The organism is Pseudodesulfovibrio alkaliphilus, from assembly GCF_009729555.1.
Classification (GTDB): Bacteria; Desulfobacterota; Desulfovibrionia; order Desulfovibrionales; family Desulfovibrionaceae; genus Pseudodesulfovibrio; species Pseudodesulfovibrio alkaliphilus.
In genome coordinates, this window is record NZ_WODC01000005.1 from 56112 (window position 1) to 112424 (window position 56313).

Consider the following 56313-nt stretch of genomic DNA (forward strand, 5'->3'; position numbering starts at 1 on the left):
GAATTGTTTTCCAGGCCGGAAGCAGTGTGTCGAGGCTGTTGGCCAGCAGACGCATGAACCGGACTTCCAGGTCGATCATGGCCCGATCGTTGCGCCGCAACCATTCCGATAGCCATGCCATGCGCAGGGCGAGGATCATCTCCGGCAGCAGGGCCAGCGCCCGCGGCGGCAGGCAGGCCTCGTCGCGCAGGGTGCGCAGCAGGGCCGGGGCCAGTCCGCGGACCAGGGCGGCCGGTTCCTCTATGCCCACACAGCCAAGGCAGTTGGCCGCATCAAAGAGCACGGGCCGATGCCCGGCGAACTCCCAGTCTATGACCGCCGCCACGCCAGTTCCGCGCCAGATGACATTGCCGGGATGGAAGTCCCCGTGGCAGGGCGCGGTTTCAAGGTCCGGCCATGCCTCGGCCAGGGGGGTCGCGGCTGCCAGTATCGGGGTCAGTTCGCGGTGCAGGTCCGGCTGGCGTTGGGCGATGGTCGCCATGAGCGTCTTAATGTAGCCGGGCAGGGAGAATCCGGGTTCGCCGTCGAAGTCCCGTGATCCCGCCCCTGCCCGGCGAAGCGAGGCCAGGAAACGGCCGAGGTGGATGCCCCGCTCGGGCTGGTCCACATAGTCCGGCTGGGGGAGGGGGTCTCCGGGCACAAAGGGCGAGAGTTGCCAGTAGGCACCCTGGTCCTGAATCAGGATTCTGCCATCGGGGTCGGCCATCGGGGCTGGGACCGGCAGCCCGTCCTGGGCGAGCCCGAGCAGGAACGCGCCGATGCGTCCGCGCCGCGCAACACTGCCTGAGCCGAGTCTTTCGAGAACCAGGACCCGGCCTGTTGAGTCCTGCACGGCGGCTCGGGCCTCGCATCGCTCGGGGCTGCCCTGCAGGGGGATGTCGGGCCGGTCGCAGCCGGGCCTCAGACCCCAGAGGGCCAGTCGTCCCGCGTCGGGAGCCGGGGACAGGGAGCGGGGCATGGGGGTCTCCTTTTTGGGGGGTGGCACGGTCAGCCCCCTGTCTTATGGCCCGCCGGACCTCGCGTCAACCCGACCGCCAGCGCATGGCACTCCCCAGGCTCTCCCCATTTTGTCCTGTCGTCTTCAGCCCGGAGTCACGCTTGGGGACGTGCGCAGGATCATGAGGGTTTCCCTTCGAGCTGAACTCATGTATGTTGAAAATTCCGTGGCTGATTTCAGCCGCACCCCCAGAAATAAGTCGGGTAATCATGGCATTGAGAGCGAGCAAGCGGCGGCCTTTGGTGGCCCAGTCCGAGATTCGGAGCATGTCCATAGAGTGTGCCCGGGTCGGCGGCATCAATCTGGCCCAGGGCGTGTGCGACCTGCCCGTGCCCCAGCCCGTGGTGCGCGGCGCGGCCGAGGCCATGGAGCGCGGCCAGAATATCTACACCCGCTTCGACGGCCGGGCCGAACTGCGCCGGGCCATCGCGGCCAGGCAGCAGCGCGATACCGGCCTTGAGGCCGACCCCGAGATCCAGGTGGTGGTCTCGGCCGGGGCCACGGGTGCCTTCTACTCCGCCTGCCTCGCCCTGCTCGACGAGGGCGACGAGGTGGTGGTCTTCGAACCGTACTACGGATACCACATCGTGACCCTGGCCGCCCTGGGCATCAAGCCGGTCTTCGTGACCCTGGCCCCGCCGAGCTGGGAGTTCTGCGCCGCAGACCTGGAGCGGGTGGTCACGGAGCGCACCCGGGCCATCATCCTGAACACCCCGGCCAATCCCTCGGGCAAGGTCTTCAGTCGCGAGGAGCTGGCCCTGGTGGCCGATTTTGCCCAGGCCCACGACCTCTTCGTTTTCACCGACGAGATTTACGAAAACTTCGTCTTTGACGGCCGCGAGCACATCGCGCCCGCAACCTTGCCCGGCATGGCCCGGAGGACCGTCACCATTTCCGGCCTCTCCAAGGTCTTTGCCATCACCGGCTGGCGCATCGGTTACGCCGTCTGCGACCCCGAATGGGCGTTGGCCATCGGTCATTTCAGCGATCTGGTCTATGTTTGCGCCCCGGCCCCGCTGCAACTGGGCGCGGCGCGGGGACTCGACGAGCTGGGGCCGGATTATTACCGGGGTGTGGCCGAGGACCACGAACAAAAGCGCGACCTCTTTTGCGCCACCCTTGGCGAGATCGGTCTGGTGCCCCATGTGCCGCAGGGAGCCTACTATACCCTGGCCGACATCTCGCGCCTGCCCGGCGACACGGCCAAGGCCCGGGCCATGCACCTGCTTGAGCGCACTGGCGTGGCCTGCGTTCCGGGCACGGCCTTTTTTAGAGGTGACGCGGGCCAGACCCTGGGTCGGTTCTGCTTTGCCAAGGAGATGCCTATACTTGAAGACGCCATGGGCAGGCTAAGGAAGCTCGAATCATGACAGAGAAGGAAAGACAGGAATTCAAGCGGTTCGCCAGCGAGGAAATGGACGCCCTCAAGGCGGAGATTCCCCGGCTCGAGGAACTGGTCAAGCCCGTGGCCCCGGACAACGCCATCGGCCGGGTCTCGCGCATGGACAACATCGTCAACCAGTCCGTGGCCGAGGCCCAGCTCTCCAAGGCCAGGGTGCGCCTCGCCCGCCTTGCCGATGCCCTGCGCCGAGCGGACGAGGACGAGGACTTCGGCCTGTGCCTCGTCTGCGACGAGCCCATTCCCATGGCCCGCCTGAAGGCCATGCCCGAAACCCAGTACTGCGTGGAGTGTGCGGAGTAGGGGGCAAGGGCGAACGCATCAATAACCATCTAATAAGAATCTCTTTTTTCCTCAAGGTCGCAGCTTTTGAATAGGGCTTTGGCAGCAGAAGGCATTGATGGGAAGCGTTTCGTCCCTTCGGGCCGAGGTACTTTTTGGCTGGCGCCCCAAAAAGTACCCAAAAAGTGCGCTTTTTTTCTGTGATCGGGTCTCCCGCGCCGCACCCCAGTAACGTCGGCCCGCTGGCGAAACAGTTGGAAGCGTCGAAGACTCCGCTTCCGCCGGGTTTCGCCCGAGGCGCGGGCCGACGAACTGGCGCTGCGACGCTCCGCCGATTGTCTATCTGCCGTAAGTGAAGTCTAAAATGATGTTACCAGCCTGGATAGAAGAAGGAACCCGGAGAGCACAGGCCCTTTCGGCCCCTCGTGCCCCCAGCCCTTCCATCTTACGAACCCCCCAGCCCTTAAGCCTCCTAAGGCTTAGAAGCTGACCAATCGAGCGGAGCGGCTTTTCCGAATCACGGACGGAGCGAAGCGGAGGACTTGATTCGGGGAGCGGAGCCGATTGGATCAGCTTCTTGGCCGTGGAGTGCAGGCGGCCAAGCTCGTAAGCCGAGCTTTTTTGGTTCTTTTTTGGGGCGGCCCAGCCAAAAAAGAACCCCGCCGGGAGGGCAATTCCAAACTTGGAGGAGCGACAGCGACGGCTCTTTTCTTCAGCTTCTCCCTTCTGTCACCGAAGTGACTACTGGGAAGCGTTTCGTCCCTTCGGGTCGACTTACTTTTGGACCGGAGCGCCCAAAAGTAAGCAAAAGGCGCTCTTTATACTGTGATCGGGTCTCCCGCGCCGCGCTCCAGTAACGTCGGCCCGCTGGCGAAACAGTTGGAAGCGTCGAAGACTCCGCTTCCGCCGGGTTTCGCCCGAGGCACGGCCCGACGAACTGGCGCTGCGACGCTCCGCCGATTGTCTATCTGCCGTAAGTGAAGTCTAAAATGATGTGACCAGCCTGGATAGAAGAAGGAACCCGGCCCCCCTAACCCCGCCGGGAGGGCATCAAAAAACCTGGAGGAGTGACAGCGATGGCTCTCTGCCGCTCCTCTTGCTCCCCAAGGCGCAAACAGGGAATGCGATGCGTCTGCCCATGCCCACCTCCTGGCGGTTGTGGCCCGGAGCCTTGTCTGGTAGTGCGGACAGGTCGTCTCACCAGCCGATTCAGGAGGGCGCATGATCGGGGACAAAGATTTGGGTTTTGAAACCAGGGCCGTGTGGGCCGGGGAGGACAGGGTGTCTGCGGGCGAGGCCACCCAGGTGCCGGTGGTGCATAGCGTGGCCTTTGCCTACGACGACCTGGACGAGTGGCTGGAGGTGTCGCTGGGCAACCGGCCCGGACATTTCTACACCCGTAATACCAACCCCACTGTGGCGGTATTCGAGGAAAAGGCGCGGGTGCTGGAGGGCGGCGAGGCAGCTGTCAGCGCGGCCAGCGGCATGGGCATCATCTCGGGCGCACTTTTTGCCCTGCTGGCCTCGGGCGACAGGGTGGTCTCGGTCAAGGATACCTACGGCGGCACCAACCGGCTCTTCACGGAGTTCCTGCCCCGCCAGGGTGTGGGCGTGACCCTGTGCGAGACCACGGACTTCGCGGCCATCGAGGCCGAGGTGGCCAAGGGATGCCAAGTCCTGTACCTGGAGACGCCCACCAACCCGACCATCAAGATTCTCGACCTTGAGCGGCTGGCCCGGGCGGGCCGCGAGGCCGGGGCCGTGGTCATGGTGGACAACACCTTTGCCACGCCAGTCAACCAGAACCCGCTGGCCCTGGGCGCGGATCTGGCCCTGCACAGCGCCACCAAGTTCCTGGGCGGCCATGCCGACGCCCTGGGCGGGGTGGCCGTGGGAAGCAGGGATCTGATTCGAAAGATATATGCCTACCGCGAGATAGCGGGCGGGGCGCTGCATCCCATGTCGGCCTACCTGCTGCTGCGGGGCATGAAGACCCTGCACCTGCGCATTGAGCGGCAGAACGCCAACGCCCTGGCCATCGCCCGGTTCCTCGAATCGCATCCCGGCGTGGAGCGGGTGTTTTATCCCGGCCTCGAATCACATCCCGGACACGACATTGCCCGCAGGCAGATGCGCGGCTTTGGCGGCATACTCAGCTTTGTGACCAAAGGGGGAACGCTGGAGGACGCCGGGCGGGTGCTCTCTCGCCTCCGCCTCGCCCGCCGGGCGGCCAACCTCGGCTCGGTGGAGACCATCGCAGGCATCCCGGCCACCACGAGCCATGTGGAATGCACGGCCGAGGAGCGTCGGGCCATGGGCATCCCCGAGAGCCTGATCCGCTATTCCGTGGGCATTGAAAACGTGGAAGACCTCAAGGCGGACCTGGATCAGGCGCTGGCAGGCTGTTGAAAAACGGCGACCTGCTGTCGTTAAGTGACTGTAGGCGAGTCTTCGAGCCGTACAGAGGACTTATGCCGAGGCGAAGTGACTGTAGGCGAGTCTTCGAGCCGTACAGAGAACTTATGCCGATGCGAAGTGACTGTAGGCGAGTCTTCGAGCCGTACAGAGAACTTATGCCGATGCGAAGTGACTGTAGGCGAGTCTTCGAGCCGTACAGAGGACTTATGCCGAGGCGAAGTGACTGTAGGCGAGTCTTCGAGCCGTACAGAAAACTTATTCAAAAAGGTCACAAATCCGCAGGACAGCGGATTTGGGCGTCGGCTCCTGCCGACGCCCCGAAGGGGTGATCCCCAGGACGGGGCGAATCAAACCCTCGCGTACCCGGAGTACGCTTCGGCCTTGACCTTTTTTCGCGCCTAGCATTTCACCATTTTTGAGCAGCCTGCGCGAACATTGTTTCAAAGCTGTAAGAGGCAGGCCGCCTCGGCGGCCAAGGCTTGACTCCGGGCCGTATCTGGCTTAACAAACCACCTCTTTGCCCGCGCTGGACGGGTGCTTTGCGCGTGGATAACGGGGATAACTCGGGAGAGAGGACACTTGTTCGAGAGCCTGCAAGAGAGACTTGGCAACGCCTTTCAGAAATTCAAGGGCCAGAAACGACTTGACGAGGACAACGTCAGGGAGGGGCTGCGCGAGGTGCGCCTTGCGCTCCTTGAGGCGGATGTCAACTTCAAGGTGGTCAAGGGCTTCGTCGATCAGGTGAAGGAACGCGCCCTGGGCGAAGAGGTCATGAAGGGCCTCAATCCGGGCCAGCAGATCGTCAAGATCGTCAACGAGGAGCTGACCGAGCTTTTGGGCGGCGAGCAGCAGGGGCTGGACCTGTCCGCCAAGCCGCTCAAGCTGATGATGGTCGGCCTCCAGGGCTCGGGCAAGACCACTTCCTCGGGCAAGCTGGCATTGTATCTGCGCAAGCACCACGGCCGCAAGCCCTATCTCGTGCCCGCCGACGTGTACCGCCCGGCCGCCATTGATCAGCTCCACACACTGGCCCGGCAGCTGGACGTGCCCGCGTATCCGTCCACCACGGACATGAATCCGGTGGACATCTGCCGCGACGCCATGGTCAAGGCCGCGGAACTCGGCTGCGACCTGATTCTCTTCGATACGGCGGGTCGGCTGCACATCGACGAGACGCTCATGGACGAGCTTGGGAACATCAGGCAGGCGTGTTCCCCGCAGGAAATTTTGTTCGTGGCCGACGCCATGACCGGCCAGGACGCCGTCACCGTGGCCGAGGCCTTCAACGACAAGCTCGGCATTACCGGCGTGGTGCTGACCAAGATGGACGGCGATGCCAGGGGCGGCGCGGCCCTGTCCATCAAGACCGTGACCGGCAGGTCGGTCAAGTTCGTGGGCGTGGGCGAGAAACTCTCGGACATGGAGCTTTTCCACCCCGACCGCATCGCCTCGCGCATCCTCGGCATGGGCGACATGATGACCCTCATCGAAAAGGCCCAGTCCGAGATCGACGAGGACGAGGCCAAGGCCATGGCCGAGAAAATGGCCAAGGCCGAGTTCGATTTCGAGGACTTTCTCGGCCACATGCGCAAGCTCAAGAAGCTGGGGAGCATGGAGGGGCTGCTCAAGATGATTCCCGGCATGGGCAACGTCATGAAGCAGCTGGGCAAGGACGCCCTGCCCGAGGACGAGATGCGCCGTACCGAGGCCATCATCTCTTCCATGACCCGGCAGGAGCGCCGTCAGCCCGCGCTTATCAACCAGAGCCGCAAGGAGCGCATCGCCAGGGGCTCCGGGGTCAAGGTGGCCGATGTCAATGTGCTCATCAAGAATTTCAAGCAGATGAGCAAGGTCATGCAGGCCATGATGGGCGGCGGCAAGAAGAAGGGCAAGTTTGGCCTGCCCAAGCTGCCCGGCCTGGGCGGCGGCGCCATGCCCGACATGAGCGCCCTGGGCGGAATGCCCGGCATGGACGCCCTGGGCATGGGCGGAGCTGGCGAAGAGTCTGCCAGGCGCACCGTCTCCAAGAAGACGCTCAAGGAGCGCAAGAAAAAGAAGCTCAACAAACAGGCCCGCAAGAAGAAAAAGAAATAGGGACAAAAAGACGACGTTGTCTTTCCACCGATAATCACCTTGCCAACATGTAGGCAACAACGTATTACAACACTATTGGGGGTATAAGTACCATGGCTATGAAAATCAGACTGACCCGGATGGGTGCCAAGAAGCGTCCCTTCTACCGCGTGGTGGCTCTCGACAGCGCCGTGCGCCGCGACGGACGCCCCGTGGAGTACCTCGGATACTACAATCCGATGGTCGAGCCCGCCGAGGTCAACCTCGACATGGAAAAGATCGAGAAGTGGCTTGCGCAGGGTGCGGAGCCGAGCAATACCGTTCGCTCCCTGCTCAAGAATGCCGGCAAGTAGCACCGTGCTTCTCTCGTCCGGCTTTCCGTTTGGCAGCTCATGTTCAGGGCGCGTGAATCCGCGTCCACACCGGAGGAAGACGTCATGCTGAAAGAGATGATCGAGTACATTGCCAAGTCGCTGGTGGACAATCCGGATGAAGTGCGCGTGACGGAAGTGGAGGGCGAGCAGACCTCGGTCATCGAACTGAAGGTGGCCAAGGAAGATCTCGGCAAGGTGATCGGCAAGCAGGGCCGCACGGCCCGCGCCATGCGCACCCTGCTCGGAGCGGCCTCCACCAAGGTCAGAAAACGTTCGGTTCTGGAAATTCTCGAATAGAGCCCGGCGTCCCCGCGTCAGCGGGAGCGTCGCGATCACGGTTTCTCCGGGGCGGCGGCTCCGGGGTACAGGAAAAGCTCAAGGCCCGGGCGCACCCAGGTGCGCGGGGGCTTGAGCTTTTCGCGCCACGGCCCGCAAAAGCGGGCCAAAGGCGCGGAAGCAGCTAAGGCCCATGGTGAGGACATGAAACAGACCGGGTTCGTACTCGTGGGCGAAATCGTCAAGCCACACGGCATCCGAGGGGAGCTCCGCGTCAGGAGCCATGCGGAATCCCCGGAGCTTTTCGGCCTTGTGCCCGCCATTCATCTGCGGGAGCCGGGCGCCAAGCCCGCGGCCCGCGTCATCCGCTCCTGGCGCGAGCACAAGGGATTTGTCCTGCTCACCCTTGACGGCGTGACCGACCGCGACGGGGCAGAGGCCCTGCGCGGACGTGAGGTGCTGGTGCGCGAGGCCGATCTGCCCGATCTGGACGAGGACGAGCACTACCTTTACCAGCTCATGGGCTGCCGCGTGACCCTGGAGGACGGCAGCCCTGTGGGTGTGCTGGAGCATTTCTTCGAGACCGCCGGGCAGGACACCTGGGTCATCGTCAACGAGGCGGGCGCGGAGATACTGCTGCCCGCCGTGCCTGAGTTCGTTCTGGATGTCGACCTCGACGCCGGGGTCATAGTGGTCGCGCCGCCGGAAGGGCTGCTCGATCTCTACCTCAACCCCGAGCCGCCCAAGGCAAAGCCAGTGCGCCCAAGGCGGGGCAAGGGCGGCAAACAAGCCGGGACCGCATGAATTTTCACATCGTCTCCATTTTTCCGCACTATTTCGAGAGCCCCCTTTCCGCGGGGCTCATGGGCAAAGGCGTGGAGAGCGGTCTGGTCGCCTTTGACCATATAGACGTGCGCCACTTCGCCGGAGGCATCCACAAGTCCGTGGACGACCGCCCCTTTGGCGGCGGCCCCGGCATGCTTCTCAAGCTCGACCCCATGGTCAAGGCCCTTTCGTCCATCGCCTCCCCAGGCCGCATTCTCATGCTTTCGCCGCGTGGGGCCCCCCTGACCCAGGACCGGGTGCGCGAGCTGGCCCGGGAGGAGGACATCACCCTTATCTGCGGTCGATACGAGGGTATCGACGAGCGGCTGCTGGATCTTTTTCCCATCGAGCTGGTCAGCGTGGGTGATTTCGTGCTTAACGGCGGCGAGGCAGGGGCGGTCTGCCTCATCGAGGCCGTGGCCCGGCTCCTGCCCGGTTTCATGGGCCACGCAGATTCCGGCGAGGACGAGAGCTTTTCCTCGGGACTGCTGGAATATCCGCACTTCACCCGGCCCGACGTTTTCGAGGGGCTGGCCGTGCCCGAGGTGCTGCGTACCGGCGATCATGCCAGGATCGAGCAGTGGCGTCGTCACTGCTCCCTTGAAGCCACCCTGCGCCAGCGGCCGGATCTTCTGCCCCAGGCCCGGCTGACCGTGGAGGATGTGGACCACCTGCGCTCCCTGCGCCGTTCCCGTCCGGGGCGCAATCTGTATATTGCCCTGGTCCACTATCCGGTACTCAATAAATTCGGCGAAAAAGTGGCCGTTTCCGTGACCAACCTCGACCTGCATGATCTGGCGCGGCTGGCCAGGACCTACGGGCTGGGCGGTTTTTACGTGGTTACACCCATAGAGGACCAGAAGACCCTGGCAGGACAGATTCTCGCCCATTGGCGCGAGGGCGCGGGCAAGGCCGTCAATCCCGATCGGGCCGAGGCTCTTTCCACGGTCAGCGTTTTTGACGATGTCGACGCGGCGGTCCTTGACATCGAGGCACAAACAGGGCAATGTCCCCGCCTCGCGGCCACTTCTGCGCGGCTGGATCGGGCCCCAGGAGCCGAACCTGCGCTGACATATGGCAACGTGCGGAAATGGCTGGAAGAATCGCCGGTTTTGCTTGTCTTCGGCACAGGCCACGGCCTAGCTTCGGAAGTGCTGGAAAAAGCTGAAGGGACGCTCAGGCCCATCCGGTATATGGACGATTACAACCATCTGTCGGTCAGGAGCGCTGTCGCCATCACCATTGACCGCCTCATGATGGATGAATAATTAAATAGATTTTCCGTTCACAAGGAGAATGACCATGGACATCATCAAGCAGATCGAATCCGAGCACATCCGTCTGGACATCCCGGATTTCAAGGCCGGAGACACCGTCAAGGTTCACTACCGGATCGTCGAGGGCGAAAAGGAGCGCATCCAGGTCTTCCAGGGTGCCGTGCTGCGTCGCCGTCGGGGCACTACCAACGCCACCTTCACCGTGCGCAAGATTTCCGACGGCGTGGGCGTGGAGCGCGTGTTTCCCACCAACTCCCCGTTCATCGACAACGTCGAGATCGTTTCCGAGGGCAAGGTCCGTCGCAGCCGCATCTACTACCTGCGCAACCTGCGCGGCAAGGCCGCCCGCATCAAGTCCAAGCAGATCTGGGAATAGTCCCGCCCCTGCATCAGTGACACCCCAGCCCGGAGCGCGTCAGCGCTCCGGGCTTTCGCGGTTTGCGCCCCGGTCGATGTCTCCGGCGGGGGGCGAGGGCCATACTTGCCCCTTCTCTTTTTGCGTCAAATGAGGCACATCCCCTGCATGTCCCTTGTTCCCGCAACCCAATACCCGCCCCACGCCGTTGCCGGCGTTGACGAGGCCGGGCGCGGCTGTCTTGCCGGGCCGGTGGTGGCGGGAGTGTGCATTCTGCCGGAAACATACGATCTTCCCGGGTTGACAGACTCCAAAAAACTTGCCGCCGTCAAGCGCGAGGCACTCTATCCCCGGATCAGGGAGCAGGCCGTGGCCTGGGCCGTCGGCCTCTCCTGGCCGGGCGAGATCGACCGGGTCAACATCCTCCAGGCCACCTTTCTGGCCATGGGCCGGGCCGTTCGGGCCATGAAGGCGTCTGCGGCCCTGCTGCGCATCGACGGCAACAAGACCATCCCCGGCCACGCGCTGGGCCTGCGCGTGGCCCAGGAGTGGGTGGTCGGTGGGGATGGGTCTGTTCCTGCCATCTCGGCGGCCTCGGTGCTTGCCAAGACCTTTCGCGACCGGCTGATGGTCAGGTTGGCGACCCGCTATCCGGGGTACGGGCTGGAGCGGCACATGGGCTATGGCACGAGGGAGCACCTGGAGGCCATCGTCCGGCTCGGCCCGTGCCGGATACATCGGCTGACCTTCCGGGGCGTGCGGTCCGAGCCCGAGCCCCAGCGGCAGGGGAGTCTCTTCTGACCCGATGCCTGCCGGTGCTGGCGTCCCATATCCCTCTGTGCTAGCCTGCAATCCATGGATACGTCGAACACAATCACACCTGCCAGGCGGCGCGGCGACCTCGGCGAGGATGCTGCCGCCCGCTTTCTGGAGAGCCGGGGCATGCGCGTTGTCGAGCGCAACTGGCGCTATCGCCAGTGGGAACTGGACCTGGTCTGCCGCGACGGGGATACCCTGGTCTTCGTGGAGGTCAAGACGCGTATGGCCGGGTCCATGAGTGCTCCGGCCGACGGACTGGGCCGGGCAAAGCGGGCGCGGTTGGTCAAGGCGGCCAGCCGGTATCTGAGCGCCAAAGGGTTGTGGGACGAGCCGTGTCGGTTCGATCTGGCGGCCGTTGTGGACACGGGGGTGTCCCTTGACGTGGAACACATCGAAAATGCTTTTGATCTGACGGGGATGCGCCTGTGAGCAATGCCGGAAAACTCTGGGTGGTAGCCACGCCGCTGGGCAATGCGGCCGACCTTTCCCCCCGTGGCCGGGAAATTCTGACCGAAGCGGACATAATTCTGGCCGAGGACACCCGCCGGGCCGGGCTGCTCTTCAAGCGCCTCGGCCTTGAGCGTCACGGCAGGCTGGTCAGCTTTTTCGAACACAATGAAGACAAGCGGCTGCCCAAGGTGCTCGGTTGGCTGGAGGAGGGCCTGAACGTGGCCCTGGTCTCTGACGCCGGAACGCCGCTGCTTTCGGACCCCGGCTTCACCCTGGTACGCACCTGCCGCGAGCAGGGGGTTGCGGTCTCGCCGGTCCCTGGGCCGAGTGCGCCTGTGGCCGCTCTTTGCGCCTCTGGGCTGCCTCCGCTGCCCTATGCTTTCCTCGGGTTCACGCCGCGCAAGAAGAGCCAGACCGAGGCGCTGTTTCTTGCCTATCGCGACACCGGAGCGACCCTGGTTTTTTTCGAGCGCAAGACGCGCCTTGCCGGCACCCTTGGGATCGCGGCCGAGATACTGGGCGACAGGGAATTCTGCGTGGCTCGCGAATTGACAAAGGAATACGAGGAGTTTTTGCGCGGGCGGCTGGGTGATCTGTCCGGCCTTGACCCGGACCTGCGCGGCGAGATGACCGTGATCATCGGTCCGGCCGTTGGCGGAGAAAGGACCGACGAGGCCGGGATAGCCCGGCTGGTGGCCGAGGAGGAGGCGTCCGGCGGCAAGCCCAAGGAGATAGCCCGCCGGGTGGCCGGTCGCGCTGTCGGCTGGACAGCCAAGGATGTCTATGCCACCATGCGCCCCGCATGAGCCTGAACGCCGCATACCGCAAGGCGCTGGACGGAGCCTCCCTTTCCGATGCCGACATCCGGTTTCTGGTGGCATTGCCCGATGACCGCGTACCGGAGCTTATGCGTCTTGCCCATCTCCTGCGCCTTGCCCGGTTCGGCGACCGGGTGGAGCTGTGTGCCATTATCAATGCCAGATCCGGGGGGTGCACCGAGGACTGCGCCTTTTGCGCCCAGTCCATTCGAAGTGCGGCGGACGGACCGCGCCACGGGTTGCTCCCGGCCGGAGAGATCACGGAGGCGGCCAGGGTTGCCGGGGCGCACGGCGCGACCCGTTTCGGCATAGTGGCCAGCGGCAAGGACGTAAACGAACGCGATTTCAGGGGATTTGCCGCGGCGGTGGAGGGAGTGGCCGGACTCGGTCTGGCCCCGGATCTGTCGCCGGGCATCCTCGACCGGGCGCAACTGCAAGCGTTGAAAAAGGCGGGGCTTGCGGGCTACCATCACAACCTTGAGACCTCGGCCTCTTTTTTCCCGAGCATCTGCACCACCCACTCCTACGAGGAGGATGTGCGGGCGGTGCGGGCCGGGCTGAAAGCCGGGCTGCGCGTCTGTTCGGGCGGGATATTCGGCCTGGGCGAGGGGTGGGACGACCGGGTGGAGATGGCTCTGCTTCTGGCCTCCCTCGGAGTGGACTCGGTGCCGGTCAACTTCTTGCAGCCCATTCCGGGCACCCCGCTGGCCGGGCGCCGGGTGCTCGCCCCGACCGAGGCGCTCAAGATCATCGGGCTGTATCGGTTTTTGTTGCCTGACGCGGCCATCCGGCTGTGCGGCGGTCGGCTGCCGGTCTTCGGACCGGATGGCGGACGCGATCTCCTCGTGTCGGGCGTCAGCGGCCTGATGGTCGGCGACTATCTGACCGTGCGCGGCAGGGATGTGGACCGCGATATCGCGGACATCCGGGCCGCGGGACTCAGGCCGGCGTCCTTTGCCGTGGATAATTAATCAGAGCAGGCTTGCATGTCCAAGGACTCCCTGACCGATCTGCATCAGCTTGTCTGGACCGCGCTTCTGGCAGCCACCATCGGCGCGGGCGCGTATCTCATCGTGCCCATCGGGCCGGTGCCCGTCTCCATGCAGCCGCTCTTCGTCTTTCTGGCCGGGTTCGCCTTGGGGCCCCGACGCGGGGCCATGGCAGTGGGCCTGTATCTGCTTGCCGGAGCCCTGGGGCTGCCCGTGTTTTCGGGTGGCCGCTCGGGTCTTGGGCATCTCTTTGGCCCCACGGGAGGCTATCTTTTGGGTTGGCTGCTCACGGCCTGGGTGTGCGGCATGGCCCGGCGGCAGGACGGGACCATTCCTTGGCTCCGGGGCGCGGGGTTCGGGCTGACAGCGTTGGCTCTTCTCTATGCCGCGGGGGCGGCCTGGCTGAAGTTCGCCCTGTCCCTGAGCTGGCACAAGGCCTGGCTCGCGGGCGTGGTGCCCTTCATCCCCTGGGACGCGCTCAAGCTGGGCGCCGCCCTGGCCGGGGCCAGATACATGACGCGCATCGGGCTCATGCCCGGGCGCAGGTAAGCGTCCACAGCGGGACAGCCCGGAGCACACATGAGCGCCATGAGTCACAGACGTCTGACAAGCCTTCGCCGGGATACGCTGGTGATGGCCTGTCTGCGCAGCTTCATGCGCTGCTTTTTGGCCGGGGCGGGTTTCAATACCCGCGGGTTGCAGAACATCGGCCTTGTCTACGCCATGCAGCCGGGGCTGGCGGCCATTCACACGGAGCCCAAGCGTTATCGGGCGGCGCTCAAGCGCTATGTGCGCCATTTCCAGTCCCATCCCTTCTGGATGCCGTGCCTGGTGGGCATCTATCTCAACGTGGAAAAGGCCATTGCTGCCGGGCGGTTTCCCTCGGCCATGCTCTCCAAGGTCAAGGACACCACGGCCTATTCCCTGTCGGCCATCGGCGACTCGGTCTTTGCCGGGAGCCTGCTCATCTTCTGGGCACTGCTGACCATCTGCCTGCTGCTCTCCGGGCACACTGTGGCCCCTCTTGCGCTTGGCGTCAGTTTTTTCATCGGGTTGCAGGCTTTCCGGGGCTACACCTTTGTCTGCGGCCTGCGTCACGGTTTTCGGTTCCTGGAGCGGCTCAAGCGCTGGAATCTGATCAACTGGGGAAGGCGCGTCAAATACGTTAACGCCGGGTTGCTCCTGTGGCTTTGGGCCATCATCTGGCCCAGGCCCTTTGACCAGTGGGAGTGGCTGGTCGGCATGGCCGCGTTGCTGCTCTTTGCCCGTTTCGTGCGCACCGGGGTGCTCTCGCGGGTGCTGGCGGCCGCATTCTTCGTGATCGGCATCGAGCTTTTCCCGCTGATGGAGCGGCTGATGCGGGAATTTTTGAGCTTGTGATTTTTGGTACAATCCGACATAGAAAGAAGTGTCAAACAAGCAGGTGGTCATGACCGAGACAAACCAGAGTACGGTCGGGGAGCAGGGGGAGTATCTCTCCCGGCAGGTGGTCGTTGCCAACGAGCACGGGCTCCACGCCCGCCCGGCCGGGAAACTCGCCCAACGCGCTCAGGGTTTTGCGGCGCAGATACGCATCGTTCTCGACGAGCAGGAGGTGGACGCCAAGTCCATCCTCGACGTGCTGACATTGGCCGCCGGGCCCGGCGACGTGCTGGAGATCCGCGCCACGGGAGCCGACGCCGCCCAGGCTGTGGAGGCTCTTGAAACGCTGTTTCACAAAAGGTTCAACGACTAGATGGCAGACAAGATTCTCTCCGGCATTCCGGTGTCCACCGGCATAGCCATCGGCAAGGCGTTTTTTGTCAACCGCAACCACAAGGCGCATCTGCCCCGGCACACCGTGTCCGCGGCCATGATGGACGCCGAGGTGGCGCGGCTGCACGACGCCTTTGCCGCCGTGGAGGCGGAGCTGACCGCCATCCGCGAGCAGGTGCCCGCAGACCTTAGGGATTACGGGCTGCTCATCGACACCCATGTGCTCATGCTCAAGGACCCCAAGCTTTCCGGGGTGGCCGAGGAGTACATCCGCACCTTGGGACTCAACTGCGCCTGGGCCCTGGAAAAGGCGGTGGCCGACCAGGAGGCGGCTTTTGGCGCGGTACACGACCCCTACATCCGCGAGCGCATGCAGGACGTGCGCGTGGTGGCGGACAAGGTGCAGGCAAAACTCATCGGCCGCGAGACCGACCTCACGGCGATTCCGGGCCGGGTCATCATCATGGCCCACGACCTGACGCCAGCGGACACGGTGGAGATCCAGGTCAGCCGGATCATGGGATTTGCCACGGTGCGCGGCGGCAAGACCTCGCACACCGGCATCATGGCCCGATCCATGGGCATCCCGGCCCTGGTGGGCGTGGACATGCTGGAGGACGTTGTCCACGATGGCGATCTGGTGGTCATCGACGGCCTGACCGGCAAGATCGTGGTCAATCCCACCGAGGCCGAGCTTGAGGACTACAACGAGCGCGCCGCCCACTTTGAGGACTATACCCTCAAGATCAAGCGCGGCTGCCAGTTGCCTGCCGAAACCTATGACGGCTCCCGCGTTCAGGTGCTGGCCAACATTGAGCTGGTGGAGGAGATTCCCGCCGCGCTGGACAACGGGGCCGAGGGGGTCGGCCTGTATCGCACGGAATACGCCTATCTGAACCGCACCGACCTGCCCGGCGAAGACGAGCTGGCCGAGAAATACATCGATCTGGCCGCCATTCTGTCGCCGCGAAAGGTGGTCTTTCGCACCCTTGATCTTGGCGCCGACAAATTCATCTCCGCCTTTGGCGAGCTCAACGAGACCAATCCGGCCATGGGGCTTCGGGCGATCCGCTTCTGCCTGCGCAATCCCGAACTGTTCAAGAGCCAGCTTCGGGCCATCCTGCGCGCCTCGGCCTATGGCAACGTCTCCCTCATGTTTCCCATGATCTCGGGGGTCAAGGAAGTGCGCCAGGCCAAGGCGTGGCTGGCGCAGGCCAAGGCAGAGCTGCGCCGCGAGGGTGTGGACTTCAATCCCGAGATGCCGGTGGGGATCATGATCGAGCTGCCCTCGGCAGTGATGATCGCCGATTTCCTGGCGCGGGAGGTGGATTTTTTCTCCATTGGCACCAATGACCTGATTCAGTATTCCATCGGCGTGGACAGGACCAACCACCATGTGTCCTATCTGTATCAGCCGCTGCACCCGGCCACCCTGCGCACCATAAAGCTCGTGGTTGACGCCGCCCATCAGGCGGGCATAGAAGTCTCCCTGTGCGGCGAGGTGGCCAGCGACCCGTTCTGCGTACCCATTCTGCTCGGCATGGGCATCGACTCCCTCTCCCTGACGCCCCAGGCAATTCCGGGCATCAAGCGGATCATCCGGCAGACCAACATGCACGACTGCCGGAAACTGCTGCGCAAGGTGCTCGAATGCCGCACCGTCAGCCGCATCAACGGGCTGGTGATGGACAACATCTTCAAGTCCTTCCCGGACGAGGTCACGTTCTTCTCGTCCCTGCTCGAAAACGACGAATCGCCGTCCTAGAACATCTGCGGGCGGCCGGAACAGCCGGACCCGGCACGGCCGGAGCCGCGCACAGGCGCACCGATGCGCCCTCCAAGGAACAGATACCGACCCATGGCAAAGAAAAAAACGACCACCGCGCCGAACACCATCGGCACCAACAAACAGGCCAAGCGCCTCTATGAAATCCTCGAAACCTTTGAGGCGGGCATTTCCCTGCTGGGCAGCGAGGTCAAGTCACTGCGCGGGGGCCACGTCTCCTTCAAGGACGGCTATGTCCAGTTCCGCGACGGCTCGGCCTTTCTCGTGGGCGTCCACATCGCCCCGTACGAGAAGACCGGCGAGTTCGACCAGCATGACCCGGAGAGGCCGCGCCGACTCCTGCTGCACAAGCGGGAAATCCTCGTGCTGCGGGCCAAGACCGAGCAGAAGGGCCTGACCGTCATCCCCATGAAGATGTACTTCAGCCGCGGCAAGGTCAAAGTGCTGATCGGCCTTGGCAAGGGCAAGAACGTCCACTCGCGCAAGCAGGATCTCAAGGACCGCGACATAGCCCGCGACACCGCCCGCCAACTGGCCGACCACCGAGGCTAGCCGGCAGGGAAATGGCCGCCTGCGCTCCCGGGCAAAGGGCGCGGGTTCGAACCGTTGCGGAACACGTTCACAAAGGGACGCATATCCGAGGTTCGGCCAAGGTGGAGTCCCTGACGGGGCGAATCGATCCCCTGTGTACCCAAAGCATGGCGCGGCCTTGAGCGCATTTCCGCTCTGGCCGCTTACCCCTGTCTGCATGGTTCGTTCTTCCGATGACCGGCCCGCGAAAAGACAGGCATGGCTCCCGGCGAACGGGTGGGTTGTCCTGTTTGACTTTGAAAGTCATTTTCACTATTCTGCAAGATCATCGCGGGCACTGGGTGGAAGAATTATTTCATTGCCGAGGGGAGGGGTGCGTCAATGCAGATGACTGTCGCCAATTGCGGGCCGACCGAGGGGTTGCCGGGAACCTGCCGTTCCCTTCTGGAGGCAGGGATGGCCGCCCCGGTTCGCCGGTTTTCCCTGCGGACCGATCTTGATGTGTTCTTTTGGGAGTGCGCGGTCAAGCAGCCGCTCTGTTTCTCGGTCGCCTTTGACGCCCCGGTGCTGCGTTTCAGCTTCGCCATCGAAGGGGAGAGCGTCTCGGACGCCATGAACCAGGAAAGCGTTGTGCGGAGCCGGGGGCGCTACGAGATCCGGTTCTTTCCCGCCACGGGCGGGACGATTGCGCTCAAGGCGAGGCAGAATCATCGCTGGGTGGATGTGGTGCTCAACCCGTCGTTTCTGGAGGTGGCACTGGCCAGCGAGGCCTGCAGCCTGCCGGAACCGCTCCTGCAGCTGGTCCGGTGCGAGGCCGACTCCATGCCCGTACTCAGTCGCGCCATGAACCCGGAACAGTTTGTCGCTGCCTCGCAACTGGCCCAGTGCCCATACACGGGCGCGGCCCGCACTCTTTATCTGAAGAGCAAGACCCTCGAACTGCTGTCCCATGTTCTGGCCGAGCAGTCGCCGCGGCCATGCCGGACGCGTCTGAGCTCCTATGAAATCGAATGCCTGCGAAAGGCCAGGGAACTCCTGACCGCCAGCCTCGAAAACCCGCCCGGCCTGCGACAGCTGGCCCAGAGCGTCGGTCTGAACGAAACCAAGCTCAAGACCGGATTCAAGGCCCTGTTCGGGCAGACCGTCTACGGGTATTTCCGCGCCTACAGGGTCGACCTGGGCCGTCGAAGGTTGCTTGAGAGCGCCGCCACGGTCAGCGAGGTGGCCAGCAGCGTGGGCTACACCAATGTCAGCCACTTCTGCGCGGCGTTCAAGGACAGGCACGGCGTAACCCCATATCGCTACCGCAAGGACAACGCGTTTTTCACTGCCTCCTGACCCAGGCCGTTCTCGCCGACTCCCCCGCATCGGGTGTATTTTTTTCGCCCAGGGGTGGTCTTTTTTTACCCGCCAGCTAGGTTGCGTGTGTCCTGGTACGTGCTCCCAGGACTTTTTTCAGGCTGTCTGAGTGATAAAGAGTTTCAATTTCAACAACGGAATGGTCATGAAAACAGTAACCGTAGCAGGTGCGCCCAGCGCAGGAAAGACCGCAGTGATCCTTCACCTGATCCGTCAACTGGTCAAGGAGGGCAGGCGCTGCGCCGTGGTCAAGTTCGACACCCTTGGGACCTCCGACGACCGGATCTACCGCGACAGGCTCGGCATACCGGCCATCCAGGGGCTTTCGGACTATCTGTGCCCCGATCACTACTTTGTCTCCAACTTCGAGGAGGCATACCGCTGGGGGCGTATGCGAGAAGCCGATTTCCTTTTCATGGAAACAGCCGGGCTTTGCTATCGCTGCGCTCCTCATGTGGACGGGGTTCCGGCCGTGACGGTCATCGACAACCTGGGCGGTATGGAGGCCCCGCGCAAGATGGGGCCAGCCTTGACGCTGGCGGACGTGGTTGTGGTCACCAAGAGCGATCTCGTCTCCCAGGCCGAGAAGGAGGTCTTCGCCCACCGGGTCAACCAGGTCAATCCGTCAGCCCGCGTTCTGCACGTCAACGGACTCACGGGCACAGGGACACTGCCCCTGCGACGGCTGGCCGAAACCTGGGGCCACATGGAGGACGCTGAAGGTGCCTCGCTACGTTATTCCATGCCCGCGTCCATCTGTTCCTACTGCACGGGGGAAACGCGCATCGGCAAGCGCTTCCAGTCGGGCAACGTGGAAAAACTGCTGCTTGAGGAGTGCTGCGCATGAGTATCGAGACTGTCACCATTCTCGCCGGATTCGACAAAGAGGGCCGGGCCGACAAAGTGGACCGGGTGGATCTGCGTCCTGGCGACTCCCTGGCCCTGGTCGGCCCCACCGGATCGGGCAAGAGCGAACTGCTGTCCGATGTCCAGCAGGCGGCCTGCCAGGACACCCAGACCGGCCGGACCATTCTGGTCAACGGCGCGCCTTTGGCCGATCTGCCCGCCGGGCTGGTCGCGACCCTTTCCCAGAAGACCAACTTTGTCATGGACGCCACGGTGGAGGAGTTCATCCTCCTGCACGCCGAGAGCAAGGGGCGCGACGGACAGGCCCTGCTCGATCCGCTCCTTGCCATGACCAACTCCCTGTGCGGCGAGCCGATCCGGGCCGAGATGTCGCTGCAGGTCTTGAGCGGCGGGCAGTCCCGCGCCCTGATGATCGCGGACATCGCCTTGCTGTCGGACACGCCCATCGTGCTCATCGACGAGGTCGAGAACGCCGGAATCCACAAGTTCAAGGCCCTTGAGGTGCTGGCCGGTCGAGGCAAGGTGGTGGTCACCGCCACCCATGACCCGGTTCTGATCCTGATGAACCAGACCCGGCTTGTCATGCGCAACGGGGGCATGGCCGCCCTGCTGCGCTCAAGCGAGGAGGAACGCGAGTGCGCCGAGGAGTTGAAACGCATGGACAGTACGCTCATGGAGGTCCGCGAGACCCTGCGCATGGGCAAAATTTTGACATCACGGGAGATGACGGCATGACCACACGATCTGTTTACCTGGCCATCGCGCCAAACATCCTGCGCCGGACAGTGCAGGACCTGGCCCGGCTCAACCTTTCGCTGGATCTCGTTCCCCCGCAGACGCACCAGGAGATGCTCGACTTCTCCAAAAACTACGGACACGGCGAGGGAACGGTGCCGGGGTTGACGCTGTGCGCCTACCCGGAATTCGTCCGAAACCTGCTGCGGCTTCAGAAGACCGGAATGCTTGCCCCGCTGCCGGACTCCCTGCCGCCCATGCGCCGCGAGCTGACTTCCATCGGCATGGCCGAGCCATCCAGCTATTTCCGGGTGGTGGGGGTCGTGCCCTTTGTCATTGCCGCCGCCAGGAGCGTCAGTCCGCCCATCGAGGATTGGGAGGACCTCTGCCGCCCGGATGTCTGCGAATCCATCGCGGTTCCGCCCCACGACACGCCTCTGCCCGCCCTCTTTGACACGATGATGACCTCCCTTTGCGGCGAGCGGGCTGCCAGGGCCATTGCCGCCAAGAACACCGACCACACCCCCCTCGACATCAACAAGCACCTGGATGCCGGGAACTTCCTCGCCGGGGTGAGCATCCCGGCCTTCAGCCGCAATTTCCGCGAGGGCAACGGGTACATGGTCTGGCCGCGGTCAGGCGCGTGGCCGGTGCCCCTTGTGGCCTGCGTGCGCAAGGACGCGAGCCCGGACGCCATGGAGTTTCTGCATTTCCTGTTTTCAAACGAGTACCAGCGCTTTCTGTCGGAGTCCGGCTCGCTCATCCCCGCGGTGGAGGGCATCCCGTGGTTCGAGGAGATGGACAGGGCCGACGGACGGTTGCTCTGGCCCGGCTGGGATGCGCTGGTCTCGCTTGCCATACCCGACAATGCTCAAGGAGGTAGAGAATGAAACGGCGATTCGTCGTCCCGCTGCTGGCCGCGTTTATCCTGACGCTTGGAGTGGTTCCGGCCTCGGCAAGGGACGTTACCCTGAACAAGGTCATCGTCTCGGCGCGAGGTGTTGACAGCATGCAGTCCCAGACTCCGGGCGGAACAGGCGTGGTGGAGAAGGAGGAGATACTCCTCGCCCCCAAGGCGAGCATCGCCGACTCCATCTCGCGCATTGCCGGTGTCTCGCGCAGCGGCGAGTCCCCGTGGGGTCAGGATGTGTCCATCCGGGGCCTGTCCGGGGCCTCGGTGGTCGTGCTCATCGACGGCATGCGCCTGAACACGGCCACGGAGATCAACGCCCGGCTCGGTTTCATCAACCCCCTGGACGTGGAGAGGGTGGAAGTGCTCAAGGGCCCTGCCAGCGCACTGTACGGCACCGGCTCGACCGGCGGCGTCATCAACATCATCACCAAGAAGGGGGCGTTCACCCCGCAACAGGAGCTGGGCGGTGAAATGATCGCCGGCTGGTCCACCAATCCGCAGGGGGGCGACGGGTATCTGCGCTCGGTCCTCAGCCGCGAGAACTTCTGGCTCCAGGTTTCCGGCGGCCTGCGCGACCACTCCAGCTACTACGGAGGCGATGCCACCCGAATGCCCAACAGCCAGTTCGACGACATCTATCTGCGCATGGCGGGCGAGGCGCGATTTAGCGACCTGTTCACCGGGGCCTTCCAGGTCATGAACATCGAGGCGAGCAACGTGGGCATTCCCGGCGGATCAAGCACCATGCCCCAGACCGCGCCCATCCGCTATCCCCGCACATCCAATTTCCTGGCCAGCGGCGATCTCTCCTTCACCCCGGAAGGCGGGACCTTCAAAGAGGTGTCGCTCAACCTGTATTACATCAAGAACGAGCGCAAGGTGGAGATCGACAATCCCACTCCGGCGGTTCGGCTGATCAACCCCCAGGCGCTGCACGAGACCTTGGGCGGCAAGCTCCAGACCGAGATGGAGTTCGGCGATCACTCCATTGTCGCCGGGACCGACGCCTGGAGCTGGCACATGACCTCCAAAAGGCTGCGCTACACTACCGCGGGTCCGGTGCTGAAAGATCAGCCCACGCCCAACACCAGGCAGACTTCCGCAGGCGTCTTTGTCGAGGACGACTGGAAGCTCGACGACATGTTCACCCTCAACCTCGGCGGCAGGCTGGACAGGGTGCAGGCCACCAACAAGGAAAACGCCGACCATTCCGGCTCCACCAAGGTCCAGGCCGGGTGGAACGCCCATGCCGGGCTGACCTGGAACCCGGCGGAGCGTTGGTCCCACACCTTTCTCGCGGCCACCAGCTACCGGGTGCCCGACATTCTCGAACGATTCAAGAACATCAACCTCGGCGGCGGCATGACCAGCGTGGGCAACCCGGATCTGGACCCCGAGAAGTCCTACTTCTTCGAGTACGGGCTGCATTACGTCTCTGATTCCTTCAGCGCGTCGGGCTCGGTCTATGCCAACTTCCTGACCGACTACATCGCCGAGACGCTGGACACCCCGACCCAGTACCGCATGGCCAACATCGGGGAGGCGCGCATCTACGGATCGGAGCTGGAGGCAGACTGGCGCTTCGCCCGGTCCTGGAGCCTGTACGGCAACATCGCCCTTGCCAACGGGCGCGACATGCGAAACAAGGAAGCTCTGCGCAGCATCGCGCCCGTCAACGGTCTGGGCGGCATCAGGTATTCGAACGACAGCGGCTTCTGGGCGCGTGTCGAAACCCCCTGGGCCCTGGGGCAGAGCGAGGTGCCGGGCGGGGTCCGCAGAACCGACGCCTGGATCACGGTCAACACGGCGGCGGGCTATGGGTTTGACTGGTCCCGGCTGCATCACGAGGTGTCCGTGAGCATCAACAATCTCTTCGACAAGAAGTACAAGAACTATCTGGCCAACTCCCGGAGCATTGAGCTGCTTGAGCCGGGCATCAACGGATCGATCAACTACGCGGTCACGTTCTAGCGCCGCCTCGGCGGAAAGGTCTTTGGTTCACATGAAGAAACGACAACTGGCGCTGGTGGCCCTCCTGTTCGCTCTTGCGGCCTGGGGCGGTCTGCTGCTGGTGTCTCAGGCGAGGCAGTCCGCCCCCGTGGGGGGGCGGACCATCCTGGCCGTGCACACCTCTGGCCAGGCCACGACCCCGCAGATGCCTCTGTGGCTGGCCCTGGCCAAAGGCGAACTCGGCTTCGAGCCCGACATCCGGTACTGGAAGAACCTCGACGACCTGCGCGGCTCCCTGCTGGCAGGGCAGGGCGATATATGGGTGGGACACATAGACGGCTTTGCCCAGGCGGCTCTGCGCGGTGCGCCCGTGCGCCTTGTCTGCGTCACCGGGTGGAAGAAGTTCTTCTTTCTTACCAGCCGCGCCGACATCGCCTCCTTTGAGGACATCCTTCGGCTGCCCGCCCACACCGAGATAGCCTCGGCTCCGCCGCATTCTCCCGCCGTGGCGGTACTTCGCGCCCTGGAGGGGGCGGGTCTGCCCCGGTTCAATTACGCCCAGCACGAGGCGGGCCAGCTCTCCCTCAAGGCGATGCGGGGAGACGCAGACCTGTTGCTCCTGCCCGAGCCGCTGGTGACCGCCCTGCTGGCAAAGATGCCGGAGCTGCGCGTGGTGGCCAGCGTGGAGGAGGAATACGGCAGACTGACCGGCGGGGAGCCGTTGCTCCCCATCGCGGGTATTGCGGTCAATACCGCAACCCTGGCCCGGCACCCCGGCCTGGACAGGCTGCTTGAGGAAGCCCTGCGCAGGCAGGAGCCCGCCCTGCTCATAAACCCCGAGGAGGGTCTGGCCGCGCTGCCCGCCGAGTTCGACCAGTTCATCGACCCGGAGATTGTCAGGGCGTCCCTGGCCCGCGATGTCATCCGCGTCCGCTCGGCCGCCGAGTCCGAGGCCATGATCCGGGACTATCTGGGCATGGTCTTTCCCGAAAGCGTCGGCCCTGACGGTGTCATTGCGCTCCCGGAGGGGTTCTTCGGAGGGACTCGATGAAGTGGCTGCCGGCGGTGGTGTCCCTGGTCATTGGCGTGGGGGGGTGGTGGGCCGCATCGCTGGCCTTTGGCTCGGCGCTTGTGCCTGCTCCGGCCACGGTGGGAAGGGAGCTTTGGCACATGGCCCTGGAGGCAGAGACCTGGGCCACCCTGGCCATCACGGTGGCCCGTGGGCTTGCCGGGCTGATGATGGCCCTGGCCTGCGCCCTGGTGCTCGGCGTGGCCGCCGGAGCCAGCCCCGCGGCCATGCGCCTGATCACCCCGCTGGTGGCGGCCCTGCAATCGTGCCCGCCCATCCTGTGGATCACCTTGCTCATGGTCTGGGTCGGCACCGGCTCCACCGTGGCCGTGGCCGTGGTCTTCGCCTCGGTCTTTCCGCCCCTGTTCGCCAACATCGCCCAGGGGTGCGCGGCCCTGGACAGGCGGCTGTTCGATATGGCCCGGCTGTATCATGTGCCGCCGATCCGTCTGCTTCGGCGGGTGGTGCTGCCCGGCCTCACCCCCTATCTGCTGGCCGGGCTGTCCTATGCGGCCGCCACCAGCTGGAAGGTGACGGCGGTGGCGGAGTTTCTCGGCTCGTCCACCGGCATAGGCGCCAAGGTGTTCTGGGCCTACCGTATGCTCGAAATTCCCAGGCTCTTCGCCTGGGCGGGCATCATCATTCTGCTGGGCGTCGCCCTGGAGCTGCTTGTCATCGCCCCCTTGCGCAAGTCCGCAGAGACCTTTACCGGAAAGATTCGGGAGCAGGCATGATAGCCATTGAAAACGTGAACTTCGCCATCGGCGGAACCTCCCTGATCCAGAACACGACCCTGCGTGTGGCGGCCCGCGAGGCCGTCTGCCTGTGCGGCCCGTCCGGGGTCGGCAAGACCACGCTCCTCGAGATAGCCGCCGGGTTGACAGCCCCGGACAGCGGCACGGTCTCCCTCGATTCCGCCCGCATCGGCTGCGCCTTTCAGGACGACATCCTCGTCCCCTGGCTGACCGCCCTTGACAACCTGCTTCTGGTCATGACCGGACCCTTGGCACAGGCAAGGGCCGGGGCGGGGGGCTGGCTGGACAGGTTCGGCCTGGACCCTGATATGCGCCCACCCCAAATGAGCGGCGGCATGCGCAGACGGCTCTCCCTGGCCAGGGCCTTTGCCGTGGAGCCGGAAATCCTGCTGCTGGACGAGCCCTTCGCCTTTCTCGACGATCAATGGCAGGCCCGGACGGCCATGCACGTCGAGGCCCATCGGCAAGGGGGCGGCGCCGTGCTCCTGGTCAGCCACCAGGAGCGGCACCTCGACGCCTTCCAGTGCCGGACCGTGTTCATAGACCACGGCCCCATCAAACTCTCTGCCTGAAAAACCACCTGCCCCGGAACCCCGAGCAGACGCCCGAGGGCCAGGACCCGCACAAGAAAGCCGTTCAGGCAGACCTCAACCCCTGAACACGTATGGGCTGGAGCAAAAGTTCCAGCCCTTTCAGTTTGTCTACAGCTCGAAAGACTGACAGAGATCCTCCCCTTACGACAACAACCCGAGGAACCTGAGAACGCACAAATAAAAAAAGACTCTTTTTATATAATTCATGTTGACAGCCAAACTCAAAATACATATTTTGAGTTCTGCATGATCGTTTAGTTCACCGAAAAAGGAGAAAGAAAATGGCGAAAACAATTTCGATAAGTATCCCAGAAGAGCTCTTCACTAAACTTCGGAATACCAACCAATCTTTTAAAATATCGCAAATATGCCAAAGAGCCCTGGAGTCTGAGATTATGGAGAAAGAAACTTTAGCAAAGGCTCGTAAGTTAGGCATCGAAGACGGCGACAAAGCTAAAAGCACTCTCACAAACTCCTCCAGGATGGAAATTAAATCTGCATTTGAGAGGTCTTCCCAAAAATGGAGTAGTGAGGAGTTGTACAAGTTAGCCGACAAGCTCCAATCATCACTATCATCTGAAGATTTGGAAATGCTCCAACCACGATTTAACCAAATATTCGATGGTGAACTGATCTTAAGCGACTGGATGAAACACAGATCAGGAAAAACGATTCAAGACAAATGGAGTGAGGTAGCATGGGCCTATGTCGAAGGTACCTACCTAGGTCTGACTCAGAAGCATCTTCCCAAAGAAGCACCGTCTGTCAAAGAGTCCCAGGCAGTGCTTGCAGAAATCCAAAGAGTCCAAACCAGAGTTCCCAGGTGGTTCAATAACCCAAGCCAAATTAACTCAAGAATATTGATTGAATTTTTATCTATATCTGACAGCGGTGATAGACATGTCAGCATTGATGAACTGAAAAAGCAGTGCAAGATAAAGACATTTGATACTAACTTTGCACAAATGAAAATTTTTGGAGAGAGAAATCACGGGAAAGTCTTCGATGTGATAGATGGAAAAGTTACCCTGTGGTCACCAGTGAAAGATTTTATTAAAATTGAGTTCGATAAATACAAAAAATTAGGATTGTACAGAGATAGTATTCACCTGACACCGCCGCCCCTGGCGGGGTAGTTACGCGGCTACTCTCGGTTTCCGGTTCCTTGCCTTTCATGATGCCGACCAGAATATCTGGTTCGGCGTCCGTCTTTGGTCAGGGTGGAATAGTGTGGGGAGCGACTCCCCGCCAAAAGAAAAAGGTGGCTAGGATTTTATCCTAACCACCTGTTTTCATTCTGGCGGAGCCGACGAGACTCGAACTCGCGGCCTCCGGCGTGACAGGCCGGCGTTATAACCAACTTAACTACGGCTCCGCGTCTATATAAAGCGCGTTAAGCGACGCTTTACTGCATTTTTGGTAGGCGGAACAGGGCTCGAACCTGTGACCCTCGGCTTGTAAGGCCGATGCTCTCCCAGCTGAGCTACCCGCCCGCAGGAAACGAGTCTTTATCTTGGGCCGGAGTTTTTTGTCAACCGATTTTCGCATCCAGGCGACACGTTTGCTCAAGGCCCCTCTTCCGCGTTCAGCGAAGGGGATACTGCCCATCGGCGGTCTTTTTGTCAACGGATTTTGGTAAAAATTGATTCGGTGGCAACTCGTTGGATTTGTGAGCTATTTTGTGGACAGGACGACGCGGTTGCCTTTGCGGGGGAGCCAGGCCAGGGGCAGGCCGCGATAGTAGAGCCCTACAGGGCCGCTGCCCGGTGCATGGGGCAGGCTCTGTCCGGCCACCAGCCTTTCCAGGTCCGCAATGCCATCGACGTTCAGGGCGTCGTCGGGAGTGGCCGACTCGAGGGGCGGGAGGAGAATCCGGGCTGCGCCATCGGGTTTGAAATGCCCGCCAGAGTCCTTCGGAGCGCGGGATGCGTTCCGTTCTTCCCTGCGGCGTGCGGCGCGGTCTGTTGCCCGCAGCTCCTGGCGCATCGGGCCAGCCACCTTGCCCAGGGCAAACCCCTGCCAGCGCAGGGATCGGGGTATCCTGGCCAGGGCCTGGGCATGGAGGAAAAACGCCTTGCCTCCAAAGTCGTACACCTCGCCCGGTGGCAGCGCCGCCATGTTGAGGGCCTGGGGTCCATGCAGACGCGAGAAGTCCAGCCGGGTGCCCGGCAGGGGGGAGGTGGGTGCGTCCGGCAGGATCGTGGCGCACGGCGCACCCGGTTTGCGGAAGCGGGCGAGGAAAAATCCCTGCCCCTCGGAATCGTCGGCCACGCGAAGCACCCCCTTGAGGCCGGGCAGGGCAGGGGCGGCGAAAACGAAGCCGGGCGGCGGGTCGAGCGGGACAAGCTCCAAATCAAGGGAGTCGATGGCCCAGGCCACCTGGGCCTCGTTTTCCTCCTCATTGGTGGTGCAGGTGGAATAGAGCAGGTGCCCGCCGGGTGCGAGCAGGGCCGCGGCCTTGGCCAGGAGCGCCCTTTGCAACGTCACGAGGGGGCCGGTCCTGTCTTCGGACCAAAGGGTCATGACGTTGGGATTCTTGTCCACGGTGCCCCAGCCGCTGCACGGGGGATCGAGCTGGATGAATTCCCACGAGCCGGTGGCAAAGGGCAGATCCTGGGCCTTGGACTTGACCGTGGCCGTATTGACGGCTCCGGTGCGGCGCAGGTTGGCCCGCAGGATGCCCAGCCTGTCGGCCGACGGTTCGCACGCCAAGACAAACCCCTCGCGGCCCACCAGACGCGAGAGCAGGCCGGTCTTGCTGCCCGGCGCGGAACACATGTCCAGAACGCAGGCACCCGGCGGCGGGGCAAGCAGCAGCGGCGGCAGCATGGAAGAGCGGTCTTGGATGTATATGAGTCCGAACCGGGCCGCCAGACTGTCGCCCAGGGAAAAGGGTTCGTGGGTCAGCCGCCGGGCCAGGGGATGAAAGGGCTCGGGCTCAAAGGCGAATCCCTGGCCGTGCAGCAGCGCCTCGACGCGGGGAATGTCGGGGGCGTCGCAGACGAGCCTGAAGGTGCGAAGGGTGACGGGCATTGATGTCTCCGGCGGAGGGCTGGGGGAGATTCCCTGTGCGGCCCTTGCCAACAGCGGCAAAAAGCCTGGGAACGGGCCGCCGCCGCGACCCGGTCCAGCAGGACCAATACCGTCTTGCCCGGGGGGAGGCAACCGCATTAGGGGCTTTGCATCCCGGCCAGGAAACTGGTACAAGTGCCTGCCATACGCTGCCAAAGGCAGCCGTTGCGCAACAATATCACGGAATGCGGTCCCTGGCCCTGCCGGTTTGCCGCAGCCGCCCCCAGCACGGAGGAATACATGCTGATTCGACGTTTTGCCGCCCTGACCTTCGCCCTGTTCGCGATCCTTTTTGCGAGCGCTCCGGCCCTGGCTCAGAGCGCGAAAAAGTTTGCCGTGTTCCCGTTTGCGTACACCGGCCCGCAAAAATACGCCTATTTCCCCCAGGCGCTCCAGTCCAGCCTGAGCAGCAGCCTCGAATGGGGCGGGCATGTGGTGCCGGCAGGCGTCACGGCCATCGAGGGTGTCGCCACCCCCAGGAACCGGGCCGACATGGTCAACGCCCTGCGCACCACGGGCCTGGACTACGTTGTCACAGGCACCATCTCCATCCTCGACAGGGAAGCGACCCTGTCCATGATGGCCCTGGGAGCCGACGGCGGGTACTGGGAAAACAAGGGCCAGATGGACATCAACCAGATCACCTCCTGGCTCGACGCCCAAAGCAGGTCCGTCATGGGCGATGTCTTCCGGCGGCCCGGGTACAGCACCAGCGAAGTCGTCGCCAGGACCAGCGATATTCAGGACGGAGTCGCCAACCCCACGGAGCCGGTCAACACCCAGTTCCTCATGGCCGAGGACGACCAGTACCGGCCGGACACACTCAACCCGCAGTTCCGTTATGAGGGCGGGGCCGAAACCGAGGGCCGCTGGCGCAGCCAGACCCTGCGCTTTCTCTCCACCAGCATGGTGGTGGCCGATGGCAGCGGCGACGGGCAGAACGAGGTCTTCATCCTTCACAAGACAGGCATCGGCGCGTACCGCTACGAAGACGGCAGACTGCGCCATCTCGATACCCTGGAGCTGACCCCGAGCACACTCTATCTCCGCCTTGAGGCGGCTGACCTCGACAGGGACGGCGTGCCCGAACTCATCATCGGCACCTATCAGACCCAGGGCCGCAGCGCCTTCCTGGCCCCCGACGGATGGCCCAAGTCCCACATCCTTTCCTTCAAGGGCGGCAAATTCCAGTTCCTGGTCAAGGATTACGGGCGGTTCCTTGGCGTGTTGCGCATGCCTCCGGCCTACACCCCGATCCTGGCCGCTCAGGACAAGGGCACCCGCTACCTTTTTTCCCAGAGAATCAATGAGGCATACCTCAAGGGCAACACCATCGAGCTGGGCCAGACCATCCCCTCGCCCGAGTTCGGCACCATCTACAGCATGGCCTACCTGCCCGACGAGTTCGGCTTCAAGTATGTGGTCCTCGATGACTCCCATCGGATCAAGGTCTACAGTCAGACCATGGAGCGCCTTTCGTCAACGGGCGACGACACCTACAACAGTTCGGGCATTGGCATAGCCACCAGCGACAGGCCGGTGGGCATGGGGCCGGGCAAGGTGGACGGGGTGATCAGCTCCTACAATGTTCCCTTCCGCATGGTCGTGAGCTCCCTGTCCCAGAAGGGGAAATACGAGCTGCTGGTCAACAAGGACCTTTCGGTGGCGGCCCAGGTTTTCGAGCGGTTCAAATACTATTCTCAGGGTGAAATTCATGCCCTGACCTGGGACGGCGTGGGCATGGCCCTGTCCTGGAAGACCCGCCGCATCAAGGGGCAGGTCGCGGACATCGCCGTGGCCGACCTGAACAACGACGGCAACCGGCAGCTGTGTGTGCTGCTCAACACCTTCCCCGGAGGCATGGGCTTTTCCAACCGGCAGACCGTGGTGATGGCGTACGACCTGAACACCCAATAGCCCGGGGTTGGAGTGCCGCCGGGCATGGCATACCTTCCTCAAGGAGAGAGACCGATGAGAACGCTGACCATCCTGCTGGCGGCGGCCGCCATGGCCTGCCTGATGGCTGCCACGGCCGTGGCAGCCACCACGCTGACCTACGCCAACTTCCCGCCCGCCTCGACGTTCCCCTGCATCCAGATGGAGCGCTGGAAGGACGAAGTGGAGAAGCGCACCGGAGGCGCCCTGGTCATCCAGACCTTCCCCGGCTCGACCCTGCTGGGGGCCAAGAACATGTTGCGCGGGGTCCAGACCGGGCAGGCGGACATCGGCTGTATCAGTCTGCCTTATTATCCTGGCGTGTTCCCGGCCATGTCCGCGCTGAACCTGCCGGTGGCCTTCGCCTCCACCACGGTGGCCAGCCTGACCATGTGGGACATCTACCAGAAATATCAACCCGCGGAGCTTGCCGAGGTCAAGGTGCTGACCGTGTTCACCTCGGCCCCGTCCAACATCATGAGCCGGGTGCCCATACGGCAGCTCTCGGATCTTCGCGGTGTGGAGCTTCGCGCCTCGGGTTCCGTGCTCGATATCCTCTCGGCGCTGGGGGCGCGGGGCGTGGGAATGCCCATGTCCCAGACGCCGGAGGCCCTGCAAAAGGGAGTGGTCAAGGGGCTTGTTTCCTCCTTTGATGTGCTGAAGGACTTCAACTTCGCCGAGCTGTGCCGTTTCGAGACCATCACCAATCTGCCGGTCTATCCCTTTGCGGTGATCATGAACAAGGCCCGCTGGGATTCCCTGCCCGATGACGTGAAGAAGACGCTGGACGATCTCGGCCGCGATCAGGCCCTGTGGACCGGCCAGTACCTTGACAGACACATCCACGACTCCCTCGAATGGTCCAGGGAGCAGTATCAGGTGGAGGTCTTCACCCTGACCGGGGCCGAGCATGAGGAAATCCGCGTCATGAGCGCGGGTCTCATTGATCAATGGAAGGCGGACGCGCTCAAGGCGGGGCTCGACGCAGACGCCATCCTGGCAGACATGCTCGCCCTCAAGGCAAAGTACGAAGCCGAACAAGGCGAGTAACCCAGGCCTCGCTCCTGCTTCGGCCGGGGAGCGCCTTACCCAGCCATGATAGACATTCTCGACAGACTGAGTGCGCTCCTGGCGAAATGCCTGACCGCACTGGCCGGAATCCTTCTCGTGACCATGGTCGCCCTGGCCTGCGCCAACATGATCTCACGCGCCGTGTGGGTGCCCATCCAGGGCACCTTCGAGCTGATGGGCTTCATGGGTGCGGTGGTGGCCGCCTTTTCCCTGGCCTTTGCCCAGCGTCAGCGCTCGCATGTGGCTGTGGGCATCCTGCTGTCCCGTTTTCCCCGGTCCGTGCGCCGGGCTGCCGAGGCAGGCACCAGTCTCGCTTCCTGCGCCTTCTTCGCCCTGGCGGGCGTCGAGACCTGGAAATGGGCCGCCTTTCTCGTGGAAACGGGCGAGGTCTCCGAGACGCTGACCATCATCTTCCACCCCTTTGTCTACGCCTCGGCCCTGGGCTGTCTGGCCCTGACCTTTGTTCTGGCGGTGGATGCGCTCAAAACCCTGACATCCGAAACGGTGGAGTAATGGACCCGATCACCGCAGGCATCGTCGGCACAGCCGCCTTGTTGGCCGCAATATTCTTCCTGCGCATCCCGGTCGGTTTCGCCATGGGCATCATCGGCTTTCTTGGGTTTGCCTACGTTCTCAACTGGAAGGCCGCCACCGGAATGCTCGGCACCGAGCTGTGGGACGTGTTCTCCAACTACGGATTGACGGTCATCCCCCTCTTCATCCTCATGGGCCAGATATGTTTCTACTCCGGGGTCAATGAGCGGCTCTACCGCTCGGCCTACGCCTGGATGGGCGAGATTCGCGGCGGCCTGGCCATGACCACGGTTCTGGCCTGTGCCGGGTTTTCGGCCATCTGCGGGTCCAATTCGGCCACCGCGGCCACCATGTCCACCGTGGCTCTGCCCGAGATGAAAAAATTCAAGTACAATCCGATCCTCTCCACCGGAGCTGTGGCGGCCGGAGCCACGCTGGGCGTGGTCATCCCGCCCTCGGTGGTGCTGATCATCATCGGACTCCAGACCAGCCAGTCCATTGCCCAGCTATTTCTTGGCGGCATGGTTCCGGGCATCCTGCTGACCCTGCTGTTCATGGCCACCATCTGGTATCTGTGCCGCAGGCATCCGCAGTGGGGTCCGGCCGGGCCCAAGACGACCCTGGGCGACAAGCTGCGCTCCCTGCCAGGGTCCATCGAGATGGTGGTCATTTTTCTGCTGGTCATGGGCGGGCTGTTCCTGGGGCTGTTCACGCCCACCGAGGCCGGCGCGGCTGGGGCGGGGCTGGCCCTGCTCCTGGCCACGGCCACGCGGCGCATGACCTTCGAGAAGTTCCGCATGGCGGTCACCGATACGCTCAAGATTTCCTGCATGATCATGGTCATCGTCCTGGGCGCGGTCATCTTCGGCCGGTTTCTGACCATTACGCGCATGCCTTTCGAGGCTGCGGCCTGGGTGGCCGGACTGCCCATCCCTCCCCTGGTCATCATCGCCGTCATCTGTTTAATTTATGTGGTGGGCGGCATGGTTATGGACGCCCTGGCCCTGTTGCTGGTGACCATCCCCATTTTTTTCCCTGTGGTCACGGCCATGGGCTATGACCCTCTCTGGTTCGGGGTGCTCATCACCGTGGTCACCAGCCTGGGGGCCATCACCCCGCCCGTGGGGGTGAACATGTTCATCGTGGCCTCCATGGCCAAGAACGTGCCCATGGCTGCGGTCTTCAAGGGGGTGAGCTATTTCATGGTCGCCTACTGCGTGTGCATCGCCCTGCTCATGGCCTTTCCCCAGCTTGTGACCTTTGCGCCGGGGCTGCTGCGATAGCTGCCACTCCTCCTTGCCAATGACAGGGCAGGGCGACTATGATGGGGTATGTCGAACTCCCTTGCCCGACGTTTGAGCAAATGGACGTTCCTTGTCCTGCCGTGGGTTCTGGCCATCGCCCTGGGGGCTGGCTGGTGGCTTTCGGTCTGGACGCCGGGCTACCTGGAGCGGCTCATCCCGGCGCTTGTCCGGGATATGGGTCTGCCGGTGGACGAGTTCCACATCCGCAACGCCGGGTTGTTTTCCGCCGACATAGGCCCCGTGACCCTGACGGCGCCTTCGGGCGATCCGGCCGACGGGCTGCGCATCGAGAGTGTGCGTATCACCTACACCCCGGCCTCTCTCAAGCTGAGGCGCGTCAACAGCGTGGTCATTCGGGGAGCATCCACGGCCTGCGTTTTTGACGGTTCCCGGCTCCGCCTCCCGCTCCTCGACCTGCTGCCCGCGGCCCAAGGGCAGGAGCAGCCCGGCGGGCAATCCCTGCCCGATCTGCCCCTTGACCAACTGGTCATCGAGGATTCCCTCCTGACCCTGCATCTGGCGGACACGCATTTGTCCATTCCCTTTTCCGCCACACTGACCCTGCCGCAGGACGGGGCCGAGACCATGGGCGTGACAGCTTCCCTGCGGCTGCGCGACCAGCCGGTGGCCGTAAACGCCAGCCTGGGCCCGACCCTCAACGACCTGACCCTGTCCGTGCTGACCCGGGGGTTTCGGTTGGCCAGCCTGGGCGACCTGCTTCCCCTGGCCGTGGGCGGCGAGCTTGATCTCGACCTGACAGCCTCGCTGGACACCGCAAGCCCACGGGAGGCCAGGGTCACGGTCTCGGCCGCGCTGCAACGGGCCAACCTCGACTGCCTGGGTATGACTCTGGCCGAGGCCCATCCCCTGGGTCTTGATGTCCAGCTGGACCGGGGCAATGCCACGGCGCAGTTTGCCCCGGTGACCCTGTCCGGGCCGCATCCGCTGACCCTGCATGTGCCCCGGGCCACTTTGAGCGCGGACAGCGTTGATGCCGCCTTTACCCTGGCCTCGGCCGAGACTCTTCCCGCCGGGACGGTCATCCCCGGTACCTTTGAGGCCCGGCGCGAAGGCGACGGCTGGGCCGTGGCCCTGACCATGGAGGAAACCGGGGCGTTGCGCGTGGCGGCGGGAGACCGCGTCGTCCGGCTGGCCGGGCTGTTCCTGTCCCTGCACGGCAGAGTGTCGCCGTCGACCCCTGACGCGCCGTTGTCCGCCATGGCGGTGCTGGAGGCGCGGACTCGCTCCTGCGTCCTGCAGGGGGCGGATTTTTCCACCGGATCGATCTCGTTGCGGCTGCCCCTGTCCTGGCCCCCGCCCCGCCGTCACGACGCGGGACGCCTGGCCGTGAGCGGGGTTCGCGCCGACGGGCGGAACATCGGGGCCATAAGCGCGAGTGTGCGCCAGGAGTTGTTGGGCGTCAGGTTCAGCGGTCGCCTGGACACGCCGCTGTTGCCCGGATTGCGCGTTCCCTTTGCCGGGGTCGCCTCCTTTGGCGAGGGTTCCGGTGCGTTGGAATTTTCGGTGGACCGCTATGATCTGCCCGTGGGTTTCGATCCCGGCTCGTTGGTGCCTGCCCTTGCCGGAGTTGCCGTGAGCGGAGCCCTGGCCGTCGAGGGAGGAGTGGTCTTTGACAGTGCCAGGGTGAACACCCGGCTTGGGCTTTTCGTCACTGACGGAGCCATGTCCTTTGGCAACGAGGAGGAGGGCGGGGTGCGCCTTGAAGGCATCCGCCTCTTTTTCGAGTCCCCGGATGTCATTGCTTTTCGCAGTGCGCCCGCCCAGGTCTTGACCATCGACAGGGTTCGGGCCGCTGGCATTGAAATGACCGGGGGAGTGATCGCCTTTCAACTGGAGCCGGGCGGCGTGACCCTGGTGGAACGCGCCCGCTTCGAGTGGTGCGGCGGTCATGTGGAAAGCCGGGCCTTTCGCGTGGTGCCGGGGCGCGACGAATACGATGTGACCCTGCAATGCACGGGGCTTCGTCTGTCGGACCTTCTGGGTCAGCTCGGGCTGGCCAGGGCGCGGGGCGACTCCACCTTGAGCGGGGAGTTGCCCGTTACCTGGCGCAGGGGGCTTATCTCCTTTCATCAGGGCTTTTTGCACTCAACGCCTGGAGAGGGCGGGTTTATTCAGGTGGAGGGGCTGGATGATCTCGTGACCGCCATTCCCGAGGGCACCGCGGAACGCTCCCAGCTGGAGCTGGCCCGGGCTGCCCTGGGCGACTTTGAATACAGGTGGATACGGCTGCGGGCCGACACCATTGACCGCGACCTGCTTGTGCGCCTCTCCCTGGACGGAAAGCCCGCGGACCTGCTCCCCTTTGTCTACCGCAAGGACATCGGCGGTTTTGTCAAGGTCGAGGGGGACATAGGCGGCTCGCATTTCCAGGGGGTGCGCCTGGACGTGAACTTCACCTTACCGCTGGACCGTATTATGCTGTATAAGGACGTTATCGGACGCATACAATAAGGGGATACGCATGAAACAAGGATTCGCCATCATGGCCGCCGCCCTGCTGCTCGCGCCGCTTGGCTGCGGCTCGACCCACAAGGTGGAGGTGGCCCCGGTGGAGGTCAAACCCATCCACATCACCATTGATGTCAACGTCAGGGTGGACAGGGCGCTGGACGACTTCTTCTCGGACATCGACCAAAAGAAATCGCAGACGGAGGCCCCCAATGCGAACTAAAGGACAGATCATCGCCGCGGCGGCCCTGGCTTTCTGCCTGCTGACCGGCCCGGCCCTGGCCCAGGGGATCAAGGAGAGAATGCTTGAGCGCCTGCCTGCCGTCACCTCCCTGCTGGCCGAAGGCGTGGTGGGGGAAAACAACCGGGGATTCCTCGAGTTCCGCGGGCCGGAGAAGCATGCGGAAGTGGTCGGCGCGGAGAATGCGGACCGCACCCAGGTTTACGCCGCCATTGCCCGCCAGACCGGCTCTTCGGCCGATCTGGTGGGCCAGCGCAGGGCCGACCATATAGCCCGGCAGGCTCCGGCGGGAACATGGCTTCAGGACCCGTCCGGCACCTGGTACCGCAAGTAGACGGATACGACCGGCGGCCGTGCCTCCACACGCCGCCGGTTCACTCCCATGCCGCGCACGCAGATTGTCACTGTCACCCCCGCCGAGTCGGGCCAGAAACTGCTCCAGTTTCTGGAGCGCAGACTTGGCGGCGTGGTGCCCCGCTCGGCGGTCCAGCGATGGATACGCAAGGGACAGGTGCGTGTGGACAAGGGGAGGGCCAAGCCCTTTGACCGCGTTGCCGTCGGTCAGGCAGTGCGTATCCCTCCCTATGCAGGGGAAAGCGGGGAGCCTGCCCCTTTGGCAGGCCCCCTGACGATCGTGCATAAGGACGACCGACTCCTGGCCATAGCCAAGCCCGCAGGGCTGGCCGTGCATGGCGGGGACGGCATCGACGACTCCGTGGCCGCGAGGTTGGCCGCCTCCTTTGCCGATGCCGACTTCGCGCCCACCCTGGCCCATCGCCTGGACCGCGACACCTCGGGGCTGCTCCTGGCCGCCCGGACTTACGAGACCCTGCGCGAGCTCAACGAGCGCTTCGCCTCCGGCCGGGTGGACAAGCTTTATCTGGCCTGGGTGCTGGGGCGCTGGCCCGAGCCGGACAAGACCCTGCTCGAAGACCGGCTGGAGAAGTGCGGCGAAGCTGGCAGCGAAAAAGTGCGGACAGGCTCGGGCAAGGTGGCCCTGGCCGAGGCGGTCTGCCTTGTCAGGGGCGAGGTGCGCAGCTTGCTGGCCGTGCGTCTTTTTACCGGCCGCACCCACCAGATACGGGTCCAGCTGGCCTCACGGGGCCATCCCGTGGCCGGGGACGGCAAGTATGGTCCGTCCGGTCAGCGTACGGACCTGCGGTTGCACTGCTTTGCCCTGCGTCCAGGCGAGCCGACCCTGACCCTGCCCCCGCCCTGGTCCGGCCCCTGGGCCGTGACCGGGGAGGCCATGACCGCGGCCCTTGCGCTCCTCGACAGCGAGCGGCAGCCGGTGTCTTTCAGATAATGGGCTGCCTGACGGTTCGCTCCCCGGACTCCCGGCTTGCGGGCGGAAGGCAAACACGCTATAGAGATACTCTAGACTTCTCCGAGGAGGTGGCCATGCGGCGCACCGTTTCGCTATGTGTCCTGCTGGGGTTGGTGGTGGCTGTCATGCTGATGCCTGGCTGCACGGTCTACGACGTGGCCGTGGAGGAGCGCAATCTGGGCGATTGGACCAGCGACAAGAACATCAGCTACGCCATTGAGCGGGCATATCTCAACGACGAACTGGTCAGGTATCTGGATTTTGACGCCTTCTGCTATGAGGGGCAGGTTTTTGTGGTGGGCCAGTACGAGAGCCGCGACCAGGTCAAGCGGGCCGTGTCCATCGCCGAAGGGACCAAGGGGGTGCGTTCCGTGACCACCTATGTCATGCCCAAGAAGACCCGCGACGATTGCGGCACCACCGACAACCTCGGTATCTACACCCAGGTCAAGCAGAGGTTGGTGACAGACACGAGTATCTGGTCCACAAATATCGACATCAAGACCATGCAGTGCCACATCATCCTGCTGGGAATCGTCGGCTCTGCCACAGAACGCGATGCGGCCATTGCCCACGCCCGTTCCGTGGAGGGCGTACGCGGGGTGGAGTCGTTCCTCATGGTCAGGTAGCGAGGTTTGCCATGGCCGACACGCCTTATGCCGTCCACGCGTCGGGCCCTGCCCGCTCTGCCCAAAGGGCATTGACGGCCCCTTTGGCCGCGCTCCTGCTCGGGGGGCTGCTCCTGGCCGGATGCGCCACCACGGGCGCACCACCGCCCGGCGCGACGCCAGCGGCCACGGTCCAGCGCCCGGCTTCGGACAAGGCCGCGGCGGTCATCCGCACGGCCCGCTCTCTGGTGGGTGCGCCGTATGCCTGGGGCGGCGCTTCGCCGTCCACCGGCTTCGACTGCTCGGGGTTGGTCTGGTACGCCTATCATCAAAACGGCGTCACCCTGCCCAGGGTTTCCTGGCAGCAGTTCGGTGCGGGCGACCCGGTGGCCTCTCACGATCTGCTTCCGGGGGATTTGATCTTTCACCGCATGAAATCCAAGGACAAGTCCCTGCATGTGGGCATTGTCACCGACCGGGGCACCTTTATCCACGCCCCCAGTTCCGGCAAACGGGTCATGGAGTCCATCCTCCTCGACGACTTCTGGCGCAAGCATTTCATCGGCGCCCGCCGCGTGTTCTGAGGCGGGGGTCTCGGGGACGCGTCGCAAGAAGGCCGGGTTGTCACGCCCGGCCTCCGTCAATTTCCAGGGATTGTCTGACTCCGATCACCCGGCGGGTGGCCGGGCCGCGTCACCGCCCGCCCTTGCGGCCGGTACCGGGGGCGGCGATGTCGAACTCGCTGTGTACCAGGGTCGACATGGTGATCTCGCGCCAGATGTCGTTGATGGTCCGCTTGATCTCGGTTCTGCGGCGGATGTAGTGGGTGTGCAGCAGTTCTTCGGCGAGGTGCGAGAGGGGCTGGCCCAGGAACTCCTTGTAGAGCCGCTGCACCTGCGGATTGGCGTGTGACTGGCGTCGCGGCGTTTGCCTGTCGATCTCGTAGATGGCGTCGCGTCGCTTGCGGGCGTTGGGCTGGTAGTGTTTCTTGCTGCGCAGGTGCCCGCCGCCGTCCACGCAGCCGCCGGGGCAGGCCATGACCTCGATGAAGTCGAAGTCCGTCCGTCCCGCCAGCACGTCCTCGACCATGGCCCGCACTCCCTTGAGTCCGTGGCACATGGCCACCTTGACCTGCCCGATGTCGCCTCCCAGGTCGATGGTGGCGGTGCGGACCGACTCGAAGCCGCGCAAGTCCTCGACCTCTATGTGTTCCAGCTCGCGTCCGTTGACCACGCTGTACATGGTGCGTACCGCCGCCTCCATGACCCCTCCAGTGGTGCCGAAGATGGCTCCCGCGCCTGAGTATTCCGACATGTAGGGGTTGTCGAAGCCTGAGGGTTCAAGGGCCGCGAGGTCGATGCCCTCGCGCTTGAGCAGCCGGGCGAACTCGCGTGTGGTCAGGACCACATCCACGTCGCGCACGCCTTTCTGGCGGAACATCTTGCGCTGGGCCTCGTCCTTTTTGGCCGTGCAGGGCATGATGGAGATGACGCGCAGACGGCTGGGGTCAAGCCCCATCTTCTCGGGCAGATAGGTCTTGGCCAGAGCCCCGAAGCATTGCTGGGGCGATTTGGTGGACGAGACATAGGGCAGGATGTCCGGGTAGAGCTTTTCCGCGAAGTTGACCCAGGCCGGGCAGCAGGAGGTGAAGGTCGGGCGTCTGCCTTCCTTGAGCCTGCCGAGCAGCTCGTGTCCTTCCTCCATGATCACCAGATCGGCGGCGAAGTTGGTATCCAGGACCACATCCGCGCCAAGGGTGCGCAGGGCGGTGATGATGTGTCCTTCGACATTGGTTCCGGGCGGAAGCCCGAACTCCTCGCCAAAGCCCACGCGCAAGGCGGGGGCGAACTGGAAGACCGTGATCACGTCGGGGTCGTCGAGAAAGTCGATGACCGTCTCGGTCTCGTCGCGTTCGGCCAGCGCCCCGGTGGGGCAGACCAGGATGCACTGGCCGCAGGCAACGCAATCGGACGCGCCCTGGCTCAAGTTGTTGCGCATTCCGATGTTCGCTTGCAGGCTGGTGCCGGTGAAGACCAGGGCGTCCACCCCCTGCTCGCGGCGGCAGACCTCAACGCAGCGCAGACAGCGGATACATTTGCCCATGTCGCGGATCATGGCCGGGGAGGTTTCGTCCCTGGGACGGCTGCTTGTCCAGTCCGGGCGGGTGTGGCGGGATTGGCGCAGGCCGACGAACTGGGCCACATCCTGCAACTCGCAGTCTCCGTGGCGGATGCAGGTGGCGCAGTCCTGGTCATGGTCGGCCAGGATCAGCTCCACCTGGAGCCGTTGCATCTCGCGCACCTGACTGGTGCGGGTGCGTACGGTCATGCCTGCTTCCATGGGCGTGTTGCAGGCCGTGACAATGACCGGGGCCTGTGCGCCCAGCCGGGTGATCTCCACCAGACAGACGCGGCATGTGCCGGGCGTGTGGTCGATGTCGGCAAGCTCGCACAGGGTGGGAATGAAATGGCCGCTGCGCCGCGCCGCCTCCAGGATGGTATCGCTCTCCCGAAAGCTGACGGGGGTGCCGTTGATGGTCGCCTGCCCGGTCATTTGCCCTTTTTCTTGCATGGTTTCTTGCATGGTGGTTCTTGTCGGTTGCAGGTGAAGGAGGGGTGCCTACAGGGCCGAATCCGGGACGGGCGATTCGGTGATAACGGAGTAGATGCGGTAGCAGCGCAGGCAGCGGTTGGCCTCTTCGTATGCCTCCTCGGTGCTGATGGGCTTTTCCACTTCGTCGAAGAGCCGCTTGCGCACCTCGGGGTCCAGCTCTTTGACCTGGACGCGGTACTTGTTTTCCACCGGGGCCTCGAAGGTGTCGTCGGACAGGGCGCGAAAGTCGGCGATGATGCGGCGCATCCGGCTTCTGGGGAAGAAGCGCACCCTGCCGTAGTGGAGAAAATCGTCGATGGAGCGGGACGCCTTGAGCCCGTTGGCCATGGCCTTGATCAGGGTGGACGGACCCAGATAGCAGTCTCCCCCGGCAAAGACTCCGGGCCGCGAGGTGGCCAAGGTGGTGTCGTTGGCGTTGAGGAATCCCCGCTTGCCGAAGCGGACGCCGTCGGACGGGGCGATGGAGTTTTCATCCACCTGTTGCCCGATGGCGGCGATAAGCTCGTCGCAGGCGAGGGTCTGCGTCGAGTCCGGGCATGCCGCCACGCTGCGCCGTCCGTTGGCGTCCGTCTCTCCCTGGACCATGGAGACCAGTTCCACGCCAGTGACCCGTCCGTCCTTGGAGACGATGCGGCTCGGGCTGGTCAGGAAGTGAAAGACCACGCCTTCCTCGCGGGCGGCCTCGATCTCCTCGGCATCCGCAGGCATGTCGGCCTTGGCGCGGCGGTAGACCACGTGGACCTCGTCGGCCCCCATGCGCAGGGCCGAGCGGGCACAGTCCATGGCCACGTTGCCGCCGCCCACGACCACCACCACGCCGCCGACGGTCATGCAGCCGTTGCCCTGGAGACATTCGTGCGCCTTGAGCAGAAAATCTATGCCGGTTTGCAGGCCGACAAGGTTCGGGTCTTCGCCCTGCACCTCGAGGAGGCGGCCCTTGTCGCAGCCCAGGCCGAGGAACACGGCCTTGAAGCCCTGGGTCATGAGATCGTCCACCGTGAAATCCCGGCCGAGCCGGGCGTTGTAGTGGATGCGTCCGCCCAGGCGTCCGATGATCTCCGCCTCGCTGCGCAGGACCTCCTTGGGCAGACGGTAGCTGGGAATGCCCCTGGCGGCCATGCCGCCCGGCTCGTCCCTGGCCTCAAAGACCTCCACCGGGTAGCCCCTGAGCAGGAGATGGTAGGCGCAGGAGAGCCCGGCGGGGCCAGCCCCCACCACCGCGACCCTGAGGTGCGCGGGCTGGTGCGAGCGGACCATCTCCGGCGAGAACCACTGCCGGGAGATGTCGCGCTCCAGGTCGGCCACATAGCGCTTGAGCACCTTGATGCCCACGGCCTCGTCCACAAGGTTGCGGCGACACGCCTGCTCGCAGTAGCGTACGCAGACGCGGCCGCAGGTGGCGGCCATGGGATATTTCTGGAGGATGACGCCCAGGGAGTGGGAGGGCTTGCCGTCCTTGATGTAGTCGATGTAGCGGGGCACGTTGACTTTGGCGGGGCATGCCTCGATGCAGGGTGCGGTGACGTAGTGCATGGCGTACTGGGGCGACTTGCCCTGGCTGCCTCCGCCGGGGACGATCATCTCCCGGAAGTGGTCCAGGGCGCTGAGGAGCGGGGTCATGCAGCTTTGTCCCAGGCCGCACAGGGAGGTCTGGCCGACATGCCGGGCCAGTTGCTCGGTCTCGTCCAGCAGATCGGCGTCGAACCCGTCCCGGTGCAGGGCCGCCAGCCGTTCGCGTACAAGGCTCGTGCCCATGCGGCAGGGCGTACATTTTCCGCACGATTCCTCGGCCGCCTTGGCCGCATAGTTCAGCAGCGCCTCGAGCAGGTCCACTCCGGGCTCGAAGACGAAGAATCCCCGGTCGCCCAGAAATGCCTTGATCACGTTCCCTTCGTTGAAGTGGTCGAACCCGGCCAGTTCAGGCAGCGGCGCCACCTCGAAAATGTCCATGCCCCGATTGTCATAGACCTTGCCGTCCCATACTCCGTAAATGACGCTCGCCATGCTTTCCTTCCGTCGGTCCATGCAAAGGGTTCTGTCGACATCCGATCCGGGGGGAGGAGCCATCCGCCAGCCCGGTCAAAAGGCCATGGGAAAACCTACCCGCTTCCACGGGGAAAGACAAGCCGATGCGGCGAATAGAGGAGTCCGTGGGGCTACGTGGCGGAGTCTCCAAGTTCGGGAAAGGGGCTGATGACCCTGCCCAACACCCCCTGGACCTTGGAGATGGCCACCCCGTAATTGGTCACGGGCAGACCCCGGCGCTCGCACTCGGCCATGCGCCGCAGCATCTCGGTGCGGTTCAGCATACAGGCCCCGCAGTGGATCACAAGGCTGAAACGCTCCAGATCGTCGGGAAAGTCGTGCCCCGCATAGACCTCAAAGCGCAGATCGCGGCCAGTGTACTGGGATATCCAGCGCGGGATCTTGACCCTTCCGATGTCGTCGGCCACGTTGTGGTGCGAGCATGCCTCGCCGATGAGCACGGTGTCGCCGTCCTTGAGGGAGTCGATGGCGTCCGCGCCCCGGACAAGACGCCGCAGGTCTCCCTTGTGGCGGGCGAAGAGGGTCGAGAAGGTGGTCAGGGGAATGTCCTCGGGCACGTCCGCGGCCACGCTCATGACCACCTGGGAGTCGGTGATCACCAGGGCGGGCCTGCGGCCCATTCCGGCCAGCACGGCCTCTATCTCGCGCTCCTTGACGGTCACGGCCACGGCGTCGGAATCAAGGAGGTCGCGCAGCACCTGAACCTGAGGCAGGATCAGGCGGCCCTTGGGGGCGGCCAGATCGATGGGTACCACGCAGACCACCCAGTCGCCTTCGCTGACGAGGTCGCCCACCAGTCTGCGCTCCTGGCGGAACTCCAGGGGCGCGGCGTCGATGATCGCCTGCTTGAGGGCGTCCACGCCGGAGCCGTTTTGGGCGCTGACCACGAGGCAGGGAGCGCCCTCGGCCCGGACAGCGGCCAGTTCCTCGGACGAGGGGGTTCGCAGGTCCGATTTGTTGAAGGCCACAATGATGGGGATGGACAACCCCCGGATCGTCTCGATGATGCCCCGTTCGTGGTCGGTGACGCCTTCCTCGCCCACGACCACCACCGCCACATCGGAGCGGTTGAGCACCTTGCGGGTTGCGCTCATGCGCAGTTGGCCAAGCTCGCCCGTGTCGTCGAGCCCGGCGGTGTCGTGAAAAGTCACCGGGCCAAGGGGCAGCAGCTCGTAGTGCTTGGCCACCGGGTCTGTGGTGGTACCCGGCGTGTCCGAGACGATGGCCGTCATCTGGCCGGTGAGGGCGTTAATCAGCGATGATTTGCCCGCGTTGCGCCGTCCGGCCAGGGCGATGGCCAGCCGCACACCGCGTGGTGCCTTGTTGGACATGGTTGCTCCTTGGGGAGAACCCCATTGAGGATGACGGGATGAATCCGGTGGCGAGAATCGACCTCCGGGCCTCGGCAAGGGGATCATCAATGGCGTCGGCGTTCTTGCCCGGATAGATGGTGTAGTCTCCCCGGTGGTCGGCCGGCGTCATGGACGGCATGAGCACGTTGCACCCTCGGGCCAGGGCCAGGGCGCGGCTTGAGGGGTCCAGGGCGTCCAGTGCCGTGGTGGCCGGAATGTTGGCCTCTGGGTTGAGGGTGCGCAGCAGGGCTGTCATGCGATGGGAGAGGGCTACATGGCCTGGAGGCGAAGCAGCCAGCGGCGTGTCGGGATTTGGCACAAAGGGGCCCACCGCGATCATCTCAAGGCCGAGGTCCGTGAGCAGGAGGATGTCGCGAGCCGCGTCGAGAAGGGTGGCACCGGGCAGCCCGGCAATGACCCCGGAGCCGACCTCGTAGCCCATCTGGCGCATGGCCTCGACCCGCCGAAGCCTCGCGGAAAAATCCTCGCCCTGGCGCAGCCGCTTGTAGAGGCGCGGGTTGGAGGTCTCCACCTTGATCAGGCAGCGGTCCGCCCCGCAGTCGCGCCAGAAGGCGTATTCGTCTATGCCCCGGTCCCCCAGGGAGAGAGTCACGGCCACGCTGTGGCTGGCCTTGATTTGGCGGATAAGGTCGCCGATCAGGGCGGTGTCGTAGCCCGTGTCGTCCCCGGACTGAAGGACCACGGTGCCCGCCCCGTCCGACGCGGCCGCGCAGGCCGTGTCGAGAATCTCCGGGGCGCTCATGCGGTAGCGCCTCAGTTTCGCATTGGGAGCGCGCAGGCCGCAGTAATGGCATTTCTTGTTGCAGACATTGGAGAATTCCACCACGGCCCGGATGAAGACCTCGTCGCCGAACACCCGGCGGTGGGTCAGGGCGGCGTCCGCAAACAGGGCCAGGTCGTCGGATCCGTTGAGCAGGGCGAGGATGTCGTGGGTGTTCATGGTTGTCCCTGGGGTGAAAAGCGTTGGTTGCAGGGAGTGAGGCTTGGAGAGCGGGCCGCTTGCATGGCCCGGACGCATTCGTTGACCAGCCGGAATGCGGCCACCTCCTCGGGCGAGGCGTGGCTCGGGGGTTTACCTGTTTCGGCCCAGTCGAGCAGGGCGGGCACGTCGGCATGGACCATGCCCCAGAATCCCTGGGGCGCATGGCATCCGGCATGGGCGTACTGGCCGAAGACGATGGTGTCGTCGATGACCAGCATGGGCAGACAGGGCAGCCTGCGGGCGGGATGGACCGCCACCCTGCCCGGATTGCGGGCCGCCAGCTCGCTGACAAAGGCGTGGGATGCGGCCACCTCGTCCTCAGTGGCCTGCCTTGAGATGCCAAAGCGCATGGCGTCGAGAAAGGGCCGGACCCAGGACTCGGGACATCCGGGCTCCAGGGCGATGATGTCCAGCCGTTCAAAGTGCGGCCGGGCCAGGGCCGCATCCAGCCCCTGACGGTGGGGCTGGGAACGGGCAAAGGCCCCGTACACCGCCGCGTGAAGGATTATCCTCCGTTGCGCGGACGCGAACAGGCCGGGCGTGTCCAGAGTCGCTATGTCGGCCACGAGCCTCATGGGATGGTCACTCCGTCGAAGTCTCCGGGGGTGAAGCCGAGCTTGCACAGCCGGTTTGGCGAGAGAAGCCGGTCCAGGGCCTCGGGCGTGGCCAGCCCGTCGAGCACGGCCTGGTCCCGGACGCTGCGCCCGCTGTCTCTGGCGTCGGACAGAAGCTGCTGCACCCGCTCGTAGCCCAGGGCCGGAACAAGCACCGTTGCCAGGGCGCCGCTTTTTTCGGCCAGTTGGCGGCAGCGCTCCCTCCCGGCCTCAATGCCGTTCACGCATCTGGTGGCGAGACCTTGGCAGGAGTTGGTCAACAGGGTCAGGGATTCGAGGATGGTGTGGGCCACAAGGGGCATCAGCTGGTTGAGTTCGAGCTGGCCCATGCCTGCGGCCAGGGCGATGGTCTGGTCGTTGGCCATGACCCGCAGGGATGCCTGGGTCACGGCCTCGGGCATGACCGGATTGATCTTGCCCGCCATGATGGAGGAACCGGCCTGGAGCGCGGGCAGACGCAGTTCTCCCAGCCCGGCCTCGGGTCCGCTGGCCAGCAGACGCAGGTCCGAAGCGATCTTCATCAGGTTGGCGGCGCATGCCTTGAGCATGCCCGAGGTCTCGACAAATACGTCCATGTTCTGGGTGGCGTCCACCAGATTCTCGGCGCGGGACACCGGCAGCCCTGTGATGTCCGCCAGGTGCCCGGTCACGGCCAGGATGTAGTCGCGGGGGGCGCCAAGGCCCGTGCCGATGGCCGTGCCGCCCAGGTTGACCCGCTTGAGCCGCTCGCGACACTTGAAGACACGCCAGCGGTCCCGGGCCACAGCGTCGGCAAAGGCTCCGAAGGTCATGCCCAGCGTCATGGGCACGGCGTCCATCAGCTCGGTGCGGCCCGGCTTGATCACGTCGCGAAGCTCGGCCTCCTTGGCCTGGAGCGACTCCTGCAGGCCGGACACAGCCACCTCCAGGTCCGCGAGCATGGTCAGGACAGCCACTCTGAGGGCGGTGGGGTACACGTCGTTGGTGGACTGGTGCAGATTCACGTGGCGCAGGGGGTCCACCAGGGCCCATTGACCACGGGTTCCGCCCAGCAGCTCGGCCGCCCGGCTGGCGAGGACCTCGTTGAGGTTCATGTTGGTGGAGGTTCCGGCTCCGCCCTGGAAGGCGTCCACCACCACTTGGTCGTGCAGGAAGCCTGAGACCATTTCGGCGCAGGCGTTTTCAATGGCCCGGCCACGCTCCCCGGACAGATGTCCGAGGAGCGCGTTGGTCCTGGCGCAGGCCCGCTTGACCTGGGCCAGGGCCCGGATCAGGGCGGGGTGCAGGCGATAGCCGGAGAGGGGGAAGTTGCGCACGGCCCGCAGGGTGTGGATGCCGTAGTAGGCGTCGCTCGGCACGGCCAACTCGCCCAGGGCGTCGCGTTCGGTGCGGGTCGTTTGCTTGAAGTCGGTCATGTGCTGCCTGCGCCCTTGCCGGGAGGTTACAGATACAGATCCCTTTCGCCCGCTTCCATGCGCGTCAGTCGTTCGACGAGCAGACGCTTGCGGTCCGGGTCGGGATAGGTGTCGATTTCATGTTTGATGAGGGCTTCGCCCACCTTCTTCGTCTCTTCCGAGGCATAGTCCTCGAGGTATTCCTTGAAGGTCAGCAGGCCGTTTGGCAGACAGAATTTCTGGATGAATCCTGTCTTGGCCAGTTCCATGAAGTGCTCGCCGGTTCGGCCAAGCCGGTAGCACGCCGTACACCATGACGGCACGTAGCCGTGTTCTCCGGCAATGGAGCGGATGACCTCGTCCAGGCTGCGGCTGTCGCCGATACAGAATTGCTGCACGTCGGGCCGGTCGTATTCGGGGTCGCTGTAGGCGCCAGGGTAGGTGCGCGAGCCGCCCGAGAGCTGGGAAACCCCCATCTCCACCAGTTCCTTGCGCAGGGCCGCGTTCTCGCGGGTGGTCAGGATCAGTCCGGTGTAGGGCACGGCCAGCCGCAGCACGGCAACGATCTTCTTGAACTCGTGGTCCGAGGTCGGATACGGCGGGTTGTAGGCGATGTCCGCGTTTTGAGCCGGTTCCAGCCTGGGAAACGAGATGGTGTGCGGCCCGACCCCCCAATCCAGCTCCAGTCGGTGGGCGTGATGGAGCAGCCCGAGAACCTCGAAGATCGGGTCGTAGAGGCCGAAAAGCGCCCCCATGCCCACGTCGTCGATGCCCGCCTCCTGGGCGCGGTGCATGGCGTGCAGCCGCCACAGAAAGTCCTTCTTGCGCCCGGCGACGTGAAGCTTTTCGTAGGTGGGGCGGTGGTAGGTCTCCTGAAAACACTGATAGGTCCCGATGCCCACCTCGTGCAGCGTACGGAAGCCTTCCACGTCCAGCGGCGCACAGTTGACGTTGACCCGGCGGATTTCGCCGCTCTTGGCCGAGGTCACGGAGTACACGTCGCGAACGGTCTGGGCGATCCAGTCCGCCCCGAACCTTGGATGCTCGCCGTAGACCAGAAGCAGGCGTTTGTGGCCCTGGTCCTCAAGCACCGTGACCTCCTTGCGGATCTCCTCTGACGAGAGGGTGCGCCGTTCAAGGTCGTCGTTCTTGGCGTTGAAGCCGCAGTAAGCACATTGGTTCCCGCATTCGTTGGTGATGTACAGGGGGGCGAAGACCACCAGGCGGTTGCCGTAGATGCCTTTTTTGACCTCCCTGGCCGTCTCGAAAATGGCCGTGTCCAGATCGCGGTTACGGTTGCCCAGCAGGGCCGCGGCCTCGTCCGGGTCGAGCCCCTGCCGCTCGCGGGCCTTGGCGAGTATTTCTCGGATCAGGCCGGGAGCCGGGTTCGTCGCCTTTTCCATTTCGGCGCGGATAGTCTTTTCGTCGATGAAATTGACAAGCCCGTCGCTTGTGCTGGCGTTGTTTTTCATGCCGTCGCTCCTTATGTCAGACCAATAGTGACTTGACTTGGACCCCGTCAAGCATGCCGAGCTTGCCGGCGAGGGCCCCCACTTCGTCGGTGGTCGCTTCGAAAATCAGGCCGATGATGTTCACCCCCCGGTCGCGAAAGGGCAGCCCCATGCGGCCGAGGACCATGTCGCCATGCTCGCTCAAGACCGCGTTGACCTTGGCGGCTGCCCTGTCCCTGTCCTTGATGATGATGCCGATGATGCCGATGCGTTTTTGCATGTGCACTCTCCGATGTTGGAGGTTTCCAGCCGAAACGATGAGAGCCCGGGTGGTGCTCCCGGGCTCTCTGCATACGGAGAAGGGTAAGGAGGGTCTGGACGGTCCCCTGCCTGCATGCGGACAGGGCCAGACTTCTCCACCCTGGGGTTCAGGCAAACCCTTCCCGCAGGCAGATTCTCCGGTTGGAGGTGTTCTGGCAAAGAGCATTACGCTCTATTTGGATACGAATCAAGAAATAATTATACTAAAAGGATAACTTTTTAAAAAAAGTGACACGACAGCGAGCGGACGCAGGTGCCCGGACGGCTTTGAGGCCGTCCATGCCGGAGGATGGTGGTCGCTTGGTGGGAGGGGAAGGAAATGTCGCCCTTGGATCAGAAGAATCCTCGCCGCAGGAGACACTTGAGAGGCGCTTAGAAGTTCAGCTTGAAGCCCTTGGCCTTGAGGGCGGCCACCTTGGCGCTGCGATCAACGTAGTGGGTGTGCAGCAGATGGTAGGACAGGTTGCCGCATGGGCCGTCCACGAGGTAGCCGGTCTTGGGGTCGTAGATCTTCTTGACCATGGGGTTGTCCTGGGACTTCCTGATCTTGTAGATCTTGGGATTGGCGTCAGCGTCGTACACGGACTTCTGGCGGATGCCCACGAAGTCCATGGCGCTGGCCGCGGCTTCCTTGACCATGTTCAGGCTGAGCACGGCGTAGCCGGTCATGATTCCGCACGCCTTGATGAAGGCACGTCTGTTCATAATCATGTTTCATTCCTCCTTATGCGCGGGTGTTGCGTGCCCGGAAGCGGCTGTTGATGCGCGCAACGGTGCTCTTGAACAGGGACGCCCGGAGCTCGGGATCAAGGGGTTGGCCGCCGCCGTTCACGCAGCCGCCGGGGCAGGTCATGATCTCGATGAAGTGGTAGGGGGACTTGCCCGCCCGCACTTCGTCGCAGAGCTTGGCCGCGTTGTCGAGTCCGCTGGCCACGGCCACCTTGACCGTGCCGAAGCCGGGAACCGCCACGTCCGCCGTGTTGATACCCTCGTGGGTGCGCACGGCCAGGATGTTGGGATCGGCCAGCTTCTTGCCCGAAAGCACCTCGTAGGCCAGACGCAGGGCCGCTTCCATGACGCCGCCGCTGTTGCCGAAGATGGTGGCCGCACCCGTGGACTCGCCCAGGATCGGGTCGGGCTGCTCGGACGGCAGGGAATTGAAGTCGATGCCCGCGGTCTTGATCATGTAGGCCAGCTCGCGGGTGTTAATGGTCGCGTCGATGTCGCGGAAGCCACTGTCCGCCAGTTCAGGGCGCAGACCCTCGTATTTCTTGGCGATACAGGGCATGATGGAGACGGTGTAGATCTTCTTGGCCTTGGTGTGGGTCTGCTTGGCGCCGTAGGTTTTGGCCAGGGGGCCGAGCATGCCGATGGGCGACTTGCAGGTGGACATGTTGGGAAGCAGGTCGGGATAGAAGGTTTCGGCGAACTTGACCCAGCCCGGACAGCAGGAGGTGAACTGCGGCAGCGGGTAGGCCCCCGGCTTGCCATGGTTCTTCACACGCTTGATCAGCTCGGTGCCTTCCTCCATGATGGTCACGTCGGCGGTGAATTCGTTGTCCCAGATGTAGTCGAAGCCGAGTCGGCGCAGGGCCGCGTGCATCTGTCCGCCCACATAGGTGCCGGTGGGGGTGCCGAAACATTCGCCCAGGCCGTAGCGCACCGCAGGCGCGGGCATGGAGACCACGATGGTGTCCGGGTCCTTGAGCTTCTCGAAGATCTCGTCCACATAGGACACGCCCTCGTAGATGGCCCCATAGGGACAGTGGGCCAGGCACTGGCCGCAGTTGACGCAGCCCGCTGGATCGACCACGGCGCGGATGCCCGCGTCGTTGATTGACTGGATCACTCCGGTGGGGCAGACTTCCTCGCACTCGCCGCAGGTCTCGCACTTGGTGGCATCGACCTGGACAAAGAAAATGTTGTCCGGGTCGACCCCTTTGGGTGCGTTGGTCTGGTACATGACGCCTTCAATCTGTCTCATGGTGCCCTCCTTGTTGGGGTGGATTGAAGACAAATCCGCCGGCACCACTGTTGGCGCCGACTTGGGTGTGCATCCTGACATCGGATACCCTCCTTCGCTCCCGCCGCCATGAAACGGACCTTGGCGGCGTTCGCACGATTATGAAAACAATAACACATTAAGGTTACTATTTTAAGAATGGTAGTTGTGTCAAGGTGTCTGGGCGAAAAGGGCGAAAGAAATAGCGGTTTGTCGGCACATTGACGCTCTGGAGGGACGCCGGTCCCTGGCTGGGGCCATTGACAGGCCCCCGGCCGGGTCGTACCGTCCGGGCATGATTGGATATGCCACCTCCCTCACCGCTGCCCGCCGGGCCTTCCTTCTCGACCTATTTCCCGGAGACGGCTGCCTGCTGTCGACCGAGGGGCTGGCCGCCTTTTCGGCAGACGCCAGTCGGGAGCGTGCCATGCCCTGGGCCGTGGTCCGGCCTGAGCGGCGCGAGCAGCTGGTGGAGCTGCTGCGCTGGGCCGAGGCCGAGCGCATGCCCGTGTATCCACGGGCCCGCGGCACCGGGCGTGTGGGCGGCGCGGTGCCTTCGTGCGGCGGGGTGGTGGTTTCCATGCTGCGCATGACGGGAGAGCCCGTGGTGGATGCCGACGATTTCGTGGCCGAGGTCCTGCCCGGAGTGATCACCGCCGATCTCCAGGCCGCTTGCTCGGCAAAGGGACTCTTCTATCCGCCGGACCCGGCCAGCGTACGCATCTCGACTATCGGCGGCAATGTGGCAACCTGCGCGGGCGGCCTACGCGCCGTCAAGTACGGCGTCACCCGCGACTGGGTGCTTGGAGTCGAGGCCGTGCTGCCGGGCGGGCGCGTCCTGCGCACCGGGGGACGCTCTCACAAGGACGTGGTCGGGCTGGACCTGACCCGGCTTTTCGTGGGCAGCAACGGTAGGCTCGGTCTGATGACCCGGATCACGCTTAAACTCATCCCCCTGCCTGAAACATCGGCGTCGGCCCTGGTGGGGTTCGCTGATCTGGCCTCGTCCCTGGCCGGGGCCGGGGCCGTGTTCCGGGCGGGCGTGCTGCCTTCGGCGTGCGAGTTCATGGACCAGGGGGCGCTGGAGGCGCTTCGCCTTGACCCGGAGGGGGCGTACATGCCCGTGGGGCCGGAGGCGCAGGCCGCGCTGCTCTTCAAGCTCGACGGTTCCGGTCCTGGCGTGGCCGCCGAGATGGACCGGCTGACCGCGGCGCTGGCCCCCCTTGGCCCGGTGTCTGTAGAAATCGGGCGAGGCCAGTCCGAGGAGATGATCTGGAACGTGCGCCGGGGCGTCTCTCCGGCAGCCTTCCGTCTCGCCCCGGACAAGCTGGCCGAGGACATCGCCGTGCCGAGAGGGCGGGTAGCCGAGGCCGTGGAGCGCACCAGGGAGATCGGCGTGGCCCACGGGCTGCGCGTCCTCAGCTTCGGCCACCTGGGCGACGGCAACATCCACATCAATATCATGCACGACCGTTCGCGGCCCGGAGAAGCGGCCGCAGCCGCCAGCGCCGCAGACGAGATTTTCCGGCTGGCCGTCAGACTCGGCGGAACCATTTCTGGCGAACACGGCACGGGGCTGACCAAGGCGACGTTCGCCGACGTGCAGCTCGGGCCGGACGCCGTGGCCGTCATGCGCGACGTGCGCCGGGTCTTTGATCCCCACGAGATCATGAATCCCGGCAAGGGATGGTAGGCGTGGCGGGCGAGTGCATCCTCTGCGGCAAGTGCCTGGAGATCTGCCCGCTGCTGGCCGCCACCGGACGCGAGGAGCTGGGGCCGCGAGCCAAGGCCGACCTGTGCTATCTGCTGGGGCGGGACGAGGCTGGGTTGCGCGGGGCGGATGTGGCCCGGCTGGCCGGGCTGTGCCTTGGTTGTGGCCGTTGCGCCGCAGTCTGTTCCCAGGGCGTGGACGTGCCCGGGCTGGTGGCCGGGCTGCGGGGGGCGCACCCGGAGTTCAGGCACTGGCTCTGGAGGGCGTGGCTGACCCATGCCGACGCGCTTTGGCCAGCAGGCTCCGCTGCGGCCAGACTCGTCCCGGAATCATTGCGGCCAGATCGGTTCGGCTCCTTGCTCAGGATGCTGGCAGGGCTTGGACGCGAACCGGGGCTGACGCCCTTCCTGACCCCGACCACCTTCCCCGACACCCACCGGGGCGAGCCCGTGCTTCTTTTTCCGGGGTGCACAGCCACCTTGGTGCGTCCTGGCTGGCTGGCCGCCGCCCGCCGCCTGCTCGACGGGTTGGGCGCGGACATCCTGCCCGGAGATTTCCGCTGTTGCGGCGGCGGACTGAAGAGCGCCGGGTTTGCGAACGAGGCCCGGAACATGGCCCGGCACAATATCAATGTCTGGCGCGGAGCAGGCAGACCCAGGGTGGCTGTGTTCTGCGCATCCTGCCAGTCGGCCCTGCGGGGATACGGAGCGTTTTTCGAGGATGCGGCTGAGGCCGGGGCGTGGCAGAGCTCCTTGATTGTGCTGTCAATGCTCGCCAAGGACATCGGCTTCGCCCTTTCCGGGGCCGCACCTGAGCGAATCGGCTACCACCGTCCCTGCCATGCCGAGGGCGCGGACAGCGATCGTCTGCTGCTTGCGGCCGCTTTGGGCGATCGGCTGGTGACGGCCACGGATCGGCAGTGTTGCGGTTTCGGCGGAGTCATGCGTCTTGGCGCACCCGAGCTGGGCGATCAGGTGGGCCGGGTCTGCTGGGACCGGCTGGCCGGGGCCGAACTGGCTCTGACCGGCTGCTCTGCCTGCGCAGCGCAACTGGCGGCCGCCGCGCCCCGTGGCGTGGCCGCGGGCCACTGGCTGGAGGCGGTCGGCTGAACGCTTCGCCGGGCCGGGCGGCCCCTTGCCGCGGGCTTTTACTGTTCCCCTCCTTTGTGCTATTGCAGGGCGCGTCGGGCTCGCGGCAGCCGGATCGGGTGCTTTTTGGGTCTGGCGCGTTGACTTTGCCGGGCGAAACCCTATGTTCCTTGGCAACGCCCGGCTCAAGCCGCGTCTGGCCCGGAAGGCGGCCCGCGAAATTTTCAGGAGAACCCCCCAGCATGCTCAAATTTCTCTTCGGTTCCAAGAATGAACGCTATCTGAAAAAACTCAATCCCGTCATTGACCGGATCAACGCCCTGGGGCCGGAGATGGAAGCCTTGGCCGACGGCGAGTTCCCGGACCGCATCGCCCGGTGGAAGGAGCAGGTGGCGGCCGGGGAGCGGAGCCTGGACGATCTGCTGCCCGAATGCTTTGCCCTGGTGCGCGAGGCGGGCTCCCGTGTCTTCGACCCGCCCATGCGCCATTTTGATGTGCAGCTCATCGGCGGCTGCGCCCTCCACGAGGGCAAGATCGCGGAGATGAAGACCGGCGAGGGCAAGACCCTGGTGGCGACCTTGCCCGTGGTCCTCAACGCCCTGTCCGGCAAGGGTGTCCACGTGGTCACGGTCAACGACTACCTGGCCCGGCGCGACGCCGAGTGGATGGGCCAGCTTTACTCCTTCCTGGGCCTGAGCGTGGGCGTCATCGTCCACGGCATCGGCGAGCAGGAGCGTCAGGACGCCTACCGGGCCGACATCACCTACGGCACCAACAACGAGTTCGGCTTCGACTACCTGCGCGACAACATGAAATTCTACAAGGAGACGCTGGTGCAGCGTCCCCTCAACTATGCCATCGTGGACGAGGTGGACTCCATCCTCATCGACGAGGCGCGGACTCCGCTGATCATCTCCGGCCCTGGCGAGAAGTCCTCGGGCCTCTACCGCCGCATCAACGACATCGTGCCCAAGCTGGTCAAGTCCACCCCCATTGACCCGGCCGACAAGGAAACCCAGCCCGACGGAGATTTCGTCCTGGACGAGAAGACCAAGTCCATCACCCTGACGGACGCCGGCGTGGAGAAGATCGAAGGGCTGCTTGGCGTGGACAACCTCTTCGACCCGCAGCACATCTCGTTGCAGCACCATGTGCTCCAGGCGGTCAAGGCGCACCATTGCTACCATCGCGACGTGGAATACATCGTCAGGGACGACCATGTGGTGCTGGTGGACGAGTTCACCGGCCGGCTCATGCCCGGCCGCCGCCTTTCCGACGGCCTGCACCAGGCCATCGAGGCCAAGGAGAACGTCAAGGTCGAGGCCGAGAACCAGACCCTGGCCTCCATCACCTTCCAGAACTATTTCCGCATGTACGACAAGCTGGCGGGCATGACCGGCACGGCCGACACCGAGGCCGTGGAGTTCCGGCAGATATACAATCTCGACGTGGTGGTCATCCCCACCCACCGCCCCATGGTCCGCAAGGACTTCCCCGACGCCATCTACAAGAATCAGGAGCAGAAATACGAGGCCATTGCCGAGGACATCGCCGACTGCCATCGGCGCGGACAGCCCACCCTGGTGGGCACCGTGTCCATCGAGAAGTCCGAGCTGCTCTCGAATCTGCTCAAGAAAAAACGGATTCCCCACGACGTGCTCAATGCCAAGCAGCACGAGCGCGAGGCCGAGATCGTGGCCGAGGCCGGCCACGCCGGGAAAGTGACCATCGCCACCAACATGGCCGGGCGAGGCACGGACATCAAGCTGGGCGAGGGCGTGCGCGAGCTGGGCGGCCTGCACATCGTCGGCACCGAGCGCCACGAGTCGCGGCGCATCGACAACCAGCTGCGCGGCCGCTCCGGCCGCCAGGGCGACCCGGGCTCCTCGCGTTTCTACCTCGCCCTGGACGACGACCTCATGCGCCTTTTCGGGTCCGATCGCCTGGCCGGGATCATGAACAAGCTGGGTCTTGAGGACGGCATGGCCATCGAGAACAAGATGGTCTCCGGCGCCATCGAGAAATCCCAGACCCGCGTGGAGGCGCATCATTTCGAGATACGCAAGCAGCTGCTCGAATACGACGATGTCATGAACCAGCAGCGCGAAGTGGTCTACTCTCTGCGCCGCGAGCTGATGATGGCCGAGACCGTGGACGACATTGCCCGCGAATACGCCCTTGATCTGCTCGGAAACATTCTGCAGCCAGCTCTGGACGCCAAGACGCAGGACCAGGAGATGATCGACTCGGTCCGCGCCCGGCTCGAGGAGGTCTTCAACTTCGAGCGGTTCGAGGGATGGAGCGGGGGCGAGCTGCCCACGCTGGAACAGGCCGAGGGTTGGGTGGAGGAGATTTTCGCTTACCTGCGGGCAGCCACCGGCACCCACTACCAGGAGATACTGCGCTATTTCCTGCTCGATTCGCTGGACCGGAACTGGAAGGAACACCTCCTGAACATGGACCACCTGCGCGACGGCATCGGTCTGCGCGGCTATGGCCAGAAGGACCCCAAG

52 protein-coding genes and 2 tRNA genes (2 of these 54 running past the window's edge) are annotated in these 56313 nt (G+C 64.2%); 40 read left to right on the forward strand and 14 right to left on the reverse strand.

Annotated features, from left to right (window positions below; all coding sequences use genetic code 11):
- Nucleotides 1-958, reverse strand: partial view of a phosphotransferase enzyme family protein gene (locus tag GKC30_RS08755; RefSeq protein WP_155934159.1) — the 5' portion only. 29 nt of this gene lie to the left of the window's left edge; only the first 958 of its 987 coding nucleotides appear in the window; the start codon lies at nucleotides 956-958; the stop codon falls past the left edge of the window.
- 248 nt (nucleotides 959-1206) lie between these two features.
- On the opposite strand from GKC30_RS08755, the gene GKC30_RS08760 reads away from it, so the two are divergent.
- The 27 genes from GKC30_RS08760 (at nucleotide 1207) to GKC30_RS08890 (ending at nucleotide 26801) form a co-directional block, all read left to right on the forward strand.
- Nucleotides 1207-2367 (forward strand): pyridoxal phosphate-dependent aminotransferase, encoded by a 1161-nt coding sequence (locus GKC30_RS08760; RefSeq protein ID WP_155934178.1) that lies wholly within the window; start codon nucleotides 1207-1209, stop codon nucleotides 2365-2367.
- Nucleotides 2364-2699 (forward strand): TraR/DksA family transcriptional regulator, encoded by a 336-nt coding sequence (locus GKC30_RS08765; protein ID WP_155934180.1) that lies wholly within the window; start codon nucleotides 2364-2366, stop codon nucleotides 2697-2699. Before GKC30_RS08760 ends, GKC30_RS08765 begins: the two co-directional genes overlap by 4 nt.
- A 1200-nt stretch (nucleotides 2700-3899) precedes the next feature.
- Nucleotides 3900-5087 carry a cystathionine gamma-synthase family protein gene (locus tag GKC30_RS08770; protein ID WP_155934182.1) on the forward strand — a complete coding sequence of 396 codons (1188 nt, stop codon included), beginning with the start codon at nucleotides 3900-3902 and terminating at the stop codon, nucleotides 5085-5087.
- Between the two features lie 588 nt (nucleotides 5088-5675).
- A complete protein-coding gene (gene ffh, locus GKC30_RS08775) occupies nucleotides 5676-7190 on the forward strand; it encodes a signal recognition particle protein (RefSeq protein WP_155934184.1) in 1515 nt (504 codons plus the stop codon).
- Between the two features lie 92 nt (nucleotides 7191-7282).
- A complete protein-coding gene (gene rpsP / locus GKC30_RS08780) occupies nucleotides 7283-7522 on the forward strand; it encodes a 30S ribosomal protein S16 (RefSeq protein WP_155934186.1) in 240 nt (79 codons plus the stop codon).
- A gap of 84 nt (nucleotides 7523-7606) precedes the next feature.
- Nucleotides 7607-7840, forward strand: coding sequence for a KH domain-containing protein (locus GKC30_RS08785; RefSeq protein WP_155934188.1), 234 nt, complete (start codon nucleotides 7607-7609; stop codon nucleotides 7838-7840).
- A 183-nt stretch (nucleotides 7841-8023) separates the two neighbouring features.
- Nucleotides 8024-8623: a ribosome maturation factor RimM gene (rimM, locus tag GKC30_RS08790; protein ID WP_155934190.1), complete on the forward strand. Its 600-nt coding sequence runs from the start codon at nucleotides 8024-8026 to the stop codon at nucleotides 8621-8623.
- On the forward strand, nucleotides 8620-9912 hold the full coding sequence (trmD, locus tag GKC30_RS08795; protein WP_155934192.1) for a tRNA (guanosine(37)-N1)-methyltransferase TrmD: 1293 nt from the start codon (nucleotides 8620-8622) through the stop codon (nucleotides 9910-9912). The genes rimM and trmD overlap by 4 nt, the downstream gene beginning before the upstream one ends.
- A gap of 34 nt (nucleotides 9913-9946) precedes the next feature.
- Nucleotides 9947-10297, forward strand: a complete 351-nt coding sequence (rplS, locus tag GKC30_RS08800; RefSeq protein ID WP_155934194.1) for a 50S ribosomal protein L19 — start codon at nucleotides 9947-9949, stop codon at nucleotides 10295-10297.
- A 147-nt stretch (nucleotides 10298-10444) separates the two neighbouring features.
- Entirely contained in the window at nucleotides 10445-11077 is a 633-nt protein-coding gene (rnhB, locus tag GKC30_RS08805; RefSeq protein WP_155934196.1) for a ribonuclease HII, read from the forward strand.
- Nucleotides 11078-11131: 54 nt separating this feature from the next.
- Entirely contained in the window at nucleotides 11132-11524 is a 393-nt protein-coding gene (locus GKC30_RS08810; RefSeq protein WP_155934198.1) for a YraN family protein, read from the forward strand.
- Nucleotides 11521-12351, forward strand: coding sequence for a 16S rRNA (cytidine(1402)-2'-O)-methyltransferase (gene rsmI / locus GKC30_RS08815; protein ID WP_367614056.1), 831 nt, complete (start codon nucleotides 11521-11523; stop codon nucleotides 12349-12351). The genes GKC30_RS08810 and rsmI overlap by 4 nt, the downstream gene beginning before the upstream one ends.
- On the forward strand, nucleotides 12348-13334 hold the full coding sequence (gene bioB / locus GKC30_RS08820) for a biotin synthase BioB (protein WP_155934200.1): 987 nt from the start codon (nucleotides 12348-12350) through the stop codon (nucleotides 13332-13334). Before rsmI ends, bioB begins: the two co-directional genes overlap by 4 nt.
- Before the next feature lie 15 nt (nucleotides 13335-13349).
- Nucleotides 13350-13901, forward strand: coding sequence for a biotin transporter BioY (locus GKC30_RS08825; RefSeq protein ID WP_155934202.1), 552 nt, complete (start codon nucleotides 13350-13352; stop codon nucleotides 13899-13901).
- 39 nt (nucleotides 13902-13940) lie between these two features.
- A complete protein-coding gene (locus tag GKC30_RS08830) occupies nucleotides 13941-14732 on the forward strand; it encodes a PTS system mannose/fructose/sorbose family transporter subunit IID (RefSeq protein ID WP_231117103.1) in 792 nt (263 codons plus the stop codon).
- A gap of 49 nt (nucleotides 14733-14781) precedes the next feature.
- On the forward strand, nucleotides 14782-15087 hold the full coding sequence (locus GKC30_RS08835) for an HPr family phosphocarrier protein (RefSeq protein WP_155934204.1): 306 nt from the start codon (nucleotides 14782-14784) through the stop codon (nucleotides 15085-15087).
- The gene (ptsP, locus tag GKC30_RS08840) at nucleotides 15088-16872 is read left to right on the forward strand and encodes a phosphoenolpyruvate--protein phosphotransferase (RefSeq protein WP_155934206.1); all 1785 of its coding nucleotides are present in this window, start codon (nucleotides 15088-15090) and stop codon (nucleotides 16870-16872) included.
- Nucleotides 16873-16965: 93 nt separating this feature from the next.
- Nucleotides 16966-17445 (forward strand): SsrA-binding protein SmpB, encoded by a 480-nt coding sequence (gene smpB, locus GKC30_RS08845; protein WP_155934208.1) that lies wholly within the window; start codon nucleotides 16966-16968, stop codon nucleotides 17443-17445.
- 360 nt (nucleotides 17446-17805) lie between these two features.
- Nucleotides 17806-18762: a helix-turn-helix domain-containing protein gene (locus GKC30_RS08850; protein ID WP_155934210.1), complete on the forward strand. Its 957-nt coding sequence runs from the start codon at nucleotides 17806-17808 to the stop codon at nucleotides 18760-18762.
- A gap of 166 nt (nucleotides 18763-18928) precedes the next feature.
- Nucleotides 18929-19630 carry a GTP-binding protein gene (locus GKC30_RS08855; protein WP_155934212.1) on the forward strand — a complete coding sequence of 234 codons (702 nt, stop codon included), beginning with the start codon at nucleotides 18929-18931 and terminating at the stop codon, nucleotides 19628-19630.
- Nucleotides 19627-20385: an ATP-binding cassette domain-containing protein gene (locus GKC30_RS08860; RefSeq protein WP_155934214.1), complete on the forward strand. Its 759-nt coding sequence runs from the start codon at nucleotides 19627-19629 to the stop codon at nucleotides 20383-20385. The genes GKC30_RS08855 and GKC30_RS08860 overlap by 4 nt, the downstream gene beginning before the upstream one ends.
- Nucleotides 20382-21275: an ABC transporter substrate-binding protein gene (locus GKC30_RS08865; RefSeq protein WP_155934216.1), complete on the forward strand. Its 894-nt coding sequence runs from the start codon at nucleotides 20382-20384 to the stop codon at nucleotides 21273-21275. The genes GKC30_RS08860 and GKC30_RS08865 overlap by 4 nt, the downstream gene beginning before the upstream one ends.
- Nucleotides 21272-23269: a TonB-dependent receptor plug domain-containing protein gene (locus GKC30_RS08870; RefSeq protein ID WP_155934218.1), complete on the forward strand. Its 1998-nt coding sequence runs from the start codon at nucleotides 21272-21274 to the stop codon at nucleotides 23267-23269. The genes GKC30_RS08865 and GKC30_RS08870 overlap by 4 nt, the downstream gene beginning before the upstream one ends.
- 31 nt (nucleotides 23270-23300) lie before the next feature.
- Entirely contained in the window at nucleotides 23301-24299 is a 999-nt protein-coding gene (locus GKC30_RS08875) for an ABC transporter substrate-binding protein (RefSeq protein ID WP_155934220.1), read from the forward strand.
- Nucleotides 24296-25051, forward strand: coding sequence for an ABC transporter permease (locus GKC30_RS08880; RefSeq protein WP_155934222.1), 756 nt, complete (start codon nucleotides 24296-24298; stop codon nucleotides 25049-25051). The genes GKC30_RS08875 and GKC30_RS08880 overlap by 4 nt, the downstream gene beginning before the upstream one ends.
- Nucleotides 25048-25644: an ATP-binding cassette domain-containing protein gene (locus GKC30_RS08885; protein WP_155934224.1), complete on the forward strand. Its 597-nt coding sequence runs from the start codon at nucleotides 25048-25050 to the stop codon at nucleotides 25642-25644. Before GKC30_RS08880 ends, GKC30_RS08885 begins: the two co-directional genes overlap by 4 nt.
- A 302-nt stretch (nucleotides 25645-25946) precedes the next feature.
- Complete coding sequence (locus GKC30_RS08890) at nucleotides 25947-26801, forward strand: hypothetical protein (protein WP_155934226.1); 855 nt, start codon at nucleotides 25947-25949, stop codon at nucleotides 26799-26801.
- A gap of 162 nt (nucleotides 26802-26963) precedes the next feature.
- On the opposite strand, the gene GKC30_RS08895 is transcribed toward GKC30_RS08890, so the two are convergent.
- From GKC30_RS08895 to GKC30_RS08905, 3 genes are all read right to left on the reverse strand, one after another.
- Nucleotides 26964-27040 (reverse strand) — tRNA-Asp (locus GKC30_RS08895).
- Nucleotides 27041-27082: 42 nt separating this feature from the next.
- Nucleotides 27083-27158: transfer RNA gene (locus tag GKC30_RS08900), tRNA-Val, on the reverse strand.
- Nucleotides 27159-27339: 181 nt separating this feature from the next.
- The gene (locus GKC30_RS08905) at nucleotides 27340-28698 is read right to left on the reverse strand and encodes an NOL1/NOP2/SUN domain family protein (RefSeq protein ID WP_155934228.1); all 1359 of its coding nucleotides are present in this window, start codon (nucleotides 28696-28698) and stop codon (nucleotides 27340-27342) included.
- 279 nt (nucleotides 28699-28977) lie between these two features.
- Here GKC30_RS08905 and GKC30_RS08910 point away from each other — a divergent pair, with 279 nt between their 5' ends.
- The 10 genes from GKC30_RS08910 to GKC30_RS08955 all read left to right on the forward strand — a co-directional run bounded on the left by GKC30_RS08910 (nucleotide 28978) and on the right by GKC30_RS08955 (nucleotide 38810).
- The gene (locus tag GKC30_RS08910; protein WP_155934230.1) at nucleotides 28978-30654 is read left to right on the forward strand and encodes an FG-GAP repeat domain-containing protein; all 1677 of its coding nucleotides are present in this window, start codon (nucleotides 28978-28980) and stop codon (nucleotides 30652-30654) included.
- A gap of 54 nt (nucleotides 30655-30708) precedes the next feature.
- Nucleotides 30709-31722, forward strand: a complete 1014-nt coding sequence (locus GKC30_RS08915; protein WP_155934232.1) for a TRAP transporter substrate-binding protein — start codon at nucleotides 30709-30711, stop codon at nucleotides 31720-31722.
- 45 nt (nucleotides 31723-31767) lie between these two features.
- Complete coding sequence (locus GKC30_RS08920) at nucleotides 31768-32256, forward strand: TRAP transporter small permease (RefSeq protein WP_155934234.1); 489 nt, start codon at nucleotides 31768-31770, stop codon at nucleotides 32254-32256.
- The gene (locus tag GKC30_RS08925; RefSeq protein WP_155934236.1) at nucleotides 32256-33560 is read left to right on the forward strand and encodes a TRAP transporter large permease; all 1305 of its coding nucleotides are present in this window, start codon (nucleotides 32256-32258) and stop codon (nucleotides 33558-33560) included. Before GKC30_RS08920 ends, GKC30_RS08925 begins: the two co-directional genes overlap by 1 nt.
- Nucleotides 33561-33608: 48 nt before the next feature.
- Complete coding sequence (locus tag GKC30_RS08930; RefSeq protein ID WP_155934238.1) at nucleotides 33609-36053, forward strand: intermembrane phospholipid transport protein YdbH family protein; 2445 nt, start codon at nucleotides 33609-33611, stop codon at nucleotides 36051-36053.
- Between the two features lie 10 nt (nucleotides 36054-36063).
- Complete coding sequence (locus tag GKC30_RS08935) at nucleotides 36064-36273, forward strand: hypothetical protein (RefSeq protein WP_155934240.1); 210 nt, start codon at nucleotides 36064-36066, stop codon at nucleotides 36271-36273.
- Complete coding sequence (locus tag GKC30_RS08940; RefSeq protein ID WP_155934242.1) at nucleotides 36263-36625, forward strand: YdbL family probable chaperone protein; 363 nt, start codon at nucleotides 36263-36265, stop codon at nucleotides 36623-36625. Before GKC30_RS08935 ends, GKC30_RS08940 begins: the two co-directional genes overlap by 11 nt.
- Nucleotides 36626-36673: 48 nt before the next feature.
- Nucleotides 36674-37597 (forward strand): RluA family pseudouridine synthase, encoded by a 924-nt coding sequence (locus GKC30_RS08945; protein ID WP_155934244.1) that lies wholly within the window; start codon nucleotides 36674-36676, stop codon nucleotides 37595-37597.
- Between the two features lie 95 nt (nucleotides 37598-37692).
- Nucleotides 37693-38247 (forward strand): BON domain-containing protein, encoded by a 555-nt coding sequence (locus GKC30_RS08950; protein ID WP_155934246.1) that lies wholly within the window; start codon nucleotides 37693-37695, stop codon nucleotides 38245-38247.
- A gap of 11 nt (nucleotides 38248-38258) precedes the next feature.
- Complete coding sequence (locus GKC30_RS08955) at nucleotides 38259-38810, forward strand: C40 family peptidase (protein WP_155934248.1); 552 nt, start codon at nucleotides 38259-38261, stop codon at nucleotides 38808-38810.
- 109 nt (nucleotides 38811-38919) lie between these two features.
- On the opposite strand, the gene GKC30_RS08960 is transcribed toward GKC30_RS08955, so the two are convergent.
- The 10 genes from GKC30_RS08960 to GKC30_RS09005 all read right to left on the reverse strand — a co-directional run bounded on the left by GKC30_RS08960 (nucleotide 38920) and on the right by GKC30_RS09005 (nucleotide 50983).
- On the reverse strand, nucleotides 38920-40797 hold the full coding sequence (locus GKC30_RS08960; protein WP_231117104.1) for a [FeFe] hydrogenase, group A: 1878 nt from the start codon (nucleotides 40795-40797) through the stop codon (nucleotides 38920-38922).
- Between the two features lie 48 nt (nucleotides 40798-40845).
- Nucleotides 40846-42843, reverse strand: a complete 1998-nt coding sequence (locus tag GKC30_RS08965; protein WP_155934250.1) for an FAD-dependent oxidoreductase — start codon at nucleotides 42841-42843, stop codon at nucleotides 40846-40848.
- Nucleotides 42844-42995: 152 nt separating this feature from the next.
- Entirely contained in the window at nucleotides 42996-44216 is a 1221-nt protein-coding gene (hydF, locus tag GKC30_RS08970) for a [FeFe] hydrogenase H-cluster maturation GTPase HydF (protein WP_155934252.1), read from the reverse strand.
- A complete protein-coding gene (locus tag GKC30_RS08975; protein WP_155934254.1) occupies nucleotides 44134-45198 on the reverse strand; it encodes a biotin synthase BioB in 1065 nt (354 codons plus the stop codon). The genes hydF and GKC30_RS08975 overlap by 83 nt, the downstream gene beginning before the upstream one ends.
- Nucleotides 45195-45815, reverse strand: a complete 621-nt coding sequence (locus tag GKC30_RS08980) for a hypothetical protein (protein ID WP_155934256.1) — start codon at nucleotides 45813-45815, stop codon at nucleotides 45195-45197. The genes GKC30_RS08975 and GKC30_RS08980 overlap by 4 nt, the downstream gene beginning before the upstream one ends.
- Nucleotides 45812-47248, reverse strand: a complete 1437-nt coding sequence (locus GKC30_RS08985; RefSeq protein WP_155934258.1) for an aspartate ammonia-lyase — start codon at nucleotides 47246-47248, stop codon at nucleotides 45812-45814. Before GKC30_RS08985 ends, GKC30_RS08980 begins: the two co-directional genes overlap by 4 nt.
- Before the next feature lie 26 nt (nucleotides 47249-47274).
- On the reverse strand, nucleotides 47275-48699 hold the full coding sequence (gene hydG, locus GKC30_RS08990; protein WP_155934259.1) for a [FeFe] hydrogenase H-cluster radical SAM maturase HydG: 1425 nt from the start codon (nucleotides 48697-48699) through the stop codon (nucleotides 47275-47277).
- A 16-nt stretch (nucleotides 48700-48715) separates the two neighbouring features.
- Complete coding sequence (locus GKC30_RS08995; protein ID WP_155934261.1) at nucleotides 48716-48958, reverse strand: TM1266 family iron-only hydrogenase system putative regulator; 243 nt, start codon at nucleotides 48956-48958, stop codon at nucleotides 48716-48718.
- A gap of 413 nt (nucleotides 48959-49371) precedes the next feature.
- Nucleotides 49372-49710, reverse strand: a complete 339-nt coding sequence (locus GKC30_RS09000; protein WP_155934262.1) for an iron hydrogenase small subunit — start codon at nucleotides 49708-49710, stop codon at nucleotides 49372-49374.
- Nucleotides 49711-49723: 13 nt separating this feature from the next.
- A complete protein-coding gene (locus tag GKC30_RS09005) occupies nucleotides 49724-50983 on the reverse strand; it encodes a [FeFe] hydrogenase, group A (RefSeq protein ID WP_231117105.1) in 1260 nt (419 codons plus the stop codon).
- 313 nt (nucleotides 50984-51296) lie between these two features.
- On the opposite strand from GKC30_RS09005, the gene GKC30_RS09010 reads away from it, so the two are divergent.
- From GKC30_RS09010 to secA, 3 genes are all read left to right on the forward strand, one after another.
- Nucleotides 51297-52694: an FAD-binding oxidoreductase gene (locus GKC30_RS09010; RefSeq protein WP_155934267.1), complete on the forward strand. Its 1398-nt coding sequence runs from the start codon at nucleotides 51297-51299 to the stop codon at nucleotides 52692-52694.
- Nucleotides 52688-53821: a (Fe-S)-binding protein gene (locus tag GKC30_RS09015; RefSeq protein WP_155934269.1), complete on the forward strand. Its 1134-nt coding sequence runs from the start codon at nucleotides 52688-52690 to the stop codon at nucleotides 53819-53821. The genes GKC30_RS09010 and GKC30_RS09015 overlap by 7 nt, the downstream gene beginning before the upstream one ends.
- Nucleotides 53822-54042: 221 nt before the next feature.
- On the forward strand, nucleotides 54043-56313 hold the 5' portion of the coding sequence (secA, locus tag GKC30_RS09020) for a preprotein translocase subunit SecA (RefSeq protein WP_155934271.1). Its footprint extends 276 nt past the window's final position; the window shows 2271 of its 2547 coding nt (coding positions 1-2271); its start codon is at nucleotides 54043-54045; the stop codon falls past the right edge of the window.

Bases quoted from the DNA above. Each gene is read 5' to 3' on its own strand.
- GKC30_RS08760 (WP_155934178.1), top strand. From the start codon at position 1,207: ATGGCATTGAGAGCGAGCAAGCGGCGGCCTTTGGTGGCCCAGTCCGAG.
- GKC30_RS08765 (WP_155934180.1), top strand. From the start codon at position 2,364: ATGACAGAGAAGGAAAGACAGGAATTCAAGCGGTTCGCCAGCGAGGAA.
- GKC30_RS08770 (WP_155934182.1), top strand. From the start codon at position 3,900: ATGATCGGGGACAAAGATTTGGGTTTTGAAACCAGGGCCGTGTGGGCC.
- rpsP (WP_155934186.1), top strand. From the start codon at position 7,283: ATGGCTATGAAAATCAGACTGACCCGGATGGGTGCCAAGAAGCGTCCC.
- GKC30_RS08785 (WP_155934188.1), top strand. From the start codon at position 7,607: ATGCTGAAAGAGATGATCGAGTACATTGCCAAGTCGCTGGTGGACAAT.
- rimM (WP_155934190.1), top strand. From the start codon at position 8,024: ATGAAACAGACCGGGTTCGTACTCGTGGGCGAAATCGTCAAGCCACAC.
- trmD (WP_155934192.1), top strand. From the start codon at position 8,620: ATGAATTTTCACATCGTCTCCATTTTTCCGCACTATTTCGAGAGCCCC.
- rplS (WP_155934194.1), top strand. From the start codon at position 9,947: ATGGACATCATCAAGCAGATCGAATCCGAGCACATCCGTCTGGACATC.
- rnhB (WP_155934196.1), top strand. From the start codon at position 10,445: ATGTCCCTTGTTCCCGCAACCCAATACCCGCCCCACGCCGTTGCCGGC.
- GKC30_RS08810 (WP_155934198.1), top strand. From the start codon at position 11,132: ATGGATACGTCGAACACAATCACACCTGCCAGGCGGCGCGGCGACCTC.
- bioB (WP_155934200.1), top strand. From the start codon at position 12,348: ATGAGCCTGAACGCCGCATACCGCAAGGCGCTGGACGGAGCCTCCCTT.
- GKC30_RS08825 (WP_155934202.1), top strand. From the start codon at position 13,350: ATGTCCAAGGACTCCCTGACCGATCTGCATCAGCTTGTCTGGACCGCG.
- GKC30_RS08830 (WP_231117103.1), top strand. From the start codon at position 13,941: ATGAGTCACAGACGTCTGACAAGCCTTCGCCGGGATACGCTGGTGATG.
- GKC30_RS08835 (WP_155934204.1), top strand. From the start codon at position 14,782: ATGACCGAGACAAACCAGAGTACGGTCGGGGAGCAGGGGGAGTATCTC.
- ptsP (WP_155934206.1), top strand. From the start codon at position 15,088: ATGGCAGACAAGATTCTCTCCGGCATTCCGGTGTCCACCGGCATAGCC.
- smpB (WP_155934208.1), top strand. From the start codon at position 16,966: ATGGCAAAGAAAAAAACGACCACCGCGCCGAACACCATCGGCACCAAC.
- GKC30_RS08850 (WP_155934210.1), top strand. From the start codon at position 17,806: ATGCAGATGACTGTCGCCAATTGCGGGCCGACCGAGGGGTTGCCGGGA.
- GKC30_RS08855 (WP_155934212.1), top strand. From the start codon at position 18,929: ATGAAAACAGTAACCGTAGCAGGTGCGCCCAGCGCAGGAAAGACCGCA.
- GKC30_RS08860 (WP_155934214.1), top strand. From the start codon at position 19,627: ATGAGTATCGAGACTGTCACCATTCTCGCCGGATTCGACAAAGAGGGC.
- GKC30_RS08865 (WP_155934216.1), top strand. From the start codon at position 20,382: ATGACCACACGATCTGTTTACCTGGCCATCGCGCCAAACATCCTGCGC.
- GKC30_RS08870 (WP_155934218.1), top strand. From the start codon at position 21,272: ATGAAACGGCGATTCGTCGTCCCGCTGCTGGCCGCGTTTATCCTGACG.
- GKC30_RS08875 (WP_155934220.1), top strand. From the start codon at position 23,301: ATGAAGAAACGACAACTGGCGCTGGTGGCCCTCCTGTTCGCTCTTGCG.
- GKC30_RS08880 (WP_155934222.1), top strand. From the start codon at position 24,296: ATGAAGTGGCTGCCGGCGGTGGTGTCCCTGGTCATTGGCGTGGGGGGG.
- GKC30_RS08885 (WP_155934224.1), top strand. From the start codon at position 25,048: ATGATAGCCATTGAAAACGTGAACTTCGCCATCGGCGGAACCTCCCTG.
- GKC30_RS08890 (WP_155934226.1), top strand. From the start codon at position 25,947: ATGGCGAAAACAATTTCGATAAGTATCCCAGAAGAGCTCTTCACTAAA.
- GKC30_RS08905 (WP_155934228.1), bottom strand. From the start codon at position 28,698: ATGCCCGTCACCCTTCGCACCTTCAGGCTCGTCTGCGACGCCCCCGAC.
- GKC30_RS08910 (WP_155934230.1), top strand. From the start codon at position 28,978: ATGCTGATTCGACGTTTTGCCGCCCTGACCTTCGCCCTGTTCGCGATC.
- GKC30_RS08915 (WP_155934232.1), top strand. From the start codon at position 30,709: ATGAGAACGCTGACCATCCTGCTGGCGGCGGCCGCCATGGCCTGCCTG.
- GKC30_RS08920 (WP_155934234.1), top strand. From the start codon at position 31,768: ATGATAGACATTCTCGACAGACTGAGTGCGCTCCTGGCGAAATGCCTG.
- GKC30_RS08925 (WP_155934236.1), top strand. From the start codon at position 32,256: ATGGACCCGATCACCGCAGGCATCGTCGGCACAGCCGCCTTGTTGGCC.
- GKC30_RS08930 (WP_155934238.1), top strand. From the start codon at position 33,609: ATGTCGAACTCCCTTGCCCGACGTTTGAGCAAATGGACGTTCCTTGTC.
- GKC30_RS08935 (WP_155934240.1), top strand. From the start codon at position 36,064: ATGAAACAAGGATTCGCCATCATGGCCGCCGCCCTGCTGCTCGCGCCG.
- GKC30_RS08940 (WP_155934242.1), top strand. From the start codon at position 36,263: ATGCGAACTAAAGGACAGATCATCGCCGCGGCGGCCCTGGCTTTCTGC.
- GKC30_RS08945 (WP_155934244.1), top strand. From the start codon at position 36,674: ATGCCGCGCACGCAGATTGTCACTGTCACCCCCGCCGAGTCGGGCCAG.
- GKC30_RS08950 (WP_155934246.1), top strand. From the start codon at position 37,693: ATGCGGCGCACCGTTTCGCTATGTGTCCTGCTGGGGTTGGTGGTGGCT.
- GKC30_RS08955 (WP_155934248.1), top strand. From the start codon at position 38,259: ATGGCCGACACGCCTTATGCCGTCCACGCGTCGGGCCCTGCCCGCTCT.
- GKC30_RS08960 (WP_231117104.1), bottom strand. From the start codon at position 40,797: ATGCAAGAAAAAGGGCAAATGACCGGGCAGGCGACCATCAACGGCACC.
- GKC30_RS08965 (WP_155934250.1), bottom strand. From the start codon at position 42,843: ATGGCGAGCGTCATTTACGGAGTATGGGACGGCAAGGTCTATGACAAT.
- hydF (WP_155934252.1), bottom strand. From the start codon at position 44,216: ATGTCCAACAAGGCACCACGCGGTGTGCGGCTGGCCATCGCCCTGGCC.
- GKC30_RS08975 (WP_155934254.1), bottom strand. From the start codon at position 45,198: ATGAACACCCACGACATCCTCGCCCTGCTCAACGGATCCGACGACCTG.
- GKC30_RS08980 (WP_155934256.1), bottom strand. From the start codon at position 45,815: ATGAGGCTCGTGGCCGACATAGCGACTCTGGACACGCCCGGCCTGTTC.
- GKC30_RS08985 (WP_155934258.1), bottom strand. From the start codon at position 47,248: ATGACCGACTTCAAGCAAACGACCCGCACCGAACGCGACGCCCTGGGC.
- hydG (WP_155934259.1), bottom strand. From the start codon at position 48,699: ATGAAAAACAACGCCAGCACAAGCGACGGGCTTGTCAATTTCATCGAC.
- GKC30_RS08995 (WP_155934261.1), bottom strand. From the start codon at position 48,958: ATGCAAAAACGCATCGGCATCATCGGCATCATCATCAAGGACAGGGAC.
- GKC30_RS09000 (WP_155934262.1), bottom strand. From the start codon at position 49,710: ATGATTATGAACAGACGTGCCTTCATCAAGGCGTGCGGAATCATGACC.
- GKC30_RS09005 (WP_231117105.1), bottom strand. From the start codon at position 50,983: ATGAGACAGATTGAAGGCGTCATGTACCAGACCAACGCACCCAAAGGG.
- GKC30_RS09010 (WP_155934267.1), top strand. From the start codon at position 51,297: ATGATTGGATATGCCACCTCCCTCACCGCTGCCCGCCGGGCCTTCCTT.
- GKC30_RS09015 (WP_155934269.1), top strand. From the start codon at position 52,688: ATGGTAGGCGTGGCGGGCGAGTGCATCCTCTGCGGCAAGTGCCTGGAG.